This is a genomic window from Ruegeria sp. HKCCD6426 (genome assembly GCF_057221115.1).
The window spans coordinates 110776-167252 of sequence record NZ_JBWVBF010000007.1 but is presented as its reverse complement, the minus strand read 5'-3'; the positions used below and the strand labels follow the sequence as shown (position 1 = coordinate 167252).

Below are 56477 nucleotides of genomic sequence, written 5' to 3'. Positions count from 1 at the left end.
TCTCCAGCGCCTTGCGCGAGGCGTAGATCGGACCAACACCCATGATCGACGGGTCCAGACCTGCGGTTGCGTAAGACGCGATGCGCGCCAATGGCTCGATACCGCGCTTTTCAGCGTTCTCGGCCGACATCAGCAGGGTCGCGGCGGCGCCGTCGTTCAGACCGGATGCGTTGGCCGCGGTCACGGATCCATCCTTGGCGAAGGCAGGGCGCAGTTTTGCCATGGCTTCCATGGTCGCGCCGTGACGGATGTATTCGTCCTTATCCATCACGATGTCGCCCTTGCGGGTCTTGATGGTGAAGGGAACGATTTCGTCCGCAAACTTGCCGGCCTTTTGCGCAGCTTCAGCCTTGTTTTGCGAGGTAACGGCAAATTCGTCCTGCATGTCGCGGCTGATCTGCCACTTCTCGGCTACGTTTTCGGCAGTCTGGCCCATGTGGTAGCCGTTGAAAGCATCCCACAGACCGTCGCGGATCATCGTGTCGATGTATTTCATGTCGCCCATTTTGTGACCGGCGCGCAGAGCGGCGGCGTGGGGAGAAAGTGTCATGTTCTCCTGACCACCAGCGGCCACGATGTCGGCGTCACCCAGCTGGATATGCTGTGCACCCAACGCGACAGCACGCAAGCCCGAACCGCACACCTGGTTGATACCCCAGGCCGCGCTTTCCTGCGGCAGGCCCGCATTGATATGCGCCTGACGGGCAGGGTTCTGACCCTGAGCAGCGGTCAGGACCTGACCCAAAATGGTTTCGCTTACCTCGCCTTTGTCGATCCCGGCGCGTTCAACAACTGCTTCCAGGACGGCAGCGCCCAGATCATGTGCAGGGGTGTTCGCGAACGAACCGCTAAAGCTACCGACGCCCGTACGTGCGGCGGATGCGATTACTACGTTGGTCATAAAGTCAATCCTTTACCGTCAAGGTCATGAGGGAAATCCAATGGCGCAGACGGCCGAGAAATACTCGCCCCGTCCAGAAGCGCCTCGTGTTTCCCCCGCTCCAGCATGTACTGAATTACCTTAATGCTGCACATGCAGCAACGGACAGCTTGTCCCAGCACATAGACAGGCGAAGTCTTGCAACCTTTTATAGTCGTTAAGTGCCTGTTTTAGATAAGTTACCGGACTTCCATGGTGGCGTGACTGACGGGGCGCCAAATAGAAAACCCTGTAAGCAGTCGACACCATTGGCGACCAGAAAGTCGGCATCCAGTCGGGTTTCGACCGATTCGGCGGTTACAAGAATCTCAAATTCCCGCGCGACTGATATCAGTGCGCGGACCAGCGCCTGATTGTCGGGGTTGTCGCTGATGCCGCGAATGAACTGGCCGTCGATCTTGGCGGCATCAAACAGGAACTCTCGGAAATAGCGAAAGCTGAAATCGCTTGCCCCGAAATCATCCAGTGCGAAGGCAATGCCGCGCGCCTGTAACCGGTCCATGAAATCGATAACCAACTCAGGCACCAGCATGGCTGAACTCTCCGAGATTTCGAGGATCAGTCTTTCACCAAGCGTCGGATCTCTTTTCAGAAACCGTTCCAGCACACGAGACCAGCGGGAAAAACCGATGGAGCGTGCGGACATGTTGATCGATAGTCGAATGTCCGGGTTCCGGATCAGTGTCCGCAAACCCATTTCCAACGCGATGCAGTCCAGTTCCCGGCCAATCGGCGTGGTATCGACCTGCGGCATGAATTCTCGTGCGGGAATGACACGGCCGGTGTCGTCCAGAACCCGGATGAACCCCTCATAAAAAGCGACGTCGTGGGGGGGATGAACCTGCATGACCGGCTGAAATGCCAGCTTGCATTGCTTGTGCTTCACCGCCTCGGTCGCCATCTGGACAGTCGAGGCATCGCGCGCCGTTACCGCTGCATTCAATGGGCTGTCCGTGCCTTCGGGCAGGTCTGCCAATTTGTCTTTCCGCATAAGCGCACCGTTCCCCTGAGCGTTCTGGAAATAGATCCGGCGACGATTTCACGGGAAACAAGTGAATCTAGGGTTAAGGCGGCAGAAATATGGGTGTCAGGGTAGGTTGAAATTGTCCGACATCAGGTCAGCGGGCGGATTGCCAAACTCGGCCCAACGAAGAAACGGCGCCCAGCAGTGCTCCGAACAAACCAAGTGCCACCATCAAAAAACCAAAGCCCAAAATCGAGGGCGAGGCTTCGTTGAGCGCTGCCATCATGGCCAGAACAAGGCCCAAAAGCCCTGTGACGGTGGAAATCGTCATGAATCTTGTCATGTGACCCTCAGCAATCGGTTAACGAAACACTGTACCGATATGGAGCGTCGAGTTTTTAATTCAAGCTGATAGGCGACTTACCGCCCTTTGTCAGATCCTTTCTGCTCCCGCATTTTGCGGAATTTCATCGAATTGCTCGAATCCGGGCGTTCCGCGAACTTCGGGATGGCGCGCGAGGTGTTTGGCCTTGATCTGCTCTGAGTTGTCGCGGCTGCCGTCGTGGCTGTAGCCCGGTGGAGCAAAGCAATAGGCCAATCGCTGGCCCAGGGTCAGCCCCGGCTGTGTTGCGTCGCGCCAGATACCGACCCATTCATGGAATGCCACACGCAGCGGATTAAAAGTTCCGATATTGTGAACGAGCCCATAATCCACACGGTCATCTTCCTGCTCGGGGACGTAGGTCCCGAACATCTTGTCCCAAATAATGAATACGCCCGCGTAGTTGCAATCAAGGTAGCGCGCATTGCGACCGTGATGCACGCGATGATGGCTTGGCGTATTCATAATGGCTTCGAACCAGCGGGGCATCTTGCCGATGGCCTCGGTGTGAATCCAGAATTGGTAGATCAGGTTCAGGCCACCACAAAACAAGACCATAGCCGGGTGAAAGCCAAGCAGGATCAGCGGCGCGCGAACCACCATCATGAAGGTGAACGTATAGGTCCAGGTTTGCCGCAGCGCAGTGGTCAGGTTGTAATGCTGCGAGCTGTGGTGGTTCACATGGCTGGCCCAGACCCAGCGGACCTGGTGGCCCAGCCGGTGCACCCAGTAGTAACGTAAGTCATCCAGCACGAAACACAGGATGATGACCGGGATAGAAGTGCCCAGATTCAGTGGGGTGAGCTGCCAGAGCCACATGAAGAACGCCCAGGCGATGAATCCCAGCAAAAAGCCCGAGGCGATGTTACCGGCCCCCATGATCAGCGAAGTCACCGCATCGCGTGTTTCATAACGCCCGCCTCGACCTTTCACAGCGATCCACAGGAATTCCGCCAGAATGGCGGCAAGGAAGAACGGTACCGCCCACTGAACGGCGTCAGGGAATGTCACTTGGTCGGTCATGCGGGCTCCATTAGGTCGCGCCAATGGCTGCGTTCAAACTCGTCCAGTCGGACTAATGTCTTGGGCGCAGAGAACTCGTGAAACTGGATTTCAAAACCTTCAGGATGACTCAGCAGATCATAATCCAGCAGGTGCCGACCGACAGTATCTGCGCCAAAGGACCACAGAAGGCCGTTACCTGTTTGTGTGCGCACCAACGCCGTATGGCCATCATGGGCCACCGTAACGTCAATCACATCGTCATCGGGAAAATGTCGGATCCACTGGGCGCGAGCGATTTCCGGCGATAGCTCGAACTGTCGCGATTTGCCTGTCAGGTGCAACAGCAGCGTGATGCAGGCAATGCCGCCGACCACCAGCACCAATAAGATTTCGAGTGGCATTCCATCCTCCTTCGGACAAATTGCAAAGGAGATGAAAGCCTGTCAAAGGTGGCGTGGCGTCAGCTGTTTTCCATTCCTTCCAGAACTTCATGCTGCACGACTCGCTCGACAAATGGCACCAACCCGTCAGGACCAGACGAGCGATCCTTGAGATGGATGCATATATCTGGCCTGCGTGCAGCGATGATGCCCACCATTTCTCCGCGTATCTTGTCGTCCAGACCAGCGCCCATAATCGCACAAGCAATTTTAGGTTCAGCGTCCAGCTGCCGCCGGACTTCATCCTGATCATGTGCGCCGAGCCATTGGATTGGCAAATGATCCAACCGCCGCGCCACGTCGCCAATTACGCTCGGCAGCCGACCAATCAGCAAAACTACCGGTTTCATCGCTGTCTCCCTTCATTTCAGGCCGCAAACGAAAACCGGCCCATAAGGGCCGGTTTCAGTTTAGCACAAAATGGCGCGGACAGTGCGAGAGGCGTCAGCTATTCGCTTCAACCAAAGTGGAAATGATCGCCTTGGCACTGTCTGAATTCCATTCTGCATCGCCGATCAGGCGCGCGATTTCATTGCCATCCGGATCGATAATCACGGTGATGGGTAGCCCGATCACTCCCATTGCGCGCGCGACGGCCTGACTTGGGTCCTGATGGCGCGGCAGGTTGTCGATGCCGTTTTCTTCAAAGAACTTCTTGATTCCTGCGGGCGAGTTTCGTCCGGTGGCCAAGGTCAGAACCTCGAATTTGTCACCGCCAAACTCCTCCTGAAGCTCGGCGATCTGCGGCATTTCCTTGCGGCAGGGCGCGCACCAGGTGGCCCAGAAATTCAACAGCACATACTTGCCCTTGTAATCGGCCAGCGACCCGGTGCCGCCGTCGTCTTCAAGCTGAAACTCAACTACTTCAACGGGTTTTGGCTCTTTGTGCAAGATCAGCCGTTTCAGGCTGTCTTCGCGCAGTGGGCCAAGAGTCTCGGCATCCGTGGCCAAAGCCGCGTTTGCACCCAGCGCAAGGGCCATATAAAGGGGGATCAGACGAAATAGGCGCATATCAACTCCGGGTTTTCCAACATGACCGATCAATCCTCGAACCAGATGTGGGGCGGCCGCTTTGCCGCCGGTCCAGACGCGATCATGGAGGCGATCAATGCCTCGATCGGGTTCGATCAGCGGATGGCAGCCCAGGACATTGCAGGCTCGCGTGCCCATGCCGCCATGTTGGCCGCCACAGGCGTTATAACTGATAGTGATGCGCAGGCCATTCGGGAAGGGCTACTCACCGTATTGTCAGAAATCCAGAACGGTGAGTTTCAGTTCTCGACCGCGCTGGAAGACATTCACATGAATGTCGAAGCGCGCCTGAAAGAAGTGATCGGTGAGCCCGCAGGCCGTTTGCACACAGGGCGCAGCCGAAATGATCAGGTCGCGACCGATTTCAAACTCTGGGTCCGCGATCAGTTGGACGCGGCTGAATCCGGTCTGCTGGCCCTGATCCGCGCGCTTTTGGCGCAGGCTGAGGTTGGCGCAGATTGGGTTATGCCGGGCTTCACCCACCTGCAAACCGCGCAGCCGGTCACATGGGGCCACCACATGATGGCGTATGTCGAGATGTTTGGCCGCGACCTGAGCCGCGTTCGCGATGCGCGGGCGCGTATGAACGAATCGCCCTTGGGAGCTGCCGCACTGGCCGGGACGTCCTTCCCCATCGACCGGCACATGACGGCCGAGGCGCTGGGCTTTGACCGCCCTGCGGCCAACTCTCTGGATGCCGTCAGTGACCGCGATTTCGCGCTGGAATTTCTGTCGACCGCTTCGATCTGCGCAGTCCACCTGTCGCGCTTTGCCGAAGAATTGGTGATCTGGTCTTCGGCCCAGTTTCGCTTTGTTGCCCTGTCCGACCGGTTCTCGACCGGATCGTCGATCATGCCGCAGAAAAAGAACCCTGATGCGGCTGAACTGATCCGCGCCAAGATAGGGCGCATCTATGGCGCCAATACCGCTCTGATGATGGTGATGAAGGGTCTGCCGCTGGCCTATTCCAAGGATATGCAGGAAGACAAAGAACAGGTCTTCGACGCCGCCGACAACTGGATGCTGGCGTTGGCAGCGATGGAGGGCATGGTCAAGGATATGAGCGCTAACCGTGAAAGCCTCGCCGCCGCCGCCGGATCGGGATTCTCGACCGCCACCGATCTGGCCGATTGGCTGGTGCGCGTTCTGGGCCTGCCGTTCCGTGATGCCCATCACGTCACCGGGTCTCTGGTGGCTATGGCCGAGGGTAAGGGTTGCGATCTACCTGATCTGGCGTTGGAGGATATGCAGTCGGTCCACGCAGATATCACTGAAGACGTCTATTCTGTCCTTACCGTCGAAAATTCGGTAAACTCGCGCCAGTCCTATGGGGGCACGGCACCGGATCAGGTCCGCGCCCAGGTTGAGCGATGGAAGGCGACGACATGACAGCGCTTATCCGAGCGATCTTTTTCGTGTCTGCAAGCGTGGCGCTTGCCGGTTGCGGCGCTGACGGCGAACCGGTTCAGCCGACCTTTAACGCTGCAGTAGGCGTTGGCAGCAGCGGGTCGTATGTCGCGGGTGGGGTCGGTGTTAATCGTGGCCCCGTCGGCCTTTTTGTGGGGTTTTGACCGATACACAGTTGAACGCGCGCGTTCGACACCCCATTCTCAGTCCAAGTTCAGAGCATTCATAGAAAAGAACCACAAATGAGAATTTTCGGCCTGATTCTTTCGCTCGCCTTTCTGGCGGCTTGCGATACCTCGCAAAATCCGCGCCCGGAACCGGCGCCAGAGCCCAAAAGCTCGGGGATTTCTGTGTCCGGTTATGCGCGGGTGGGCGCGTCCACTACCTTTTGACGACTGTATTAAAGGGCGTGATGGGCGGAATCATTTGATCCATATGCCTCTTTTGGTCTAAGCGCGCAGTCATGGATCACTTTCTCTACCGCGACGGCGCGCTTTTCGCCGAGGATGTCCCGATCTCCGAAATCGCTGCTGCGGTCGGAACGCCGTTCTATGTCTATTCGACCGCCACTTTGCTGCGACATTTCAAGTTGTTCGATGACGCGCTGGACGGTACCGATCACCTCGTCTGTTACGCGATGAAAGCGGCCAGCAACCAGGCGATCCTGAAGACGCTGGCGCAGGCAGGCGCGGGGATGGATGTGGTCTCGGGCGGCGAATATCTGCGGGCTAAGGCCGCAGGCGTGCCGGGCGACAAGATCGTGTTCTCGGGTGTTGGCAAGACTGCTGATGAAATCCGCACCGTACTGACCGGCGGTATCCGTCAGTTCAACGTCGAATCCGAGCCCGAAATGGAGGTGATCAACGCCGTCGCCCAGGAATTGGGCGTGATCGCGCCGATCACCGTGCGGGTGAACCCGGACGTAGACGCCAAGACCCATGCCAAGATTGCGACCGGCAAGTCCGAAAACAAATTCGGCATTCCCATCGCCCGCGCATCCGAAGTGTATGCCCGTGCAGCCAGCCTGCCCGGCTTGGAGGTCATCGGGATCGACGTCCATATCGGCTCGCAATTGACCGATTTGGAGCCATTCGAGATGGCGTATACCAAGGTTGCCGAGCTGACCGAGTGCCTTCGCTCGGAAGGGCATAAAATCCGCCGTCTCGATCTGGGTGGTGGTCTGGGTATCCCCTATACGCGCTCGAATGATGCGCCGCCGCTGCCGGTGGAGTACGGCGCGCTGATAAAGAAAACGCTGGGTCATCTGGGCTGTGAAATCGAGATCGAGCCTGGCCGCCTGATCGCCGGAAACGCGGGGCTGATGGTCAGTAAGGTGATCTATGTTAAATCCGGTGAGGGCCGCGATTTCCTGATCCTTGACGGCGCCATGAACGACCTGATCCGTCCGGCGATGTATGAGGCGCATCACGATATTGTCGCGGTGCAGGAGCCCGCGCCGGGCTTCGAACAGCAGCCCTATGACATCGTGGGGCCCGTGTGCGAAACCGGTGATACGTTTGCCAAACAGCGGAATATGCCACCGTTGCAATCGGGTGACCTGATCGCTTTCCGCAGTGCCGGAGCCTATGGCGCTGTAATGGCCAGTGAATACAATACCCGTCCGCTGATCCCCGAAGTTCTGGTCAATGGGGATCAATTCGCAGTTATTCGTGAACGCCCGAGCTTTGACGAAATCATAAACCGCGATACCATACCCTCGTGGCTTTGACGCGATAACCGCGCGGGCCCGATGAGGAGGCCCGCGTTGCGAGACAATTCGAACCTGCCAATTCCAAGACTGTCTCTGTGGCTGACACATGCAGGGATGTTGGCCGAGCAGGTTTTGCGCGCCTTCTGGCCTCTGTTTTCGATCGCGATGGCAGTAATGGCCGCGCTGATGCTGGGACTTCAGGACATTGTCAGTGTCGAGACCGTCTGGATTGCTGGCGCACTGTCTTTGCTCGGGCTGCTTGCTGCCGCGATATTTGGTGCACGCCGGATGCACCTGCCGACACGGGCCGAGGCACTGGTGAGGCTGGATGAAACGCTGCCGGGCCGCCCTATTCAGGCGTTGATGGATGAACAGGCCATAGGCGCGATGGACGCTGATTCGGTTGCCCTGTGGCACGCCCACCAGGCACGCATGTCCCAAAAGGCGGCGCAGGCGGAGCCTGTCATACCTGATCTGAGACTGGCATCACGAGACCCGTATGCATTGCGCTATGCGGCTCTGTTGGCTTTGGTCGTGGCAACGCTGTTTGGATCGTTCTGGCGTATAGGTTCGGTCGCTGACATGGCCCCCGGAACCACAGTTGCCGGTCAAGGTCCGACTTGGGAAGGCTGGGTTGAACCGCCCCGCTACACAGGACTTCCGACGCTTTACTTGGCGGATCAAGACGGCTCGACGCTGACAGTTCCGCATGGAAGCCGGATCACGTTGCGGTTCTACGGTGAGGTCGGCGCCCACAGTCTGACCGAAACCACTTCGGCCATCGGTGCCGAGGCGGCAACCGATCCGGAACAGGATTTCGTCGCCAACCGCTCGGGCCAATTGACGATTGACGGGCCGACCGGGCGGGACTGGGCAGTTGCCATTGTCTCTGACACACCGCCCCGGATATCAACGGCTGGCGTAGCCGAGACCGAGGCGGGCGGTCAGATGAAGCTGCCCTTTTCGGCCAGTGACGATTACGGCGTTATGTCCGGTAGTGCACGAATTGAGCTTGATTTGGCCGCTGTTGATCGACGCTATGGATTATCGACCGAACCGGAGCCTCGGGAATCAATTGCTGTTGAGCTGCCAATGCCCATCACGGGCGAGCGCTCGGATTTCACCGAGGACCTGATCGAAGATTTCTCTCAGCACCCATGGGCGCACTTGCCGGTTAGAATCACGCTTATGGCGCAGGACGCGGCTGAACAGCAGTCGCAGTCGAAACCTTACACGACCGCTTTGCCAGCACGCCGGTTCTTTGATCCGCTGGCCGCGGCCATGATCGAACAACGACGTGACTTGTTGTGGTCGCGGGAAAACTCGCTGCGTGTGTCTCAGGTCTTGCGCGCTGTATCACACCTGCCCGAGGATTTGTTCCGGTCGGAAACAGCCTACCTGCGGTTGCGGGTCTTGTTGCGCAGGCTAGAGGCGTTTGATGAATATGGTCTGAAACCCGAGCAACAGGCAGAAATCGCCCAAGCTCTTTGGGATTTGGCTATCCTGATCGAAGAAGGGACTCTGGCCGATGCGCTGGAACGAATGCGCCGGGCGCAGGAACGCCTGACGGAGGCGATGAAGAACGGTGCAACCGACGAAGAGATCGCGGAGTTGATGCAGGAGTTGCGTGAAGCCACGCAAGACTACATGCGGCAGCTCCAGCGCCTTGCCCAGGAAAACGAGTCCGACGAACGCCAACAAGGTCAGAATGGTGAAACCTTGCAGATGACGCAGGATGACCTGCAACGCATGATGGATCGCATTCAGGAATTGATGGAACAGGGCCGCATGGCCGAGGCCCAGCAGGCGCTGGAGGAATTCCAGCAGATGATGGAAAACATGCGTGTCACACAAGGTCAGGGAGAGGGCGGACAGTCGGAAGGCCAGCAGGCTATGGAAGGATTGGCCGAAACCCTGCGGGAACAACAGGGCCTCAGCGATCAGGCTTTCCGTGATCTGCAGGAACAGTTCAATCCGGGCGCGCAAGCCGGTGAAAACCAGGGCAACGAAGGTCGCTCAGGTGGTCAGGGGCGCGGCCAAAGCCACGAAGGTCAGGGTGGCCAGGGTCAGGGCTCGGATCAGGCAGGCGAGGGTCAGCAAGGTCAGGGCTCTCTGGCCGACCGCCAGCAAGCGCTGCGCGAAGAATTGCAGCGTCAGCAACAGGGTTTGCCCGGTGGCGGCACCCCCGAGGGAGAAGCCGCACGCGAGGCGTTGGGCCGGGCCGGACGGGCTATGGATGAGGCCGAAGATGCCTTGCGGGGCGACGATCTGGCCGAGGCTATCGATCGTCAGTCAGAAGCTATGGAAGCACTGCGCGAAGGAATGCGGTCGCTGGGCGAGGCACTGGCGCAGAACCAGCAGAACCAGCCGGGGCAGGGCACTCAGGAAGGTGACATGCAAGCCCAAAACCGCGATCCGTTGGGGCGTACGCCCGGGGCGTCAGGGTCGATTTCGACCGATGACAACCTGTTGCAGGGCGAAGACGTTTATCGCCGAGCGCGAGAGCTGTTGGACGAAATCCGTCGCCGCACTGGTGACACGGACCGGCCTCAGATCGAGCTGGAATACCTCAAGCGGCTGCTTGAGCGGTTCTGAGAACTTTAGTTCTGAGACGTTCCGCCACTGGTTTGCGCCTCGAGCCAGAGACGCGCCTGATCAACCATAGAGACATAAGATTGCAGCATTGGATCAGCCTGCGGTACCGCCTCACTGATCTGATTTGCGTTGCCGTAGATCAATATCAGCACAACGCCGATGATCACGATCAGGGCAAAGCCGCGCAGAAAACCACCGGACTTGCGTGCTGCAGGGGGCGCTGTTTCAGAAGTCTTTGGGGCGTCATCGCTGCGCAGGCCGGAACTAATAGCCTCGACATCCGGAAGCGAGTCTTTTTGACCGGCATCCGTGGCTGTCTTGGTCGCAGCGGGTGGTGCGGGTTCAACCTTGGGTTCTGCGGGTGGATCGAGCGCCAGATCCGGTTGGCTTTCCAGGCTGACGCCTTCTTTGGCGCGCAGGTCGGCTTCGCGCGCGGCTTCTTCCTGGAGAATACTGGCTACAGCGGGGTCCACATTTCCCGGGCTTTCTGCTGGTTCGGATGCTTCTTCGGTTTTGGGTTTTTGCGGTGCAGTTGGGGTATCTTCCGCTGAGGCCGAGGCGTTGGACGAGTCGTCGACCGGCTTCTGCGGCACGTCAGGTTTTGGCTCAGCGGTTTCGCTAGCCTCAGGCTTGGATGCCTCGGTTTCTGCTTCCGGGTCCTTGGTCTGAAACCAGGTCTTTTCACAGTTTGAACACTGCACGTCACGCCCACCATCGGGGATCACGTCGTCCGGAACCTCATATTGGGCACTGCAATTCGGACATGTAAGTCGCATACTGCCTCCTGACCTGCCTGTCGGCCTGATACTAGTTTTTTCAGGAATTATATTCCGTTAAACCCTATCAGCAAAGCGTGTTTTCGGTTTCAGGTGGGTAAGTGTCACCAATTGGAACCGGTAGAGGCATTGAAACCACGGCCACACTGAGGCAAGACAAGCCTCAGAACAAAGGGGGCAGGTGTGATCGAGCTGGAAAATGTCAGCTACAGCTATGGCGGCGGAGAGCTGCTGAGCGATGTATCAGTGCGTCTGCAACCTGGATCGTTCCATTTTCTGACTGGTCCTTCCGGTGCCGGTAAGACCACGTTGCTCAAGCTGTGCTATGGCGCATTGCTGCCGACGTCAGGACGGCTGAGCGTGTTTGAGGAAGATATCGCGCGGCTCGACCGGGATCAGATGGCCTTGTTGCGCCGCCGGGTCGGCGTGGTGCATCAGGATTGCCGGTTTCTGGATCACATGACGCTTGCTGAAAACGTGTCACTGCCGTTGATGGTGTCTGGGCGCGCGATTGATGCCGAACAAAACAACCTGACCGAGCTTTTGAGCTGGGTCGGGCTGGGTTCACGGCTTGAGGCCAGCCCACCCGAGCTATCCGGCGGTGAACGCCAGCGCGCGGCACTTGCACGTGCACTTATTCTGTCGCCAGACGTGGTATTGGCGGATGAACCCACGGGCAACGTTGATTGGGAGATGTCTCAGCGTCTGCTGCATCTCTTGATTGAACTGAACCGAATGGGCAAAACGGTTCTGATTGCCACCCACGACCTGAGCCTGATCCGAGCCGCCAAAAGCCAGGTTCAGGCGCGCGTTCTGCGCATTTCGCAGCGCAGGTTGCAGCTTGCGGGGGCCGATTTATGAGCAAGGGCGACATCCGCAGTTTGCTGCGCCGCGACACCCGTGCAGACCGGGTCGTTCCGCCGACCGGTTTCACGGCCCATTTGACCCTGTTCGTGTCGGGCGCCATGGCATTTCTGGCCGTCTTTGCATTGGCGCTTTCACTGGCGTCCGGGCGATTGGCTGACCGCTGGGCTTCGGAACTGGCCGGGGCGGCGACCTTGCGGATCAACGCGCCGGCCGAGCAGCGAGCCGCCCAGACCCAGGCGGCTTTGGCCGTGTTGAGTCAAACGCCCGGTGTGGCATCGGCCCGCGCACTGACAGCTGAAGAGCAGGCGGCTTTGCTGGCCCCCTGGTTTGGCCCCGACCTGCCACTGGACACGCTCCCTGTTCCGCAACTGATCGAAATCGTCATCGGTGAACCTGGTTTGGATGCGACCGGATTGCGTTTGCGGCTGGGTGCCGAAGTTCCCGGCGCTGTATTGGACAATCATTCCAGATGGCGCGACCCATTGGTTGATGCTGCGACATCACTGCGGCGGTTGGGCTGGGTCTCAATCTTGTTGATTGGTGGCGCTACGGCCGCGATGATTACGCTTGCGGCCAATGCCTCTCTGGCGGCCAACGCACAGATCATCGAGGTATTGCGTCAGGTCGGTGCCCGGGATCGGTTTATTGCTGGGGCATTTGTCCGACGCTTTACCTTTCGGGCCTTTTTCGGTGCCGCCGTTGGGACGTTGCTGGGCATGTCGGGAGTGCTGCTGCTGCCTGAAGCTTCGGATGAAGGCGGCTTTCTGACCGGGCTTGGCTTTCAGGGCATTGGATGGTTGTTGCCGGTGTTGATCCCGCTATTGGGTGCGACTGTCGCGTTTCTGGCGACCTGGTCCGCTGCCCGTCGCAAATTGAAGGAGCTCTCGTGATGTCCATGGCCCTGCAATGGATACGATCCCTGATCTTCATGATCACGATCTATGCCTGGATGCTGATCCTTGGGCTGCTGTTTGCCCCTTACGCGTTGTTCTCCAAGCGTGGCGCTTTGCTGGCCTGCAAGACATATGCACGCACAACTCGGTGGTTGGCGCGCTGGATGGTATCCATCCGGACCGAAGTTCGTGGACCTGTCCCGACCGGCGAAGTTGTGATTGGGGCCAAACATCAGTCCTTTCTGGATATCATCATTATTTTTGACGCTATTCCCCACGGAAAGTTCATCATGAAACGAGAGCTTTTGTGGACCCCTGTAATCGGTATGTATGCGCGCAGGCTGGGCTGTATTCCCGTTGATCGCGGCAAGAAGGGCGTCGCCGTAGCCAAGATGGTCAAAGATGTTGCGCGCGAGTTTTCTGAACCCGGCCAGCTGGTGATCTATCCTCAGGGCACACGTGTCGCGCCGGGGATAACAAAACCCTACAAGGTCGGAACGGCGGTTTTGTACGAGGGTCTGGGCTTTCCATGTGTTCCTGCGGCGACAAATGCGGGTGTTTTCTGGCCGCGTTCGGGCATTTTGCGCAAGCCCGGCCTGGCAATCGTCGAGTTTCTGGCCCCAATTGAACCGGGCGTTGAGCGCAAGGATTTTCTGGGGCGTCTGGAAGAGGTCATCGAAGTGCGTTCAAACGATCTGATGCGGGAAGTGGGGTTTGATCCGGATGAAGTACATTGAAGACATCGCCGCGCTGGAGGTGCTCTATGGCACCCCCGGCGCTCCGGCAATGCGCAAGGTTGCGCGCCGACTGACACCGCTGTACCGCCAATGGATCATGGCATCGCGCCTGTGTGTCCTGAGTACCGTGGGCCCGGAAGGGGTCGACGGAAGCCCGCGCGGCGATGACGGTCCGGTTGTACTGGAACTTGATCCGGGAACCTTGGCCTTGCCGGATTGGCGGGGCAACAACCGGCTGGACAGTCTGCGCAACATCGTTCGGGATCCGCGCGTGTCATTGATGTTTCTGGTGCCGGGGTCCAACAACGTTGTGCGATTGAACGGAACCGCTCGATTGACTGCGGACGAGACATTCCGGGCGCAATTCGAAAAACAGGGCAAACGCCCGGCGACGGTAATCGTCATTCAGATTGGCGAAATCTACACCCAATGCGCCCGTGCGTTGATGCGAGCCGGCACGTGGACTGGTGGCGATGAATGTGCTGACCTGCCAAGTGTTGGGGAAATTCTGGCCGAAATGACACAAGGCAAGGAAGGCGGAGAACGCTACGACTTGGAATGGGGCGCGCGGGCGGCTGAAACCATGTGGTAAGAGGGTTCAGGCTCCGCCCGTAGTCTGGCTGAAAAAAAATACCGGAGGATACTTTGCACCCTCCGGCTTGGTTTTGCTTTGACTATGCGTGGATCGGGCCGTCACCACATGCCAGCGCCGCTTCGCGCACGGCCTCCGAATAAGTCGGGTGAGCATGACAGGTCAGTGCCAGATCCTCTGCCGACGCGCCAAATTCCATGGCAACACAGACTTCGTGGATCAGATCACCTGCCGCCGGGCCGATGATGTGTGCGCCTAAGATCCGGTCGGTTTCTTTGTCAGCCAATATCTTGACGAAACCATCGGCGGCAAAATTTGCCTTAGCGCGACCATTGCCCATGAACATGAACTTGCCGACCTTGTAGGCACGACCCTGTTCCTTGAGGGTCGTTTCGGTCTCACCCACATTGGCAACCTCGGGCCAGGTGTAGATCACGCCTGGAATGACGCCGTAGTTCACGTGCCCATGCTTGCCGGCAACCTGCTCGGCGGCAGCCATGCCTTCGTCCTCGGCCTTGTGCGCCAGCATCGGGCCTTCGGTGACGTCGCCGATGGCGTAGATGCCGGGCACGTTGGTTTGCCAGTCGGCGCCAACCTTGATTTGTCCGCGCGGGGTCATCTCGACGCCCAGAGCGTCCAATCCTAGCCCATCCGAGAACGGCTTACGGCCCGTGGCCACCAGAACAGTGTCCGCGTCGATCACATGTTCACTGTCGTCCTTGAGCAGCTTGTAGGTCACCTTGGCCTTGGTCTTGGTGGCATCGGTCTTTTGCACGGCCGCACCCATGACGAATTTCAGGCCCTGTTTCTTAAGGATACGCTGGAAAGTTTTCTGCACTTCGGGGTCCATGCCCGGTGTGATTTCCTTGAGGAATTCAATCACCGTCACCTCGGCCCCCAGGCGTTGATAGACCGAACCCAACTCAAGCCCGATTACGCCTGCACCAATCACAACCATCTTCTTCGGGACCTTGCCCAGCGACAGCGCGCCGGTCGAGGTCACGACAACCTTTTCGTCTACGGTGACCCCGGGCAGAGACGACGGCTCGGACCCGGATGCGATGATGATGTTCTTGGCCTCGTGCACCTCGTCGCCGACCTTGACCTGACCAGCGGTGGGGATTGACCCCCAGCCTTTCAGCCAGTCGATCTTGTTCTTTTTGAACAGAAACTCGATGCCCTTGGTGTTGCCGTCGATTACCTCATCCTTATAGGCCTGCATCTGCTTCCAATCGACCGAGGGGCTTTTGCCCTTCAGGCCCATCTTGGCAAAGTTATGCTCGGCCTCATGCAGCTGGTGACTGGCATGCAGCAGCGCTTTGGACGGGATACAGCCGACGTTCAGGCAGGTGCCGCCCAGCGTCTCGCGCCCTTCGACCACTGCGGTTTTCAGGCCCAGCTGGGCGCAGCGGATGGCGCAGACATAGCCGCCGGGGCCGGCGCCGATTACGATGACGTCATAGTTTGCCATTTTATTCTCCTAAATCGACCGGGTAGCCCGGCGCCTGCGTGATCCATCTTTCCTGGGTCACGACATATTTTTGCGTCAAACAGGATCCAGCAGCTTGATCGTGATATGAGCAATTCCGCCCCGTTCGTGGTGCATAGCCAGTTCCTCGGATCCAAAAAAAGCCCTTGCCTTGTCCAGGTTCGTCACTTCGAACATAGCGATTGCATGGTCGCTCTGATCCGGGTCGCGCCAGACGTGTAGGTCGCGGATACCCGCGGCCTTGCGCATCGGTTTGTCTTCGCGGAACACTTTCAGCCAGGCGTCGAAATCGGCCACATCGGCCTGCCAGAGTACATGTGTTGCCATGATTACAGATCCATCAGCAGGCGGCGCGGGTCTTCCAGCGCCTCTTTTACACGAACAAGGAAGGTCACGGCGCCTTTGCCGTCAACGATCCGGTGGTCATAGGACAGAGCCAGATACATCATCGGGCGGATCTTGATCTCACCATTGATGACCATCGGACGGTCCTGAATTTTGTGCATGCCCAGGATACCCGATTGCGGAGGGTTCAGGATCGGTGAGGACATCAGCGAACCGTAGACACCGCCGTTGGAGATGGTGAACGTGCCGCCCTGCATTTCAGCCATGCTCAGCTTGCCGTCGCGGGCGCGTTTGCCTTTTTCGGCGATGGCTTTCTCGATGGCTGCAAAAGACATGCTGTCGGCATCGCGGATGACCGGAACAACCAGACCCTGCGGCGTACCGGCAGCAACGCCCATGTGCACGAAGTTCTTGTAAACAATGTCGGTGCCGTCAATCTCGGCGTTAACCTCGGGGACTTCTTTCAGCGCATGGCAGCAGGCTTTGGTGAAGAAGGACATAAAGCCCAGACGCACACCGTGCTTCTTCTCGAACTGGTCCTTGTACTGATTGCGCAGGGCCATCACCTCGGTCATGTCCACCTCGTTATAGGTGGTCAGGATCGCGGCAGTGTTTTGTGCGTCCTTCAGGCGCTTGGCGATGGTCTGACGCAGGCGCGTCATGCGCACGCGTTCCTCGCGACCGGCATCTTCGGCCGCAACAGGTGCGCGTGGTGCCTGGGCAGCGGGGGCGGGCGCAGCCGCTGCAGGTGCTGGGGCCGCAGCCGTGGCAACAGCGCGGGCCACATCTTCCTTCATGATGCGACCATCGCGCCCGGTGCCGCTGACCTGATCCGCAGACAGACCAGCCTCGGCCATGGCTTTCTCAGCCGACGGGGCATTGGCGACATCCTTGCCGGCACCCGTGGCGACGGCAGGCGTCACCGCAGCGGCCGGTGCCGCCGGAGCCGGGCTTGCACCCGCTGCCGAACCCGAGATGACTGCCAGTTTCGCAGAAGCATCCACCGTTGCGCCTTCCGGCGCTGCGATTTCGGCCAGGACACCTGCGGCGGGTGAGGGGACTTCGACTGAGACCTTGTCTGTCTCCAGCTCACACAGCATCTCATCCTGCGCTACACTGTCACCAACCTGTTTGAACCAGGTTGAAACGGTGGCTTCGGTGACGGATTCACCTAAGGTCGGGACCATCACATCAACGCTTGCTGCGCCCGGATTGCCGGTATCTGTGCCCGCCGGCTCCGCCGCGGGGGCTGGTGCCGAAGCCGCGCCTTCACCGGCGGCAATTGTTGCCAGCAAGGCATCGACGCCGACGGTTACGCCTTCGGCAGCCACGATCTCACCCATCTTACCAGCAGCAGGCGAAGGGACTTCGACCGTGACCTTGTCTGTCTCCAGCTCACACAGCATTTCATCTACGGCCACAGCGTCGCCGGGTTTCTTGAACCATGTCGCAACCGTGGCTTCGGTCACCGACTCGCCAAGCGTGGGAACACGAACTTCAATCGTCATCGCTTACTTTCCTTCGATGCTCAGCGCTTCGTTAACCAGCGCTTCTTGTTGGGCTTTGTGTTGGCTGGCCAAACCCGTCGCGGGCGAGGCCGAAGTTGCGCGGCCGACATAGCGCGGCCGGGTGTGCTTGGCGCCGATACGGGTCAGAACCCATTCGATATTCGGCTCGATAAAGGTCCAGGCGCCTTGGTTCTTGGGTTCTTCCTGACACCAGATGATTTCAGCGCCTTTGAAGCGCTCAAGCTCATTGATGAGCGAGTGCGCAGGGAACGGGTAATACTGCTCGATCCGCATCAAGTAGACATCGTCAATGCCACGTGCGTCGCGCTCCTCCAGCAGATCGAAATAGACCTTGCCCGAGCACATAACGACCCGCTTGATCTTGTCATCCTTGACCAGCGTAGTGTCCGAATTCCCTTTCTGCGCGTCATCCCACAGGACCCGGTGAAAGCTGGAGCCGGTGGTGAAATCCTCAGTCGTGCTAACCGCCAGCTTGTGGCGTAGCAGGGATTTCGGTGTCACCAGGATCAGCGGTTTGCGGAAAGTGCGATGCAGCTGACGGCGCAAGATATGGAAGTAGTTCGCAGGCGTCGTGCAATTCGCCACGATCCAGTTGTCCTGACCGCACATTTGCAGAAAACGCTCCAAGCGCGCCGATGAGTGTTCAGGCCCCTGGCCCTCGAACCCGTGCGGCAACAAGCAAACCAGACCGGACATGCGCAGCCATTTGCTTTCGCCAGAACTGATGAACTGATCGAACATGATCTGCGCCCCGTTGGCAAAGTCGCCAAACTGCGCCTCCCAAAGGGTCAGTGCATTGGGTTCAGCCAGCGAAAAGCCGTACTCAAATCCCAGCACCGCATATTCGCTGAGCATTGAGTCGATCACCTCGTAATGCGACTGGCCCTTGCGAATATTGTTCAGGGGATAGAACCGTTCTTCGGTTTCCTGATGGATGAACCCGGAATGGCGTTGACTGAACGTGCCGCGTGTTGCGTCCTGACCGGACAGTCGCACCGGATAGCCTTCGGTCAGAAGCGAGCCAAACGCGAGGGCTTCGCCCGTTGCCCAGTCGAACCCTTTGCCGCTGTCGAACATCTGCTTCTTGTGGTCCAGAAGACGGGCTACCGTTTTGTGAACTGCTATGTCCTGCGGCGCGTGGGTCAGTGCGTTCCCGATCTCTACCATCGTTTCGGGCGAGATTGCGGTATCTCCGCGTACGTATTCTTCTTTGTTCTTGTCCAGGTGAGACCACCGCCCATCCAGCCAATCAGCCTTGTTGGGCTTGTAGTCCTTTCCGGCATCAAACTCATCGTTCAGATGCGCTTGGAACGCGGCCTTCATATCCTCGATCTCACCCTCAGGGATCAGCCCGTCCTTGACCAGTCGCTCGGTATACAGGCTCAGCGTGGTCTTATGCGTCTTGATCTTCTTATACATGATCGGGTTGGTGAACATGGGCTCATCGCCCTCGTTATGCCCGAACCTGCGATAGCAGAAGATGTCGATGACCACGTCCTTGTGGAACTTCTGCCGGAACTCGGTCGCCACCTTGGCCGCATGAACCACCGCCTCGGGGTCGTCGCCGTTGACGTGGAAAATCGGCGCCTCGACCATCAGGGCGATGTCCGTGGGGTAGGGCGACGAGCGGCTGAAGTGCGGCGCGGTGGTAAACCCAATCTGGTTGTTCACGACGATATGCATTGTGCCGCCGGTCTTGTGGCCCTTCAGGCCCGATAGACCGAACCCTTCGGCGACAACGCCTTGGCCGGCAAAGGCCGCATCCCCGTGCAGCAGAATGCCCATCACCTTGGTGCGGTCCACGTCGTTCAGCTGATCCTGCTTGGCGCGCACTTTGCCGAGGACGACCGGGTTCACCGCCTCAAGGTGGGACGGGTTTGCGGTCAGGGACAGGTGCACGCTGTTGCCGTCGAATTCACGGTCACTGGATGCGCCCAGGTGATACTTCACATCGCCCGAGCCATCCACATCTTCCGGCTTGAAGCTGCCGCCCTGGAATTCATTGAATATGGCGCGGTAGGGTTTGGCCATCACGTTGGCCAGAATATTCAGACGACCCCGGTGCGGCATGCCGATGACGATGTCGCTGACACCCAATGCACCACCGCGCTTGATGATCTGCTCCATCGCCGGGATCAGGCTTTCGCCGCCGTCCAGACCGAAGCGTTTGGTGCCCATGTATTTCACATGCAGGAACTTCTCGAAGCCTTCGGCCTCGACCATCTTGTTCAGAATGGCCTTACGCCCCTCGCGGGTGAACGAGATTTCCTTGCCATACCCTTCGATCCGCTCCTTCAGCCACGCGGCCTGTTCCGGGTCGGAGATATGCATGTATTGCAGCGCGAAGGTGCCGCAATAGGTCCGCTTCACAATCTCGACGATCTGCCGCATCGAGGCCATTTGAAGCCCCAGCACGTTGTCGATAAAGATCGGGCGATCCATGTCGGCATCAGTGAACCCGTAGGTTTTGGGGTCCAGTTCCGGGTGCGTGCTGGCCGCGCGCATGCCCAGCGGGTCCAGGTCGGCAGCCAGATGCCCCCGGATACGGTAAGCCCGGATCAGCATCAGTGCCCGAAGGCTGTCCAGCACGGCGCGTTTGATCTGATCATCGCTGACCTCGACACCTTTGGCCTCGGCCTTGTCCTTGATCTTTTTACCTGCGGCCTTAGCGTCGATCTCAGCCCATTCGCCCGTCAAGGCGCCCGTTAGGTCATCCGCCGGCATCGGAGGCCAGTCGGTACGGGCCCAGGATGGTCCTTCGGCCTCTTTCTGAACATCCGGCGTGGCGTCGCCCATCGCCTTGAAGAATTCGGCCCAGGCGGCATCCACAGCGCCCGGGTTCTTTGTGTACTGAGCATAGAGCTGCTCCAGATATTCGGCATTATGCCCCTGCATGAAGCTAGAGGCATGAAAGGCAGTGTTGGGTGAATGTTCGGTCATGGGGCTACCTCATGTGGGTTGGGACCGTATTGATTGGTGCCTGGCTGGCTGGGGCGGGTCAGCCACCACAAAACCAGGAGGGGTGACACTGCCAGAACCAGCAATGTCGGAATGACGATAAGCAAGGTGGCACGGGTGAACAGGATATCCAACGTGCCGCCGTGGAACTGGCTGGCGATGCCGATGCCAAAGATCAGAACCGCCAGGGCACCAACCATCAGCAGGATCGGCAGCAAGGCAAAAATCCCGTTGCGCCCGGTATCATGCATCCGGCGGAAGGCCACGGCCAGATGCGGGACGAAGACGATCAACCCCACGATGCTCTGCACAGGGCGCGAGGACGTGGCGGTGACGGATTTCACCTCATCGGTTTTGGCTACCGAGACCTGTGTGAAGAACTGCCAGTCGATGATCCCGGCGATTACGTTCCAGATTACGATGAACAGGAAGAAGAACCAGTACTCGGGCCGCGAGGCACGACCTGAGAAGGTGAAAAACTTGGAGAAACAGGTGCGGACTGCGTCGGAGAAGGTCATCAGAAGCCGCCACTCAAATTCTTGTTAGTTGGAGTTCTCACTTGATTAATCCCCACGACGCTCAACTGAATTGCCTGAGATGGATGTGCAGCACAACCGGGAGCACCCCAACTTCCGGAAACTTCTCGTTTCGAAATGCGGATAGGCGAGTAAACGTGCTTCCTACATGCTCATAGAATTTAATCCTATGTTCATAACTTTCTCTTCCGCCTCCCGCCGAGATTTCTTTACCAGAATAGCTAATAGCGCTAGGAACCCGGTCATGATCCGGGCCGAGATAGTACCAACAATCTTGCTTTTTATCGTTGTTTTGGGTGGTAGGCGGTGACGTTTCATAGGCATTGAAGAACTGCCAGACGGCTTCAGACATGTGTCTAGGAAACGCAGCGACTATATTTACCTCACTATCGAAACCCGGCTTGGCCGTTGCCATAATGATAGGTTCTGGCGTCTTGCGATCTGAGATTAAACTCGTTCCTTTTTCGTCATTGGCCTTCCATACGACACTGACCAAAGGGGTATGGGGGCTAGTGGACCTCCACGGCTCTCCAGCGAACCGCTCAATAGAGTGATTGGATTGTCTCCGAGAGGTTCGCGACAAATAGAACGCGTCTTCCGCCGTCGCCAGTTGGAGCCTGCTCAAGTAAGCCATGGTTCCTGTATGATCGTTTATGGACGCACTTCTAAGCCCATCCCGCTTTGCAAACGCAGGCAACGACTTCACGGCAATTCGGCTGAGGTGTTTTGTTTGGTCAAGCTCGATATTCGATATCAACGATAGGTAGGTGGAAAGGTTTGGCCACTTGTAGAACAACTGCGTTCTTCTAATTTCCTCGGTCGCATCAGACAACCGGCGACGCCCAAATGCTCTTTCAAGCATTTGGGCTCTGTCGCGGCGGTTACCTTTCCGTAGGAGCATTACCCGATCGCTTCCAGCACAGCCTCACCCAGCTGCGCCGGGCTTTCGGCCACGACGATACCGGCCGAGCGCATGGCTTCGATCTTGTCTTCGGCACCGCCTTTGCCACCGGCGACAATCGCGCCCGCGTGGCCCATGCGGCGGCCCGGAGGGGCCGTGCGGCCTGCAATGAAACCGGCGGTCGGCTTTTTGCGGCCCTTCTTGGCCTCATCCGCCAGGAACTGAGCGGCTTCTTCCTCGGCCGAGCCACCGATCTCACCGATCATGATGATCGACTCGGTTTCGTCATCGGCCAGGAACCATTCCAGCACGTCGATATGCTCGGTGCCTTTGATCGGGTCACCGCCGATGCCCACGCAGGTGGACTGGCCCAGACCGACATCGGTAGTCTGTTTGACGGCCTCATAGGTCAGGGTGCCCGAGCGCGACACAACGCCGACCGAACCGCGCTTGTGGATGTGGCCGGGCATGATGCCGATCTTGCAGGCGTCCGGAGTAATCACACCGGGGCAGTTCGGGCCGATCAGGCGCGAGCTTGAGCCTTCCAGAGCGCGCTTGACCTTCATCATGTCCAGAACCGGGATGCCTTCGGTGATGCAGACGATCACTTCCATCTCGGCATCGATCGCTTCGAGGATCGAGTCAGCCGCAAAGGGCGGTGGAACATAGATCACCGAGGCGTTGGCTTCGGTCACGGCTTTGGCTTCGTGGACCGAGTTAAACACGGGCAGGTCAAGATGGGTCATCCCGCCTTTGCCGGGGGTCACGCCACCGACCATCTTGGTGCCGTATGCGATGGCCTGCTCGGAATGGAAAGTGCCCTGCGAGCCGGTAAAGCCCTGACAGATAACCTTGGTATTTTCGTCAATGAGGACTGCCATTTTGTCCCTTTCTCTAGGCGGTATTGGATTGATTGGGTTCAGTCGCCGGCAGAACCTGCGGCGCATAGGTAATTTTCTCGAGCGTAGCACGACCCAGTGCCAGATTGGCGATTGTACTCAGGCCGCTGCTGACTTCCGCGATGCCCCGGCGAATTTTCTGCCGGACCAGGGGCCAGCCCGTCGGACGGCGGCGCGGTGCGCCCATACGCAACTCACCGGGGGCGTCGTTGCCTTGTTCGACCATGGCGGGGATCACCTGATAGATGTTGACCTGCCGCGCCGCGCGTGAGGCCGACGGGTTGAACAGCAAGCCGTCCAACGTGATGTCATAGGGTTTTTGTGCCAGAAAGTGTTCAGCCGCATTACGAGTCAGCGCGTAGGCTGCACCGCCGGGGTGGCGTGAGCGCATCAGGCGCAGCTCTCGCCCCAGATGGGACAACCGCTTGCGCCCGAGTGCCACGTACAGCTTGCTGCTGCGCCAGCGTTCGAACCGCACGATGTCAGCGTCCGCGGGCCACCAGGACGGGTCGTTCAGCCATTCGGTGAGCTCGGAAGACAGGTATACATCGTCCTCAAGGATCAGCGCCTGTTCTGCACCCGAGGCGATCAAAGCCTCCCACGCTTTGGCATGGCTGAGCGTGCAGGCCATATCCTTGGTGTGGAAGTAACCCCACGGCCCTTCATCCCGGCAGTCACGCAGGAAATCCTCACGCGTGGCGGCATCGCAGTCAACGGCGTTGACGCGGGTTGCCGACAGGCCTGCCTTATGCAGCTCCTGCTCCATCAAACGCGCCCGCCCGGTGGCGCGTTCGAGACCTATGAGGAAGATGGGGATGGTCATGGGTTACGTTATTTCTCAGTCCCGTTTTAAGACAGATTAAACAGTCCACACCGAATGCGATCCACCCTGCGAGCCGGTAAAACCCTGACAGATCACTTTGGTGTTTTCGTCGATGAGGACTGCCATTTTAGGAGTCTCCTTAGAAAATTGTCGTTTCACTAGCTATATGGCGGGCTCATGCATTAGGTTAGGCTGGTTAATTTTGCGCAGAGATTGTCCAGGTATTTTCTCCATCATCGCAGGAAACCGGGCGACCAATGGCGAGTGATTGTTCTCGCATTGCATCCGCATCGGGGCCTGCGGGACAGTCAATCAGGATCGGCGTGCGCGAAACCGGGTTTTGTGGGACACCACCTTGGTTCAAAGCTGCTTCCTCGGCGCAACTTGCCAATGCTGCAAAAACCAGAACCAAGACAGATCTCATCATCAACCCTTAACCGCCTTCACGATCTTCTCGGCTCCGTCTTTCAGGTTATCCGCTGCGATCACGTCCAGGCCCGAGGTGTTGATGATCTCTTTGCCTTTCTCAACGTTCGTGCCTTCCAGACGCACGACCAGCGGAACCTTCAGACCGACCTCTTTCACCGCGGCGACAACACCCTCGGCGATGACGTCACAGCGCATGATGCCGCCGAAGATGTTGACCAGAATGCCTTTGACCTGCGGGTCCGAGGTGATGATCTTGAACGCCTCAGTCACTTTCTCTTTGGTCGCACCGCCGCCCACGTCGAGGAAGTTGGCAGGCTCGGCACCGTAGAGCTTGATGATGTCCATCGTCGCCATCGCCAGACCGGCACCGTTCACCATACAGCCGATCTCACCATCCAGCGCGATGTAGTTCAGGTCGTATTTGGAGGCTTCCAGTTCCTTGGGGTCTTCCTCGGTCGTGTCGCGCAGTTCGGCGATGTCGGGGTGGCGGTAGACCGCGTTGCCATCAAAGCCGACCTTGGCGTCCAGCACCTTGAGGTCGCCGCTATCGGATACGATCAGCGGGTTGATTTCCAGCATCTCCATATCCTTCTCGACGAAGGCGGCGTACAGCTGGCTCATCAGTTTGACGCACTGCTTGACCTGCGCGCCTTCCAGACCCAGCGAAAACGCGATGCGGCGTCCGTGGTAGGGTTGGTAGCCTGTGGCAGGATCGACCGAGAAGGACAGGATCTTTTCGGGCGTTGCGGCCGCAACTTCTTCGATGTCCATGCCGCCTTCTGTCGAGCAGACGAACGAGATGCGGCTGGTCTGGCGATCCACCAGCAGCGCCAGGTACAGTTCGCGTTCGATGCCGGATCCGGCTTCGATGTAGATGCGGTTGACTTGCTTGCCTGCCGGACCGGTTTGGTGCGTGACCAGCGTGCGGCCCAGCATCTTCTTGGCTTCTTCGGCGGCTTCCTCAACCGACTTGGTCAGACGAACACCGCCCTTTTCACCGGCATCTGCCTCTTTGAACGAGCCTTTGCCGCGCCCACCCGCATGAATCTGCGCCTTTACGACCCAAAGGGGGCCATCCAGCTCACCGGCTGCGGTTTTGGCTTCCTCGGCGCGCAGAACCGCGCGACCGTCGGAAACCGGAGCGCCATAGCTGCGAAGAAGGGCTTTGGCCTGATATTCGTGAATGTTCATCGAAATTGTCCCGTCTGACTACGATTTAACCGTTATAGGCGTGTCTAAGGGGCAAGTTTAAAGGGTTTTTTTGCGGGAAAGCAGTTTTTCACGAAGATTTATATATTTTGTGATCACAGTATTTTGGGGTGTGATCACAAACTGAAAATCTCTGCGGCGATTGATTCGATGTATCCCCGATGATCTCATAAAACATATTCACAAAGGGTGTTTGTGGCGTTTGCGCCAACATGTGTGAACAACGTAAGGGTCGTGATTGTGATCCGGCAAAAGAAAACCGGCCCGCAAGCGAGCCGGTTTGATCTTTTGAAAATGGATGCCTCAGGCCAGCGAGCTGTCGATGCCTTTGCACGCCTCAATCAGGCCCTTTACGGCATTGACTGAATTGTCGAAACCTGCCTGCTCTTCTTCGTTGAGCTTGATGTTGACAACGCGTTCGATGCCGCCGGCACCGATCACGGTGGGCACACCGACATACATGCCTTCGACACCCAATTCGCCATTACAGTAAGCGGCACAGGGCAGAACGCGCTTCTGGTCTTTCAGATAGGCTTCGGCCATTTCGATCGCCGAGGTAGCAGGCGCATAGAAGGCAGACCCTGTCTTCAGGAGGCCAACAATCTCGGCACCGCCGTCACGGGTACGCTGGACGATGGCGTCGAGTTTTTCTTGCGTGGTCCACCCCATTTCAACCAAATCCGGCAGCGGGATGCCTGCGACGGTCGAGTACCGTACCGACGGCACCATGGTGTCGCCGTGACCACCCAGAACGAATGCGGTGACGTCGCGCATGGAGACGTTGAACTCTTCTGACAGGAAATGTGCGAAACGCCCCGAATCCAGAACGCCTGCCATCCCACAGACCTTGTTGTGCGGCAGGCCCGAGAATTCGCGCAGGGCCCAGACCATCGCATCCAGCGGGTTTGTGATGCAGATGACAAATGCATCGGGGGCGTTGGCGGCAATGCCCTCGCCGACCGACTTCATGACCTTCAGGTTGATACCCAGCAGATCGTCGCGGCTCATGCCCGGTTTGCGCGGCACACCGGCGGTCACGATGCAGACGTCTGCACCTGCGATGTCTGCGTAAGACTGGGTGCCTTTCAGGTTTGCGTCGAAGCCTTCGGACGGACCGGACTCGGCGATATCAAGCGCCTTGCCTTCCGGAGTGCCTTCGGCGATGTCGAACAGCACGACGTCACCAAGTTCTTTCATTGCTGCGAGGTGGGCGAGCGTGCCGCCGATCTGACCTGCGCCGATCAGCGCGATCTTGGGTCTGGCCATTTGGATTTTCTCCGGTCGGTTTTGAAATCGCGATTTTGCTAGTCTCTAAAACGACATTGCGCAAGTGTTCTGCGGCGCGGCATGCGACCGCATACCGTTTGCGCATCACCCGCTGATTGCGCTAAAGGGCCTTCATAGCAAGCTGTTCCGGGGCAACCGCATGTTCGAATTGAACCTGATGTTTTTTGTTGTGGCGATCCCGGCGGTGATCTTTGCAGGTATCTCGAAGGGCGGCTTCGGGTCAGGAGTGGCCTTTGCGTCTTCATCGATTCTGGCGCTTATATTGGAGCCGGGGCAGGCTTTGGCGCTCATGCTGCCAATCCTGATGGTCATCGATGTTGCGACGCTACGCCCATATTGGAGGCGCTGGAATTGGCCGGATTCACGCCTGTTGATGCTAGGTTCGGTTCCGGGTGTGGCGCTGGGCGCGTTGCTGTTTCGCGGCACCAACGATGACCTGCTTCGCTTGTTGATCGGAGCGATCTCCGTCGGATTTGTGGCCTGGCATATCTCGCAGAACCGTGGCTGGGTGCGTGGGTTTGCTAATCGCCTGCCGCCATCTGCCGGATTGTTTGCCGGTCTTGTTGCAGGGTTCACCAGCTTTGTCAGCCATGCCGGCGGGCCGCCGGCAGCGGTTTATCTTTTGTCGCAACGCCTGTCGAAAACCGAATTTCAGGCCAGCACAGTTCTGGTGTTCTGGGTCATCAACGCCGCGAAATTTGTACCTTATGCCTATTTGGGCATGTTCACATGGCACACGGCCTGGGTCGATCTTTTGCTGGCGCCTTTTGCTGTGCTTGGCGCGTGGCTGGGCGTTCGGGCGCATTGGATGATGTCCGAACGCCTGTTCTTTGGCATCGCTTATGTTCTGCTGACCATTACCGGCAGTAAGCTGATCTGGGATGCACTGGCTTGACCCTCAGGCATTAGGTGGCAGTGCCTCAGCCAGCGTCTCAAACGATTGTCCCGAGGTTACAAGGCAAGTCAGCCCATCTGGCAGGGTTATCGTAATAGTCCAACTGCCTGTACTGGCCGAGGCGAACACTTCCATCACAGCACCCTGACGGGCTATCCCGATACCCCGGCGTGTTTCACCATACGTCTCCGCCAGTTGCTGAATCACGTCCGCGCGTGGCGCACATTGGCGGGTCTGGGCGTGCAGTTGTTGTGTTGCCAATACCACGATGCCCAATCCCATGGTCATCTTGATCAAAGTCGCATTCATGTCGGTCCCCTTTTCACCTGCATCCTTCAGCGTGACGGGACAGTGGAGAAATCCGGTTAAGGCAACGCACGTTGCGTCGATTGGAGGGAATGCTGCATTGCGGCAAATTTTCACTTGAACTTTCCGGCAAAAAATGCCCCATTTCGCGCAACTTTATTTCAAAGGGAAAAGTCAATGGATCCCCGACAGCGCCCCTATCGCTCGGTTCTTTATATTCCCGGCTCGAAAGAGCGGGCTTTGGACAAGGCGCGTACACTGCCAGTGGATGCGATAATCTTCGATCTGGAAGATGCGGTTGCCGCCGATGAAAAGGACAACGCCCGTGAAACGCTCAAGGAAGCGTTGGCCGTCGGAGGCTTTGGCGAGCGGGTCAAGATCGTTCGAATCAACGGGCTGGATACGGAATGGGGACGGGCGGATGCCGAAGCCGTGCGTGAGATGGCCGCTGATGTGGTCCTGCTGCCCAAGGTGAACTCGGCCGCTGACGTAGATGCGCTGGCCGCGATCACCGGGGACATTCCAATTTGGGCCATGATGGAAACCCCGCGCGGAATGCTGAACGCAGCCGAAATCGCAGCGCACCCGCTAATGGCGGGCTTTGTGATGGGCACCAACGATTTGGCCAAAGAGTTGCAAACCCGGTTCCGCCCTGACCGCTTGCCGCTGATGACCTCGCTGGGCCTGTGCCTGCTGGCCGCAAAGGCCGAGGGCCTTATTATCGTTGATGGCGTCTACAACGCCTTTAAGGATGGAGAAGGTCTGGCCGCTGAATGCGCGCAGGGGCGTGACATGGGCTTTGACGGCAAGACCCTGATCCATCCGGCTCAGGTGGACATCACCAATGCGGCTTACGCCCCGTCAGAAGTGGAAATCGATCTGGCCCGCCGCCAGATCGCCGCTTTTGAGGAAGTAAAGGCACAAGGGCAGGGCGTCGCTGTCGTCGATGGCAAGATCGTTGAAAACCTGCACGTTGTAACTGCCCGTGAAACTCTGGCAAAAGCAGAGGCAATATTAGCTTTGCAAGCGGGGTAAGCCAGCAATGGGCTTTGTTCTTCTGATTCTTGGTGTGCTGCTATGGTGGGCTGCACATCTGTTCAAACGTGTCATGCCCGAACGGCGTGCGGCGATGGGCAATGGTGGCAAAGGTGCGGTTGCGCTGGCGTTGGTTGCGGCAATCCTGCTTATGATATTCGGGTATCGCATGACCGATACCGTTTTTGTCTGGGCTCCTCCGTCCTTCATGGTTCACATCAACAACCTGCTGGTGCTGATCGCGATTTACATGATGAGCCCGGCCGGGACCAAAGGGCGCCTGCTGAACAAAGTGCGTCATCCGATGCTGGGCGGTTTCAAGCTGTGGGCCTTTGCACATTTGTTGGTCAACGGCGATTTGGCTTCGATCATCCTGTTTGGTGGCCTGTTGGCCTGGGCCGTAGTCGAAGTTATTGTCATCAACCGGTCCGAACCTGGCTGGACTCCGGGTGAGCCTGGTACCTATGGCAAGGATGCGATGTTCTTTGTCGCCTCGATCGTGCTGCTGGGGATCATCGGCTATATCCACGGGCTGGTCGGCCCGTCACCTTTCCCTTCGTAAGGAACTGACTCATGGCAAAACTCTATCGCCTGCTGACCGAGGAAGACACTTCGGCCTTCTGTCACAAGGTATCCGACGCATTGGCAAAAGGGTGGTTGTTGCACGGCTCCCCCTCTTACGCATTTGATCCAGCCAGCAATGTGATGCGTTGTGCGCAGGCAGTGACCAAGGATGTCGAAGCCGACTATTCCCCCGAAATGAAACTGGGACAGCAGTAATGGCAAAAACCAATCCGGGCCGCTTTTTCGAAGATTATTCTGTCGGGCAAGTTCTGCAGCATGCAGTACCCCGCACTGTCACAACGGGTGAACGCGCGTTGTATCACGCGCTCTACCCGGCGCGACATGCACTTTATTCTTCAGATGAGTTCGCCCGGGACTGCGGTCTGCCGCAAAGCCCAATTGATGATCTGGCGGCTTTCCACGTGGTCTTTGGAAAGACCGTGCCGGACATTTCGCTGAATGCTGTCGCCAATTTGGGCTATGCAGAGGGCCGCTGGCTGAAAGCAGTCTATCCCGGCGACACGCTACGGTCGGAATCCGAAGTAATCGGGCTAAAGCAGAACTCGAATGGCAAAACGGGTGTCGTTTGGGTTCGCACCCGTGGATTGAACCAGCGCGACGAAGTGGTGATTGAATATGTGCGATGGGTCATGGTGCGTAAATCGAACCCAGATGCCCCGGCCCAGCAAACCGTCGTGCCCGAGCTGAAGAAAGCGCTGAGTGCGCAGGATCTGGTGGTCCCGCAGGGGCTCGATTTTGCGAATTATGACTTTGCACAAGCAGGCGAGACGCATCGTTGGGGCGACTACGAAATTGGTGAAACGATCGACCATGTTGACGGTGTCACAATAGAGGAGGCCGAGCACATGCTGGCCACCCGGCTGTGGCAGAACACCGCCAAAGTGCATTTCGACCTGACTTTCCGGCCCGAAGGTCGTCTGATTTACGGGGGGCACGTAATCTCCATGGCGCGAACGTTGTCCTTCAACGGGTTGGCGAATGCGCAGATGATTGTTGGCCTGAACGGGGGCGCGCACGCCAATCCCTGTTTCGCCGGCGACACGATCAAGGTCTGGTCTGAAGTTCTGGATAAGGCGGAAACAGGTGTTTCGGGGGTCGGAGCCCTCCGCCTGAGAATGGTTGCGACAAAGAACGGTGATCCGTTTACGTTGCGCAATGAAGACGGGAAATATCTTCCCGGAGTACTGTTGGATTTGGATTATTGGGCTTTAATGCCCGTCTGACCCAGTTAGCTGCCGACCAGAGTTTACATTCATTTGAATGCAGTTTGCGGCAATCGTGTTAGGCTGCGGGCATGAAAATGCTTCGCTGTTTCATGACATGCTTGTGTCTGGCGCCCCCCGCTGCGGCCTGTGATCTTGCATTGGCTTTGGCTGTCGATGTGTCCGGCTCGGTGGATTCAACGGAATTCCGAATTCAGATGGACGGTCTGGCCGCTGGATTGCGTGATCCGGTCGTATCCGAAGCACTCGTCCGGGGGCAGGCAAACCTGATGCTGGTGCAATGGACCGGCAGCTCACGTCAACGCGTGACGATCCCCTGGACCCGAATAAACAGCTTCGATGTGCTGGACCGGTTTGCCGATCAGGTCTCTGCCGATCCGCGTGTCTGGCGCAACTTCTCCACAGCTATCGGCGAGGCGTTAGAGACGACAGTCAACAGTTTCGATGCAGTGTCCAGGTGCAAACGGCATCTTATCGACCTGTCGGGGGACGGAATTTCGAACGAAGGGGTCGAGCCATCCGAGTTGCACGGCCTGTTGCGTGATCGCGGCGTTACCGTGAATGCCATTGCCATCGAAGAGAGCGAACCAGACCTGACTGCATATTTTTTCGAGAACGTGATCGTCGGCGAAGGTGCCTTTGTTGTCTCGGCCGCCGGCTTTTCCGATTACCCGGAAAGAATTCGAAAAAAGCTTTTGCGAGAAGTGACACAGCAAACTGCCAACCTGGAATGACCCGTTTGCAGATTCGTGATCACAATGCTTTGGCATTGAAAACGCTAACATAGGAGGGGTTGAATGGATTTTGTGATCACGACATTATTTTGTGTGATCACAATATTGCATTATCCGCCGATTTGCGCCGAATTTAATGATTTTTGCACCTGCAGCACGTGACAGAGTCGCAAAAAGCGGTAAAACGTTCGGTAGCCAACCGAAAAGGAGCCGCCATGGCCGATGTAAATCGGGGCAACCGCCCGCTTTCTCCGCATCTGTCGATCTATCGTCCTCAGCTGACGTCGGTCACATCCATTCTGACGCGGATCACTGGAAACGCCATGATAGTGACGGCGTTGCTGATCGTCTGGTGGTTTTTGGCCGCCGCGACGTCGCCCGAGGCGTTCGCGCGAGCCAACTGGTGGCTAACCTCGGTTCTGGGCGATCTGGTGATGGCGCTGTCGCTGTGGGGTCTTTGGTACCACACATTGGCGGGTGTACGACATCTGATCTGGGACAATGCCGCCGGATTGGACCTCCCCACAGCCTACAAACTGGGTTGGGCCGTCGTGATCGGTTCGGTGGTCCTGACTCTGATTACTCTGTTGATCGTCGGATAAAAGGAAGCCTGACATGCGTTATCTGACCGACCGCAAACGCGCGATTGGCCTTGGTTCAGCCAAGTCCGGCACCGCCCATTTCTGGAGCATGAAAGTCAGCTCGGTTGCGCTGCTGATCCTCGTTCCATTGTTCATCTTCACTTTCGGTCCGGTTCTGGGCCAACCCTATGATGTCGTGTTGGACTACTACTCACGCCCGTTCCCTGCCATCGTCGCGGCGCTGACGTTGATCGTTGGCTTCAAACACTTTGCCAATGGCGCACAGGTGATGCTGGAAGACTATGTCCACGGCACAATGGAAAAGGTGCTGATCATCCTGACCACCTGTTTGTCTTACGGCGCTGCTGCTGCTGGCGTCTTCGCCATTGCGCGCATTGCCCTTTAATCCCCGGAGCTGAAAGAAATGGCTGCATACGAATACGAAACGCATGAATATGACGTGGTCGTTGTCGGCGCCGGTGGGGCCGGCTTGCGGGCGACGCTGGGTATGGCTGAACAGGGTCTGCGCACGGCTTGTGTAACCAAAGTGTTCCCGACCCGCTCTCATACAGTGGCGGCGCAAGGCGGCATCGCTGCTTCGCTGTCAAATATGGGTCCTGACCACTGGCAATGGCACATGTACGACACTGTCAAAGGGTCTGACTGGCTGGGTGACACCGACGCGATGGAATACCTGGCGCGTGAAGCTCCCAAGGCGGTCTATGAATTAGAACATTACGGCGTGCCCTTTAGCCGGACAGAGGAAGGCAAGATTTACCAACGCCCCTTTGGCGGCCACACCACCGAGTTTGGCGAAGGCCCCGCAGTGCAGCGGACTTGTGCAGCAGCGGACCGGACCGGTCACGCGATCTTGCATACGCTTTATGGCCAATCGCTGAAGAACAACGCCGAGTTCTATATCGAGTATTTCGCTATCGACCTGATCATGTCCGACGACGGGCAGTGTCAGGGCGTTGTCTGCTGGAAACTGGACGACGGTACTATGCATGTCTTCAACGCCAAAATGGTGGTGTTGGCGACAGGCGGTTATGGCCGCGCCTATTTCAGTGCAACTTCGGCCCATACCTGTACCGGTGACGGTGGCGGCATGGTGGCCCGCGCGGGTCTGGCGCTGCAGGACATGGAGTTCGTTCAATTCCACCCGACCGGCATCTATGGTTCGGGCTGCCTGATCACCGAAGGCGCCCGCGGCGAGGGTGGTTACCTGACCAACGCAGAAGGCGAGCGTTTCATGGAGCGCTATGCTCCGCAGTACAAAGACCTTGCGCCACGCGACTATGTTTCACGCTCAATGACGATGGAAATTCGCGAGGGTCGCGGTCATGGTGATGAAGGTGATCATATTCACCTGAACCTGAGCCACTTGCCTGCGGAAGCCTTGGCAGAGCGTTTGCCCGGGATTTCGGAATCGGCTCGGGTCTTTGCCGGTGTTGACGTGACCAAGGAACCAATCCCGGTTCTGCCGACGGTGCATTACAACATGGGTGGCATTCCAACGAACTACTGGGGTGAGGTTCTGAACCCGACCGCAGACAACCCGACGGGTGTTGTTCCTGGGCTGATGGCTGTTGGTGAGGCTGGATGTGCTTCGGTCCACGGCGCGAATCGTCTGGGCTCGAATTCGCTGATTGACCTCGTGGTCTTTGGCCGCGCTGCGGCGATCCGGGCCGGCAAGGTTGTGGATGCCGACGCGCCGAACCCGGTTCTGAACCAGGCTTCGGTCGACAAGGCTTTTGACCGTTTCGATGCTGTGCGCAATGCCAGCGGATCCATCCCGACCGCCGACCTGCGGCTAGAAATGCAGAAAACAATGCAATCTGATGCGGCCGTATTCCGCACCGCTAAAACCATGGCTGAAGGCGTCGAAAAAATGACCGCGATTGCGGCCAAGATGGACGATCTGAAAGTCACAGATCGCTCGCTGGTCTGGAACAGCGACCTGATGGAAACGCTGGAACTGACAAACCTGATGCCGAGTGCTCTGGCCACAATCGTCGGCGCCGAAGCGCGTAAGGAATCCCGTGGCGCCCATGCGCATGAAGATTTTGCCGAGCGTGACGATGAGAACTGGCGTGTTCACACCGTGTCTCGTGTCGAGGGCAATACGGTGGAACTCAGCTATCGTCCGGTTGTCGTCGATCCGCTTACAACCGAGGATGAAGGCGGCATCAGCCTGAAAAGGATCGCGCCGAAGGCGCGGACATTCTGATCGATTGGGCATGCAGCGATGAAACCGTCCTCTGAGGCTCGATTGGCGCGTTTTTCGGGTAAGGTCTTTGGTATAGGCCTGCCTAAAACCGCCACGACCTCGCTGGAGGAAGCATTTGAGTACTTTGGGTACACCAAGCTTGGCTTTTCGAGGCCCGGGCTGGCAGCCTTTCTTCAAAACGGTTTCTGTGATCGTTTGCGCGGCATTGTTGAAAAGAACGAAGCTTTTGCCGATTGGCCTTGGTGCCTGTGTTACAAGGACTTGTTTCGGGAATATGGGTCGAACGCTAAGTTCATTCTAACGCGTAGAAGGAACCCTGAAACCTGGTTGAAGTCGGTTTTGGCCTCTTCACTCCAAGCCAATATGGCGAGTGTCCGTCGGCAGGTTTACGGTTTTGAAATGCCGCATGGGCACGAGACCTTTTTGTTGGCCCATTATGATCGACACATCCACCGGGTGCGCAACTTCTTTGAGGAACGAGGAGCAGCCGATCAGCTGCTGGAAATCGACGTTGGAGAAGAAGGCAGTTGGAACGCGCTGTGTGATTTTCTCGGGGTCAAGCCTGATTCCAGAGGGTTTGCCCGAAAAAACGCCACGCAGGAAAGAGAGTTCAAGCACCGAACGCTGTATGCAAACCTAGAAGCTCTGAACAATGCCCAGATTGGTCTGGATCGGTCGATGATGACATTCCCCGAAGCCAGCCAAGCAATCGCCGTTCCAGAATGGCGTGACCCTCGCACGTTCCATAGTCTAAAAGAATACGCTCACACGGGGCTGAACTTATGTGACCTTCAGCACGCTCGGAGTAAGCAGCTAAAGTCAAGAATATCTGGATCAAAGAAGAAGATTGCGAACGCATTGTCGTTTGGGACCGGCTCAGTAGCAGTCTCAAAGGAGAAAAAAAACCAGATTCGAGGACGCGCCGCTGACCTTGTGTCGAAGCACATAAAGCGGTGTTTATCCGAAATTGAAGATAAAAAACTGTTTGGTCTTTCCGCACTTTCCGAGCTACCCGGGAAAACGGGTTATCAGGAGCTTGGCGGCGATGTCGCAGGGGTGTTAACGCAGGCCGTCACAAAATACGTAGAGAATAAGGGGGTTCTCCCTAACCTCCTGCTCCCGCAAACATTTAGTGAGTTTAATATTCTTGCGAAAGTGTTCTCCCGGTTTCCGCAGGGTCGCCTGGAAGACAAGATCGAGGCTGTTGGATTGGTGCCGCAAACCGTTAGGCATCTATTGGAAGATCACCACCGACCATTTATTGCCGATACGCCGGAAGTTCCGGACAACAAGCTGGTGCCACCGGGGGCGTATCTGTGGAAGGCGAATTTTGGATATGCGCTTTATGACATGATTGAGTTTCCGGTCAGTTCCGAAAAACTCGCCGATATGAAGGCGCAGGCGGAGGTTTGGTTCGGGTCGCCCAGCAACGTTGCAACAGGCCAATGGTGGACGGGCCATGTAAAGCGCAGAGTTTATTTAGAATCTCGATTGGGTGAACCCGGAGAGGATCCGAAAGACTGGAAGTTCTTCGTTTTTGGTGGGCGTGTTGGGCTGCTTCAGGTTGACTTCGGACGCCACAGTGACCACCACCAATCGGCCTACGACCGGGATTTCAACCGACTGGACGTGGATATCTTTGCCAGGCGCGGAGATGACGTTGAAAAACCCGAGAGGTATGAAGACATGGTTTCGGTCGCCGAAGCAATTGGCGCGGCCTTCGATTTCATGCGTGTCGATTTGTACTACGAAGATGGAAAGATCTATCTTGGAGAGCTTTCTCCTGTTCCCAATGCGGGATTCAAACCTTTCCGATCACAAACACTGGATTTCAATCTGGGATCCATGTGGCCGAAGGACAGTGTGCTGCGGCAGGATCTGGATTGGTACTACTATAATTGCAACACTGGTTCGCAACATGGATTGCCGGGCTGAAGGCGACCGACTGTGAAAGGCAACGCTAATGGTTCAACTAACTCTTCCAAAGAACTCTCGCATCACAACAGGCAAAACCTGGCCCAAGCCCGAAGGCGCGACCAATGTGCGAAAGTTCCAGATTTACCGCTGGAATCCCGATGACGGGCAGAACCCGCGCGTCGATACCTATTTCGTCGACATGGACACCTGCGGCCCGATGGTTCTGGATGCGCTGATCAAGATCAAGAACGAGATTGATCCGACCCTGACCTTCCGCCGCTCATGCCGCGAAGGTATCTGCGGATCCTGCGCGATGAATATCGACGGGATCAATACGCTGGCCTGTATCTACGGGATGGATGAGATCAAGGGTGACGTGAAAATCTATCCGTTGCCGCATATGCCGGTGGTCAAGGACCTGATCCCGGATTTGACGCATTTCTATGCTCAGCACGCCAGCATCATGCCGTGGCTGGAAACCAAGACGAACCGTCCCGCAAAAGAATGGAAGCAATCCATCGAAGACCGTAAAAAACTGGACGGTCTTTATGAATGCGTGATGTGCGCCAGCTGTTCCACGTCCTGCCCCAGTTACTGGTGGAACGGTGACCGGTATCTTGGCCCGGCGGCTTTGTTGCATGCTTACCGCTGGATCATCGACAGCCGCGACGAAGCAACTGGTGAACGTCTGGACGATCTGGAAGACCCTTTCAAACTGTATCGCTGCCATACAATTATGAACTGTGCCAAGACCTGCCCAAAGGGCCTGAACCCAGCCAAGGCGATTGCCGAAATCAAAAAGATGATGGTCGAGCGGGCAGTATAGCGGCCCGTTGGAAATCAGGCGCTTGCCGGTCTGCGGCAAGCGCAACCCCAGTCTGCAAAATTGTGCGGTGCGCAGACCGTGTAGCAGGCCTATGATCCGGATTGGGGAGGAGTGATTGGACCTGGATAGGATCACTCCGATGGACACGAAAAACACAAAAAAACAGGCGGATGAGGCACTTGAACTGCTCGAGCAGGCTTGGGCGTATTACACGCCGGAATCTCTGCCAAAGGAAAACTCGCACGAGCCGGAATTGTTCGAATACGCCAACGCAGCTTGAGAGCTGTTTTTGCATATCTGCCACGGATCACACAGCCACAGCACTTGAAAAACCCGTGTGAATCGGCAAAGCAGAGGGATGCCCGTCCTTCTGCTTTTACTTGCTGCCGGAGTGTTCGCCTATTTCGTCTGGCGTTCTCGGACGTCTTCGTTGTCACGTGAGTGCCGGTGGAGACAGCACAAGGCCCAAGGAGTTTGGCAGTGCAGCTTTTGTGGTGCGGTCTCGCCTTCCGATGCGCAGCCCACGCAATGTCTTAAAGGCCAGTCTTAACGGTTGCGCATGACGGGGTTTCCCGCGACTTCAATCTGCGTCACTTTGCGGGTTATGTCAGAATCCGAGATTAATACCCGCCCGCCTTTGGACGCAGAAGCCCGTCGCGCCGTGGCACCCGTCATCTGTTACCCAAATGATGAATTGCCCAAGCCGGATCTGACCTGGATGCGCGCCATTCGAAACAGTGCGACGAAAACGGATGAAGTTTTGATCCCACCACGCAAGGCTCGCTGCTTCGAGGTACCTGCAGGACATTTTTTTCGGATTACGTCGGTAGAAGGTCCGCAGGTCGGAGATTTGAACCTGTGGAACCTGAATGATCTGTCCGAGCGGTTTTACTCTGGCAAGACACGCGCCTTGCACGGCACTCACCTGACGACGGGCGAGCGGATGTGGTCCAGTTTCCCGTCATTGCGCCCGATGGCCACAATCATTGCAGATACGTTGGGCTGGTACGGTATCGACGAATTCGGTGGCTCGGTTCACGATGTGATTGGCACGCGATGTGATCCTTACACGGGAAATCTGTTGTCCGGGTCCCATTATCACCATTGCTGTCATTCCAACCTGACACGTGCTTTGGCTGATCATCAGAGTGTTCCGTTGTCCGAGGCTGAGCTTGCGGTACATGACGTATTGAACGTGTTCATGTGTACAGGGTTCACGCGAGAGACCGGGCAGTACTTCATGAAGGCGTCACCCGTTCGACCTGGAGACTATCTGGAATTCTTTGCTGAGATTGATCTGCTCGGAAACCTCAGCGCCTGTCCGGGCGGCGATTGCTCGTCTGAACACTCCTCGGATACGGCGGCATGCCATCCGCTGTTGGTCGAGGTTTTTTCCCCCGCGAAGGGCGCGTTGGACGGATGGCAAAGCCCGGCTCGAAACGGATATGACGGCTCTCATGGGCGATGAGCTGTATCTGATCTGCAAGCGCGGAGACCCGGGCTTGCAGACATGTCCTCAGTTGGTTGGAAACGCGGCCTGAAGTGCAATTTCTACCATATCGCCAAAGCTGCTCTCGCGATCTGACGAGGGCAGGGTCTCTCCGGTCAGCAGATGGTCGGAAACCGTCAACACAGCCAAAGCCCGGCATTTGTGACGCGCGGCCAGAATATAAAGCTCTGCCGCTTCCATCTCGACGCCCAGGATGCCATGGCGCACCATTTGTTCGTTCAGGTCAGGGCGTTCGTCGTAGAACACGTCCGAAGAGTAAATGCCGCCGACATGGGTCGGGGTGCCTTTGGCCGCCGCTGCCCGAGCTGCCGCCTGAAGCAAATCCCAATCGGCACAAGGGGCAAAGTTGAGCTCTTTCATGATGCCACGTGATGGCGTGCTGAGCGTGCTTGACGTCATGGCCAGAATGACATCGCGTACAGCGATGCTATCTTGCATCCCGCCACACGACCCGATGCGGATCAGAGTTTTGGCGCCGTAATCCCGGATCAGTTCATTTACATAAATCGAAAGAGAGGGCATGCCCATGCCGCTACCCTGAATAGTGACCGGATTCCCATTCCAGGTGCCGGTGAAACCCAGCATGCCGCGAACATTATTTATCTGTTTTACGTCGCTCAGAAATGTTTCCGCGGCCCATTTCGCGCGATAGGGATCGCCGGGCAATAGAACGGTTTCTGCTATTTCGCCTTTTTCGGCGCCAATGTGAATTGTCATTTTGATACAGTACCCTTGATCTAAATTTCCAAATCGGAAATATCGGCACCGGCTTTCAAAGCATCGTGAATCCATTGCGGTTTGCGACCACGCCCCGACCACGTCTGGTCTGGGTCCGCGGGATTGCGATACTTCGGCTTGGCTTTGGTCACCTTGGCAGAGCGTTGCGTGCCAGAAGACAGTTCGGACAAGGAAAAGCCAAACTCTGCCGCCGCAGCTTCCGCGGCCTTCAACGCTTCCTGGCGTTCTCGGGTTTCAGCATTTTTCAGGGCTTTTTCGATTTGGCCGCGCAATTCCAGTAATTCTTTGCGAGACATTTTTTCAAGATTGATCCCCATCATTATTCTCCGTGCGTTTCAGTTTGTTCGATAAGTAACGCGCACCGTAATTCTATTTGCGGACATTATCTATCCCCAATTAACCGCAAACAGTTTGAGAAAATGGCAGTGAATTAAGTTTCTATTCCGCTGCCAGGTTTTGTGGATCTGCCAATGACACAATATCACCCATAATTGCGTTCAGCTCAAAATTCTTGGGAGTATACACTTTGGCAACGCCCATTTGTTTCAGCCTTTCCGCGTCGTCGTCCGGAATGATGCCGCCGACAACTACCGGAATATTAGCAAGACCGGCTTCGGCCAATCGGGTAATCACGTCCTGAACCAGAGGCAGGTGGCTGCCGGACAGGATCGACAGACCGATGACATGGACGTCCTCTTGGGCAGCGGCGGCCACGATTTCTTCGGGGGTCAGGCGAATACCCTCATAGGTGATGTCCATGCCGCAATCGCGGGCACGAAAGGCGATTTGTTCTGCCCCGTTTGAGTGCCCGTCGAGACCAGGTTTGCCAACCAGGAACTTCAAGCGACGTCCGAGGCTGTCGCTGACCGCGTCAACGGCCGAACGCAGGTCGTCCAACCCTTCGGTTTTGTTGGAAACCGACCCCGAAACACCTGTTGGACCACGGTAAGTTCCATAGGCCTTGCGCATTTCTTCCGCCCATTCGCCGGTTGTGACACCAGCTTTGGCTGCGGCAATTGACGGCTCCATCACATTGCTGCCGGTCCGTGCCGCCTCGCGCAGCGCTGCCAAGGCACCGGCGACCGCAGTCTCGTCTCGTTCCGCGCGCCAGGCGTTCAGCCGTGTGATCTGTTCCTGCTCGACCGCAGGATCGACAACCATGATTCCGCCGTCTTCGGTCTGCAGAGGTGAGGGTTCGCCCTCGATCCATTTGTTGACGCCGACAACAACGGTTTCGTTCCGCTCGATCCGGTTCAGACGATCCGCATTCGAGTCAACCAGGCGCGATTTCATATACTCAATCGAAGCAACGGCACCGCCCATGGAATCGAGGTTGGCTAGTTCGGCACGCGCACCGTTTTTGAGTTCTTCGACTTTGGCGTCAACGACAGGATTGCCGTCGAACAAATCGCCGTATTCCAACAGATCGGTTTCGTAAGCCAGGATCTGTTGCATCCGCATCGACCATTGCTGATCCCAAGGGCGCGGTAAACCCAACGCCTCGTTCCATGCCGGTAACTGAACGGCACGTGCCCGTGCCTTTTTGGACAAGGTCACTGCCAGCATTTCGATCAGGATGCGATATACGTTGTTTTCAGGCTGCTGTTCGGTGAGGCCCAGAGAATTTACCTGCACCCCGTAGCGGAATCGGCGGTACTTAGGGTCTACCACTTCATAACGTTGTTGTAGAATTTCGTCCCAAAGATCGACAAAGGCCCTCATTTTGCACATTTCGGTAACAAACCGAATGCCCGCATTCACGAAAAACGAGATGCGGCCACAGAGCGCCGGGAAATCTTCGGCCGGAACGCGCGGGCGCAGCTCATCCAGAACGGCGATGGCCGTGGCCAAAGCATAAGCCAGTTCCTGCTCTGGCGTCGCGCCAGCTTCTTGCAGATGGTAGGAACACACGTTCATCGGGTTCCATTTTGGCACGTTGGTATAGCAATACTCGGCCACGTCGGCGATCATCTTCAGCGATGGTTTCGGTGGGCAAACATATGTGCCCCGGCTCAGGTATTCCTTGATCAGATCGTTCTGGACCGTGCCCTGAAGTTTCGAGACATCTGCACCCTGTTCCTCGGTTACGGCGATATATAGTGCAAGCAACCAAGGGGCCGTCGCATTGATCGTCATCGACGTATTCATTTGCTCCAGAGGAATCTGATCGAACAGAATCCGCATATCGCCAAGATGGCAGATCGGAACGCCGACCTTGCCAACCTCGCCCCGCGCCAAGGTGTGGTCGCTATCATATCCTGTCTGCGTGGGCAGATCGAAGGCCACCGACAACCCCGTCTGCCCTTTGGTCAGATTGCTGCGATACAGTGCGTTTGACGCCTGTGCGGTTGAGTGACCGGCGTAAGTCCGGATGAGCCAGGGGCGATCTTTCTGCGACTGCGTCATGGTGCGGGGCCTCGTGATCCAAGGAGTAACAAAATTTCACACAAGGCCTCTAAAGCGCAATTTTATGGACATGTCAATTCGCTGCATCGCGGCATCTTTGTGTTACTACAGATTGTGAGTGGAGGCGTTTGATGTCACTGTGCACCCATGACGCAGACCGTGGAACTTCCGCTTTGGTTATTTGTGCTGATCGTGGTCTTTGCCACGGTCACCTTTGCTTCGCATTTTTTGTTCCCGTCCGTGCGCTGGTTTTTTCGCAGACGCCTGGAGCGCGCGGTTGCGCGGCTCAACCAGCGACTGCAACGCCCGATTCAACCGTTCAAATTGGCTGAACGCCACGACATGATCCAAAGGCTGAGCTATGACCCACAGGTCAGCAAGGCCGCGCAGCAATATGCGCAAGAAAATGGCGTGCCCGAGGCCGTGGCTTCGGAAATGGCGCGCCGGTACGCGCGCGAAATTGTGCCTTCGTTCTCGGCGACGGTTTATTTCAGCGTTGCCATACGTCTGACCCGTTTGCTGAGCAACACGTTCTACAACGTCCGACTCAGCTATGAGGATGAAGAAGCCATAAACACGATCGATCCGGAAGCGACCGTGGTTTTTGTCATGAACCACCGCAGCAATATGGACTACGTACTGGTCACCTATCTGGCGGCGCGCCAGTCGGCGCTGTCCTATGCTGTCGGGGAATGGGCAAGGGTATGGCCACTCAGCCGTCTGATTAGGGCAATGGGAGCTTATTTTATCCGACGTAAATCGGGCAGTGATTTGTATCGGCAGGTACTGGCCAGTTACGTGCGCCACGCGACCGAGGCCGGTGTAACGCAGGCAATGTTCCCTGAAGGCGGGCTAAGCCTGACCGGGCGGTTGGGCCGACCGAAGCTGGGATTGCTGAAGTACATTACTGACGGGGCAGACCCTACGGGGCGAGACGTTGTCTTTGTGCCGGTCGCTCTGAACTACGACCGGGTGTTGGAAGATACGATCCTGACGGCCGCGGCTCTTGGAACCGACCGACGGTTCAGAGCGCGGATTGGCGTGATCACCCGGTGGACGCTAAAACAAATCTGGCGACGTCTGATCGGGCGATACAAACGGTTCGGTTTGGCATCCGTCCGCTATGCAACGCCGATTTCTCTGCAAGAATTCCGAAAGGAACACGAACGCGATCTGACCACCGATCTGGCACGTGAATTGATGCGTCGTATCGCAGGTGCGATCCCATTCGTTCCTCTGCCTGCAGTGTGTCGGTTGGTGCAGGAAAACGGTGAGGTCCCTGAAGGCCAACTTGTTGATCGGTTATCTTCCCTGATGGGCAGCGAATTGACGAGCGGTGATAAGCAAACTGTTCAGGATGCTGTCGATCAGCTGGTAGACCGGCGAATTTTGTTGCGTGAAAACGGCATCTTGCGGCCATCAGGGCAGCGCTCGGACCTGTTGGCTTACTATGCTGCGTCCTCCGCCCCAGGAGAACAACCACCTGATGCCGCAGGAGCGAAAGAAATTTCTGCATCTGCTGGGTCATAAAATTTCAAAAACTACATCGAAAACAGTTGCAATATTTCTCAGTGATTAATATTTCATGCTGAGAAGGCCGCGATTCTGCGTCGCGGCAAGAACTGTCACAAAAGGGAGGCCAGCATGGCTTTGGACATCGACAGCGGCATCGCGTCGTACGAGGCGCCGGAAAAAGACCTCTATGAGATGGGTGAAATCCCTCCGATGGGATACGTGCCCAAACAGATGTATGCGTGGGCTATCCGCAAGGAACGCCACGGCGAGCCCAACACAGCCATGCAGCTTGAAGTCGTCGATGTACCCAAGCTGGACAGCCATGAGGTGCTGGTCCTCGTGATGGCGGCTGGCGTGAACTACAACGGCGTTTGGGCGTCGTTGGGTAAGCCGATCAGCCCGTTTGATGGCCACGGTCAACCTTTCCATATCGCCGGCTCGGATGCCTCGGGCATCGTATGGGCCGTCGGTGACAAGGTTAAGCGTTGGAAAGTCGGTGACGAGGTTGTGATCCACTGCAACCAGGACGACGGCGATGACGAAGAATGCAACGGCGGCGATCCGATGTATTCACCCAGCCAGCGTATCTGGGGGTACGAAACACCCGACGGATCGTTCGCGCAGTTCACCAATGTTCAGGCCCAGCAGCTGATGCCGCGACCCAAGCACCTGACCTGGGAAGAAAGCGCCTGCTACACGCTTACGCTGGCCACAGCCTACAGAATGCTGTTTGGGCATGAGCCGCATGATCTGAAACCGGGTCAGAATGTTCTGGTCTGGGGCGCGTCCGGTGGTCTGGGTTCCTACGCGATCCAGTTGATCAACACAGCGGGGGCAAACGCAATCGGCGTGATCTCGGACGAAAGCAAGCGTGATTTTGTTATGAGTTTGGGTGCCAAAGGCGTTTTGAACCGTAAGGATTTCAATTGCTGGGGCCAGCTGCCGACGGTCAACACGCCCGAATATGCTGAGTGGTTCAAAGAGGCCCGCAAGTTCGGTAAGGCCATCTGGGATATCACCGGTAAGGGCGTCAATGTCGACTTGGTCTTTGAACATCCAGGTGAGAGCACATTCCCCGTGTCGACCTTTGTGGTCAAAAAAGGCGGCATGGTCGTAATCTGTGCAGGCACCACCGGCTACAACTTGACCTTTGATGTGCGCTACATGTGGATGCACCAGAAGCGCTTGCAGGGTTCGCATTTTGCCCACCTGAAACAGGCGGCCGCCGCGAACAAGCTGATGGTGGAACGGCGTCTTGACCCGTGCATGTCCGAAGTCTTCACCTGGAACGACCTGCCTGAGGCGCACATGAAAATGTTGCGGAACGAACATAAGCCCGGGAACATGTCGGTGCTGGTTCAGGCCCCGCAAACTGGAATGCGAACGCTGGAAGAGGTTCTTGCTGCTCGCGGTTGATTACTGAAGTTTAAAACGAAACACCCGCACTACGCTCAGCCGTTGTGCGGGTGTTTTCCGTTGTTAGGCTACTCTTTGTCTTTACAAAGACTTAATTACCGCAACCCCGCTATTTCTGGGGAGTAGAAAGCAGTGAATATGCCAAAATAATCCATACATGTTATGGTTGTGTTAACCCTTCGTTAACTATTTCGGGGACACCCTGATGGCGCAAAATGAGTGGATACTGGACGTGTTGTCGGACCTCAACGCCTTTGCGGTGGCGAACGGGTTAACTGCGCTCGCTGAACAGCTTGATGACACCAGGCTGATCGCCGCGGCCGAAATTGCGTCCATTCAAGATGAGGCACGGGCGCCCGCGAATGGTAACAAAGTTCGATTTGAGCCAAATTCCGGGGGATTTGGAAAACACCAGCACGCTTGAAGAGCTGACGGGTATTGCGGTTCGCTTGCGGGACAGCCTGAAGCTGGATCATATCATCTACCATTGGGTTGACGGGGCGGGGGACCAATACGGGTTTACGACCTATCCGGACGCCTGGGCCGATCGCTATCAGGACAGAAACTACCACCGGATTGACCCTGTTATTCTGGGGTGCTTCCAGCGGTTCCATCCGGTCGACTGGAAGCAGTTGGATTGGTCTGGCAAAGCGGCCCGCGCCTTTTTACAGGACGCGCGGGATCACGGTGTCGGAAATCAGGGGTATTCGATCCCGCTGCGCGGGCCTAGCGGCCAGTTCGCTTTGTTTACCGTGAATCACTCGTGTGATGACGAAGGCTGGCAGGCATTCGTCGGAACTTACGCCCACGATCTGATCCTGATTGCACATTTCTTCAACCGAAAGGCGCTGGAATTCGCCAAAGACCGGCAACCTGAAAGCCGACGTGGGCTTTCCCCCCGAGAGATTGATGCAATGACATTACTGGCGCTCGGTTATAGCCGCGCCCAAGTTGCCCATTCTTTGTCCATCTCCGAGCACACTTTGCGTGCTTATATTGAAAGTGCCCGCTCGAAACTGGGCGCGCAGAACACAACACATGCCATCGCGACGGCGCTCAGCCGTGGGTTAATAGTCGTTTAAGCAGCGCACGTTGCTCTCATTTTAAATTAACCATGCCTTCGTACCCCCTTTGTTCCAGCTATTGGACGACAAGGGGATCAAGTCATGTTGCGGTACGTTTATGCCGATGAATTACACAAGTTTCCGGATCTGGCCGAAGGAATGTTTCACGATCGTGCCGACCAGTTCAAAACGCGCCTGGGATGGGACGTTCAGGTCGACAAAAACGGATATGAGCGCGATCAATACGATGATCTGAACCCGCTATACGTCATTTGGGAGGAGGCTGATGGCAGCCATGGCGGGTCAATGCGGATCTTGCCGACAACTGGCCCAATCATGACAAATGACGTCTTCGGACATCTGACTGGGGGCAAACCGATTCGGAGCCCCCTGATCTGGGAGGTGACTCGTTTCTGCCTGTCACGCACCGCAAGTCCGCATACCGCCGGCGCCATCATGCTCAGCGGGGGGGAAGTGATGGAGGGGTTCGGCCTGACTCATATCGCGGGTGTATTCGATGCACGGATGATCCGAATATATCGGATGATCGGGTCGTCGCCGATTGTTCTGGGATCTCAGGGCAAAGGGCGCGATCAGATTTCAGTGGGACTGTGGCCGTATTCAGCCGAGGATTGTTACCGCGTTGCTGAACGCGCGGGCGTCTCGCGTGAGCTGTCGCGACTGTGGTTCCGAACCGCGTTTGGAAACGTTGCACAGCACCGATTTGCTTTGTCCGCCTAAGGACATGGAAAAACGGATTCCACATCTGGCCGAGGATGGCGCGGCCCTGTAGGGTCGCGCCATGTCCTTGCCCCTCGTGACCTTTTCCGAAGACCAGGCCGCTGCGTTTGACAGTATCTCAGCGATGCTCAAAACCGCGGGTGTTGACCTGGATGACGACGCTCTGCTGAAGCTGCCCGGCGCCGGAAAATCGGGAGTTATGGCAGTAATTGGTAAGGCTGGATCAGGTAAAACCCTGTTGCTGGCAGAACTATACAAGGCACTAGCTGAAACTGGCGTTCAGATTGTCTCGGGCGATTTCGAAAGCCGCAAGAACCGCGATAAACGCAGCCTCGCCATTCTAGCGCCGACCAACAAGGCCGCAAGTGTTTTGCGTCTGCGCGGCGTTCCGGCAACGACTATTCACCGGATCCTCTACACACCGGTCTACGATCCGGAATACGAACGCATCGCTGAGTGGCTGGCAGGCAATGACGAACGGCCTGAGATCGATGGTTTGACGGACGAAGCTCTAGACCGCGCTGCTGCGTTCTATGCCAACAACAAATCTATCCCTGGCGCATTGGCGGCGGCGGGTTTGCGTGGTTCGGATTTCATCACTGGTTGGAAGCGCCGGGATGAGCCTTTGGACATCGGGTTCATTGATGAAGCCTCGATGCTGGATGACCGGCAGTTCGAAGACCTTCAAGAAATATTTCCGACTCTGATTCTGTTTGGTGATCCGGCGCAGTTGGCACCGGTCAACCAATCTGGTTCGATGGTTTTCGAAAGCCTGCCAGAGCCACGAAAGCTGACTCTGCACCGTGTACACCGGCAGACTGCCGATAACCCGATCCTCGACCTTGCTCATGCTCTGTCCGATCCGACCATGGGTTTCGAGGATTTCGAACGCCTTATCGAAGAGACCGCCCGCAAGGATGATCGCGTGGTTTGGGGACAGCGGGTCGAGGTCGATCTGATGGCCCGCAGCCCAGTTCTCGTCTGGCGCAACGCCACTCGCATCCGGCTGATTCAGGCCTTTCGCAATGTTCATGGTGCCCCGGACACCGAATTGCTGGAGGGCGAGCCGCTGATCTGTGATGGCATCGAATTGCCGCTGAAGCACCGTAAGAAACGTTTGGATCTTGAAGCCAGAGGACTGATCAAAGGGGCACAGGTCATCTATTTGGGGCCGGGACGGAAGCCGGGCTTTTCACGGCTGCATGTCATGGGGGCCGAGGACCCGCAGGTCAGTGCGGCATCGATCGTGCAGATTGAAAAGCCAGATGAAGAAGAACCGTTTATCCCCTTTGCCGCGCGCATGGGTGCGACTTTCCTGCATGGGGCTGCTGTCACGATCCACAAGGCGCAGGGTTCACAGTGGGATACGGTTCAGGTGTTTGCGCCAGACATCTATGCGGCAGCGCGCATGGGCCGGACCGAGGCCGGACAACCGTTGTGGAAACGTTTAGCTTATGTAGCAATCACACGTGCGCAGCAAAGGCTGATCTGGGTTGTTCGCAATCGCTTGTCCAAACCAACATATCCGCTGCGAGTGGATGACTTGCGGTCGATTCCGGCGGCGTCGCTGACCTTGGAGGCGGAAGAGATATGAAAACCATCATCGTCACGGGTGCAAGTTCCGGCATAGGCCGCGCCACGGCTGAACTGTTTCTGGCAGAGGGCTGGACCGTTGGGCTGTTGGCGCGCAGCGCCGTAACGCTAAATGCGATGGCGGAAAGCCATGATAATGCGATCCCGTTGATTGCGGATGTAACCGATCCCGATGCGGTGGAAACGGCCTTTGCGACTTTTACGGATCGTGCAGGGCGGCTGGATGTATTGTTCAACAACGCGGGAGTTTTTGCGCCCGGCGGAACGATTGACGAAATTGCACTGGAGGATTGGTCGCAATCCGTCAACGTGAACCTGAACGGCATGTTTTTTTGCGCTCGCTCGGCCTTTGCCTCGATGCGGCGGCAGTCGCCTCAGGGTGGTCGTATCATCAACAACGGGTCCATTTCAGCGCACGTGCCACGGCCTAACTCGGTGCATTACACGACAACGAAACATGCCATCACCGGGTTAACCCGCAGCCTGTCTCTGGATGGGCGCGCTTTCGGGATTGCCTGTGGTCAAATTGACATCGGCAATGCCAGAACACCGATAGTGCAAGACCTGGTCGACACCGCCATCGCTGAGGGGCGTACGCCTGATCCGACTATGGACGTCGCGAATGCAGCGGCGTCAGTGTTGCACATGGCCTGTCTGCCGCCCGAGGCAAACGTGCAATTTATGACCGTGATGGCAACGACGATGCCCTATATTGGTCGCGGTTAGCGGTCAGCTTTCCCGCAACAGACGGAAAGCTGTCGAAGCACCCCAGCCAGCGGCAATGGCTATAGCCAGCGACATGAGCCCGTACCAAATGGGCTGTTCGCGGGACAGGTTGTAAAGGAACCGTTCCAGCCCAACCTTGCGTACATCAATGACAGTCTCAAGCTGTGAAACAATTTCCCCATCACGCGTCAAAAATATACGTGCCAGGTAATCACCTTCAGTCAGATCTGCGGGCATTTCTATGGAAGTTCGAAACAGGGTTTGCTCGTCTACGGCCACGGTGTTTTCCCGGACCGAGTAAAGGTGCTCTGCCTTGCGGATACGAATGACCGCGTCGGCAAAGTCCTGCGCGCCTCGAATATGCATAGCGGCCCCGACCGAGCGGATGGCGCGCTCGATCGAAATACGATAGCGCAGATCTTCTGTGTCTGTCAGGATGTCATCAAACGGAGCACTGGTCGCGACCGCATAGAAGCTGGGCGCGGAATCAACTAGAACACTGTCTGTATTCACCCAAATCCCGAATTTTCTTTCCTTGCGCCGGACCGTCACCGGTTCGGAAGGGCCGACAACCGAAACGATCACCTCCAGCGGGGGTCCTTCAGGAATAGGCGCCTCGCGCTTGACCGCCCCGAAAATGAGGATTTCCGAACCGTCGAAATTGGCCGTGATTGACACGCGATCCTGGCTGAGGCCCAGAACCACCTGTTCCTCTGCGGCTAGTGCGGGCAGGCAGAGCAAACACAGTGCGGCAATCATTCGGATCATGATCAATGCCCCCCTGTGTCGCCCAGCGAAAACAGCTCGGCCGGTTGCAGCAGCAGATCAAGTCCCAGTTTCCCGCAGACTACCAAAACCAGCGCGGCAAGCAGAACACGAAGCTGTTCGGCAGGCATCCGGGCCCCGATGACCGTACCGATCTGGGCACCGACAACGCCGCCGACCAAAAGCAGAACGGCCAGAACCACATCGACGGTATAGTTTGTTGTGGCATGCAACATGGTGGTGAAGGCAGTGACGAAGATAATCTGAAACAACGACGTGCCGACAACCACCTTGGTCGGCATGCCTAGCAGGTAGATCATGGCGGGCACCATGATGAAACCTCCGCCGACACCCATGATGGCTGACAACACGCCGACAAACAGACCCACGGCGATTGGCGGGATTACCGAAATATACAGGCCCGAAGTTCGAAACCGCATTTTGAACGGCATCGCATGAATCCAACCACGTTGCCGTCTTTTGGGTGCCGTTGTGCCAGCCTTACGTGATTTGCGCAGTGCATTGACGCTTTCGATAAACATCAGACCGCCGATGACACCAAGGAATACGACGTAGCAAAGCTTGACCAGCAGATCGACCTGACCCAGGCTTTTGAGGTAGTTGAATACAACCACACCCAGTGCGGCCCCGGCCAAGCCTCCGACCAATAAAACCGAGCCCATTTTTAGATCAACGGTTTTTCGTCGAAAATGCGCCAGAACGCCTGAAAACGAAGAGGCGACAATCTGGTTTGCCTCGGTTGCCACAGCGACTGCAGGCGGAATGCCTATAAAGAACAACAGGGGCGTCATCAGGAACCCGCCCCCGACGCCGAACATGCCGGAAAGGATTCCGACCATACCGCCCAGCCCAAACAGCAAAAAGGCGTTCACTGAGACTTCGGCGATGGGTAGGTAAATCTGCATGGCTACTTCTAAACGGTCCCGGCTGCGCCGTGCAACGCGACAAAGCCTCTGGTGACATTAATCTCAAGTGGCGGAACGCAGAGCGCGGACCGAAAAGAGCACATCCCTAACGCCGTCCGAGCACAGGGGATTTCCATGTTGAACAAGGTGAAGCGGGATGCATCCATACCCCCTTAGAGCGGTTGCGGCATGCAAAATCAACTCTGCATGCCGCTTTGCAGCAATCAGGACTGAACATGTGTCCTGAACTGGACCTATCAGCGTTCTTTCACATAGGGTTCGCCGCCCGCGCGCGGCGGAACGGCTTTGCCAACAAACCCGGCCAAAATCACTACCGTCAGAATATAGGGTAGGGCATCCATCACCTGCACTGGAATGACCACGCCACCCAGATCAATGTTCTGGAACCGAAGGGCAATCGCCTGCAGTAATCCGAACAGCAAGCAGGCCCCCATTGCGTGCCAGGGCCGCCACTTTGCAAAGATCAACGCGGCCAGCGCGATGAACCCTCGCCCGGCGGTCATGTCCTTGACGAAACCGGCCTGCAACGCCGTGGCCAGATAAGCCCCTGCTATGCCGCACAAAATACCGCAGATCGCAACGGCGGCATAACGCAGGCCGACAACCGAAACACCTGCGGTATCCACAGCTGCTGGGTTTTCGCCCACCGCGCGCAGACGCAGGCCGAACCGGGTGCGGAACAGAATCCACCAGGTTGCCGGAACCATCAGGAACGCGATGTAGACAAGGATCGAATGCCCTGACAGCAGCTCGGAATAGATGGGTCCGAATATCGGAACGCCACTGAGCGACTCGGCAAAAGGAAAGTTGATTGGCTCAAACCGTCCGCCGCCGAAAAGGGACGGTGTGCGCCCGCCTTGGCTGAACCAGCTCTGGGCCACAAGAACCGTCATACCGGCAGCTAGAAAGTTGATGGCAACACCCGAGATCAACTGATTGCCCCGGAACGTGATCGAAGCCATCCCATGCAGGCCTGATAACACCAGCGAAGATGCAATACCTGCCAAAAGCCCCAGCCAGACCGAACCTGTCACAGCTGCGACAGCAGCAGAGAAGAAGGCGGCCATCAACATCTTGCCTTCAAGCCCGATGTCGAAGATCCCGGCGCGTTCGGAATAAAGCCCTGCCAGACACGCCAACAGCAAAGGCGTGGCCAGACGAACGGTTGAATCGAGGACCTGGATCAGTGTCAGAAAGAATTCCATCAGGCCGACCCTTTCCGCAATGCCATGAACAGCTTCTCAAGCGGCATACGCACCATGTTGTCCAGTGCTCCGGTGAACAGAATCACAAGCGCCTGAATGACCACGATCAGTTCGCGCGGGATTGAGGTCCAAAGCGCCAGTTCGGCACCGCCTTGATAGAGGAACCCGAACAGGATTGCCGCCAGGAAAACACCAAATGGATGGGACCGTCCCATCAGCGCTACTGCGATGCCGATAAAGCCCGCGCCTTCGGTCGAATTCAGAACCAGTCGTTCTGCCTCGCCCATGACGTTGTTTGTCGCCATCAGGCCCGCCAGGGCGCCCGAGATCAGCATGGCGACGATGGTGATGCGCACGGGGGAGATTCCGGCATAGACAGCACCGGTTTCTGAGTGGCCGTAAGCACGAATCTCATATCCCAGCCGCGTGCGCCAGATCAGCGCCCAGACGACAAAACAGGCCAGTATTGCCACGAAGAACGAGACGTTGGCAGGTGCGCCGCGGAAAACAACATTTTCAGCCGTCGAGAACATCGATTGGAAGGTTGGCAGATGCACTGCTTCGGGGAAGCGTGCAGTTGCCGGGTCCATCGAACCCTGCGGGCGCATCACGTTCACCAGCATGTAGTTCAGGAAAGCGGCTGCAATGAAGTTGAACATGATCGTGGTGATCACGATGTGGCTGCCGCGTTTCGCCTGCAGATAGGCCGGGATGGCGGCCCAGGCGGCCCCAAACAACATGGACCCCGCACAGGCGGCGAGCAAAGCTACGCTCCAGTGTGGCCAGGGAATATAGAGGCAGACCATGGCGACACCAAGACCGCCCAACATCGCCTGACCTTCACCACCGATGTTGAACAGGCGCGCATGGAACGCCACGGCCACGGCAAGGCCGGTGAACATGAAGTTCGTGGCGTAGTAAAGCGTATAACCCCAGCCATATGTTGACCCCAGCGCGCCGGTGACCATCAGGTTCACTGCCTCGACAGGGTTTTCACCGATGGCGAGGATGACCAGCGCTGACAGTATTGCGGCCAATATCAAGCTGATGACAGGGATCAGCACCACATCGGCCCATTTGGGCATCTTTTCCATGTTACGCGGCCTCCCCCGCAACACCGGCCATCAGAAGGCCAAGTTCTTTTTCATCTGTTTCGTGGGGCAGGCGCTCGCCCATAATATGTCCGTCAAACATCACGGCGATCCGGTCGGAAAGCGAGAAGATTTCTTCGAGCTCAACTGAGACCAGCAGGATCGCTTTACCCTTATCGCGCAGTGCGACGATCTGTTTGTGAATGAACTCGATCGCGCCGATATCCACGCCTCGGGTCGGCTGACCAACTAGCAACAAGTCGGGGTTGCGTTCTATCTCACGTGCAACAACGATTTTCTGCTGATTGCCGCCCGAAAAGTTCTTGGCAGACAGCCATCCATCGGGTGGGCGCACGTCGAATTTCTCGATCTTGCGTTCGGTGTCGGCGCGTAGGGCAGCGTTGTCCATGAAAATACCGCGATTGTAAGCCGGATCACGGTGATAGCCGAAAGCCACATTTTCCCAAGCGTGGAAATCCATGATCAGCCCTTCGCGCTGACGGTCTTCTGGAACGTGCGCAATATGTTGCGCGCGCCGCGCTTGACCGTCTGATCCGGCACCGCTTAGTGCCAGAGGCGCACCGTTCAGTTTGATCGAACCTATCCCGGGGCGCATCCCGCCCAGGACCTCGAGCAACTCCGACTGTCCGTTGCCGGCGACACCGGCGATACCGACGATCTCGCCCGCGCGGACGGCCAAGTCGATGCCCTTGACGCGCTCGACACCCGCTTCGTCGATGACACGCAGATTTTCAATTTCGAGTATCGGTTTTCCGGGTTGCGCCGGAACTTTGTCCACCTGCAACAGAACCTTGCGGCCAACCATCAGTTCGGCCAGTTCCTGCGGATTGGTTTCCGCGGTTTTGACGGTTGCCGTCATCTGGCCACGACGCATCACGGAGACGGTATCGGTGGCCTCCATGATCTCGCGCAGCTTGTGGGTTATCAGGATGATGGTTTTCCCCTCTGCCCGCAAACGGTCGAGGATACGGAAAAGCTGATCCGCCTCGGCTGGGGTCAGAACGCCCGTTGGTTCGTCCAGAATCAGAATCTCGGCCCGACGATAAAGCGCTTTAAGGATCTCTACACGCTGCTGGGCCCCAACGCCGATTTCATCGATGCGCTTGTCCGGGTCGACGAACAGCTCGTATTCTTCCTCAAGCTCTTTCAGCTCTTTGCGCGCCTTAGTCAACGACGGGGCAAGCAGTCCGCCGTCTTCGGCGCCCAGAATGATGTTTTCAAGTACGGTGAAATTTTCGACCAGCTTGAAATGCTGGAAAACCATCCCGATACCGGCTGCAATCGCGGCCTGGCTGTCGGGGATGTCGGTCTTTTGACCGTTGATCCAGATCTCACCTTTGTCTGCTTTGTAGAAACCGTAGAGAATGCTCATCAGCGTGGACTTGCCCGCGCCGTTCTCACCGATGATCCCGTGGATCGTGCCGGGGGCGACGCTGATGGAAATGTCCTTGTTGGCCTGAACCGGCCCAAAGGCTTTGGATATCCCTTTGAGCTCAATGGCGGGGACGGTCATGTCTTGTCCTCAATTGCCGAAGGGGTTGCACGATTGCCAAACGGCAAAGCGGCAGAGTGGAAGCGGGACGGGGGGGTCCCCGTCCCACGCGATATCAGAACTGCAGCGCCGGGCAGCTGTCGTTCTCGTAGTAGCTTACAACCGCGACGTTGCCGTCGATGATGTCCTGACGTGCCTTGTCGACAGCGGCTTGCATGTCTTCTGACACCAGTGCCGCGTTGTTGTCGTCCATTGCTACGCCAACACCCTCTTCAGCCAGGCCCATAGTGAAGACTCCGGTTTCGACACCTTCACCCGCACTCATTGCGTCATAAACAGCAACGTCTACGCGTTTCAGCATCGAAGTAAGGACTTTGCCCGGATGCAGGTGGTTCTGGTTGCTGTCAACGCCGATCGATAGGATACCTTCGTCGGCCGCGGTCTGAAGAACACCAACGCCTGTACCGCCAGCAGCAGCATAGATCACGTCAGCGCCCTGGCTGATCTGAGCTTTGGTCAGTTCCGAACCCTTCACCGGGTCGTTCCAGGCCGCCGGAGTGGTGCCGGTCATATTGGCAACAACATTGACGTCAGGGTTTACAGCCTTGGCGCCCTGGGCATATCCGCAGCCAAAGTGACGGATCAGTGGGATGTCCATGCCACCGATGAAACCCACGGTGCCTGACTGCGACGCCATCGCGGCCATCATGCCAACCAGATAAGAGCCTTCGTGCTCGGCAAAGCTGACCTGACGAATGTTCGGGTTCTCCAGCCAGTTCACATCAACCGCGACGAACTTGGTGTCAGGGTAATCCCCTGCAACGGCAGACAGCGGGTCGGCCATGGCAAAGCCCATGGTTATGATCGGGTTCGCGCCCGCCTCGGCAAAGCGACGCAGGGCCTGTTCACGCTGCGCTTCGGACTGAAGCTCGATTTCGCGATAGCTACCACCGGTTTCTTCGGCCCAGCGCGAGGCGCCGTTGTGCGCGGCTTCGTTGAACGACTTGTCGAACTTGCCGCCCAGATCAAAGATCAGAGCCGGTTCGGCCATGGCAGCGCCTGCAGTCAGCGCAACTGCAGCTGCGGCACCCATCAAGGATTTCATCAGGGTCATTTCTTACTCCCGTTGTTATCGTTGGTCCGAGGCCAAGATAGCCTCGATTACCCACTCAGAGCGAGCATAACTGTTGTGATGGCGGGAATTAAGGCCGTTTGCAACAGGTTGGGTCAACAGAAATTTGACCAAACGGTTCAAAAAACTTTACTTAGGGCCGATCCAGGGCATATTCCATTAGGACAGCGTCCACTTTTGGGCCGTTTTCACGTAGGTAATATTCCTTCCGCGACCCGCACGGGACATAGCCACAGGCCTTATACAAAGCGATTGCCGGGTGATTATCCGCAGCGACGTCTAAAAAACCGCGGGTCGCACCCAATTTCTGCGCGACAAGGTGCCACTCTGCCATGCATTGCCGGGCCAAACCCCGTCGCTGATGGGCGGGGTGGGTCGCAATGGTAAGCAATTCGGCCTCATCCACGACAACTTTGAACAGGGCAAAACACCGTGGGCTGCCAACAGCTTGTACAAATGGGTTGGCCAGCAGATCAGCAAACTCTTCAGCCGCCCAGGGGCGCGAATTTAGAAACGCCGCTGCATGAGTTGCTGCCATGTCGTGCGGTGTCATTCGTCCAACATCACTGGCGGTAAATCCTTAGACGGCGCAGCATCCGCCGGTCGGACATAGAGCGGTGCAGGAGGTTCAGTCACGGTCGTTGCCCTGCGCGCAGCAATCGCAGCAATCGCGCGCACTTGGGCCGCGGGATCGTCGCAGAAAAAAAGGGGATAAGGCAATTCAAGTTGCTCAAGCGCGATCAGTTTAGGCTCTTCATTGGGCAATCGGATGTAAGCCTGTTCGCGAGGTGCACTTATCGCAGGGATTTGACCGTCTGGCGAAAATTCCGCCAATGCATCAAATCCATCAATTCCGATGGCCGGAACCTCTAGGCCGAGAGCAAGGCCCCGCGCGGCGGCGACCGAAATGCGTATGCCTGTGAAATTGCCGGGGCCGGTGCCAACGCCAATGGCGTCGAGATCCTGCCAACTGCACCCAGCATCGCTCAGAACTTCTTCAAGCAGCGGCATCAGGCGTTCAGCCTGCCCGCGTGTCA

At 57.1% G+C, this 56477-nt stretch carries 58 protein-coding genes (2 of these 58 only partly in view); 27 read left to right on the top strand and 31 right to left on the bottom strand.

Features of this window, described 5'->3' with window-relative positions; translation table 11 throughout:
* The 7 genes from AC2TDA_RS18870 to AC2TDA_RS18840 all read right to left on the bottom strand — a co-directional run.
* Positions 1–901 carry the 5' portion of an acetyl-CoA C-acetyltransferase gene (locus AC2TDA_RS18870; protein WP_480880286.1) on the bottom strand. Its footprint begins 275 nt before the window's first position, so the window shows 901 of its 1176 coding nt (coding positions 1–901); it begins with the start codon at positions 899–901; its stop codon lies beyond the left edge, outside the window.
* A 196-nt stretch (positions 902–1097) separates the two neighbouring features.
* A complete protein-coding gene (locus AC2TDA_RS18865; RefSeq protein ID WP_480880284.1) occupies positions 1098–1931 on the bottom strand; it encodes an EAL domain-containing protein in 834 nt (277 codons plus the stop codon).
* Between the two features lie 127 nt (positions 1932–2058).
* On the bottom strand, positions 2059–2247 hold the full coding sequence (locus tag AC2TDA_RS18860) for a hypothetical protein (protein ID WP_480880282.1): 189 nt from the start codon (positions 2245–2247) through the stop codon (positions 2059–2061).
* Between the two features lie 90 nt (positions 2248–2337).
* Positions 2338–3309: a sterol desaturase family protein gene (locus tag AC2TDA_RS18855; protein ID WP_480880281.1), complete on the bottom strand. Its 972-nt coding sequence runs from the start codon at positions 3307–3309 to the stop codon at positions 2338–2340.
* A complete protein-coding gene (locus AC2TDA_RS18850) occupies positions 3306–3692 on the bottom strand; it encodes a hypothetical protein (RefSeq protein WP_480880279.1) in 387 nt (128 codons plus the stop codon). The genes AC2TDA_RS18855 and AC2TDA_RS18850 overlap by 4 nt, the downstream gene beginning before the upstream one ends.
* A 59-nt stretch (positions 3693–3751) precedes the next feature.
* A complete protein-coding gene (locus AC2TDA_RS18845) occupies positions 3752–4081 on the bottom strand; it encodes a hypothetical protein (RefSeq protein WP_480880277.1) in 330 nt (109 codons plus the stop codon).
* A 94-nt stretch (positions 4082–4175) separates the two neighbouring features.
* Positions 4176–4742 carry a TlpA disulfide reductase family protein gene (locus AC2TDA_RS18840; RefSeq protein WP_480880274.1) on the bottom strand — a complete coding sequence of 189 codons (567 nt, stop codon included), beginning with the start codon at positions 4740–4742 and terminating at the stop codon, positions 4176–4178.
* A gap of 21 nt (positions 4743–4763) precedes the next feature.
* Here AC2TDA_RS18840 and argH point away from each other — a divergent pair, with 21 nt between their 5' ends.
* From argH to AC2TDA_RS18820, 4 genes are all read left to right on the top strand, one after another.
* Positions 4764–6152 (top strand): argininosuccinate lyase, encoded by a 1389-nt coding sequence (gene argH / locus AC2TDA_RS18835; RefSeq protein WP_480880272.1) that lies wholly within the window; start codon positions 4764–4766, stop codon positions 6150–6152.
* Positions 6149–6334, top strand: a complete 186-nt coding sequence (locus AC2TDA_RS18830) for an argininosuccinate lyase (protein WP_480880270.1) — start codon at positions 6149–6151, stop codon at positions 6332–6334. Before argH ends, AC2TDA_RS18830 begins: the two co-directional genes overlap by 4 nt.
* A gap of 299 nt (positions 6335–6633) precedes the next feature.
* Positions 6634–7899 carry a diaminopimelate decarboxylase gene (lysA, locus tag AC2TDA_RS18825; protein WP_480880269.1) on the top strand — a complete coding sequence of 422 codons (1266 nt, stop codon included), beginning with the start codon at positions 6634–6636 and terminating at the stop codon, positions 7897–7899.
* A 21-nt stretch (positions 7900–7920) separates the two neighbouring features.
* Positions 7921–10476 carry a TIGR02302 family protein gene (locus AC2TDA_RS18820; RefSeq protein ID WP_480880267.1) on the top strand — a complete coding sequence of 852 codons (2556 nt, stop codon included), beginning with the start codon at positions 7921–7923 and terminating at the stop codon, positions 10474–10476.
* A 5-nt stretch (positions 10477–10481) separates the two neighbouring features.
* On the opposite strand, the gene AC2TDA_RS18815 is transcribed toward AC2TDA_RS18820, so the two are convergent.
* Positions 10482–11252, bottom strand: coding sequence for a zinc-ribbon domain-containing protein (locus tag AC2TDA_RS18815; protein WP_480880265.1), 771 nt, complete (start codon positions 11250–11252; stop codon positions 10482–10484).
* Between the two features lie 183 nt (positions 11253–11435).
* Between AC2TDA_RS18815 and AC2TDA_RS18810 the strand changes: the two genes are divergently transcribed.
* Genes AC2TDA_RS18810 through AC2TDA_RS18795 form a run of 4 tightly spaced genes read left to right on the top strand, consistent with a single transcriptional unit; the run spans position 11436 to position 14341 of the window.
* A complete protein-coding gene (locus tag AC2TDA_RS18810; RefSeq protein WP_480880264.1) occupies positions 11436–12113 on the top strand; it encodes a cell division ATP-binding protein FtsE in 678 nt (225 codons plus the stop codon).
* Positions 12110–13009 (top strand): cell division protein FtsX, encoded by a 900-nt coding sequence (locus AC2TDA_RS18805; RefSeq protein ID WP_480880263.1) that lies wholly within the window; start codon positions 12110–12112, stop codon positions 13007–13009. Before AC2TDA_RS18810 ends, AC2TDA_RS18805 begins: the two co-directional genes overlap by 4 nt.
* Complete coding sequence (locus AC2TDA_RS18800; protein WP_480848851.1) at positions 13009–13749, top strand: lysophospholipid acyltransferase family protein; 741 nt, start codon at positions 13009–13011, stop codon at positions 13747–13749. Before AC2TDA_RS18805 ends, AC2TDA_RS18800 begins: the two co-directional genes overlap by 1 nt.
* A complete protein-coding gene (locus AC2TDA_RS18795) occupies positions 13736–14341 on the top strand; it encodes a pyridoxamine 5'-phosphate oxidase family protein (protein ID WP_480880261.1) in 606 nt (201 codons plus the stop codon). Before AC2TDA_RS18800 ends, AC2TDA_RS18795 begins: the two co-directional genes overlap by 14 nt.
* Positions 14342–14423: 82 nt before the next feature.
* Here the strand turns inward: AC2TDA_RS18795 and lpdA are convergent, their stop codons facing one another.
* From lpdA to mdh, 11 genes are all read right to left on the bottom strand, one after another.
* Complete coding sequence (gene lpdA / locus AC2TDA_RS18790; protein WP_480880259.1) at positions 14424–15812, bottom strand: dihydrolipoyl dehydrogenase; 1389 nt, start codon at positions 15810–15812, stop codon at positions 14424–14426.
* A 75-nt stretch (positions 15813–15887) separates the two neighbouring features.
* The gene (locus tag AC2TDA_RS18785) at positions 15888–16157 is read right to left on the bottom strand and encodes a hypothetical protein (protein WP_480848856.1); all 270 of its coding nucleotides are present in this window, start codon (positions 16155–16157) and stop codon (positions 15888–15890) included.
* Between the two features lie 2 nt (positions 16158–16159).
* Positions 16160–17683 carry a 2-oxoglutarate dehydrogenase complex dihydrolipoyllysine-residue succinyltransferase gene (gene odhB, locus AC2TDA_RS18780; RefSeq protein ID WP_480848857.1) on the bottom strand — a complete coding sequence of 508 codons (1524 nt, stop codon included), beginning with the start codon at positions 17681–17683 and terminating at the stop codon, positions 16160–16162.
* 3 nt (positions 17684–17686) lie between these two features.
* The gene (locus tag AC2TDA_RS18775; protein WP_480880256.1) at positions 17687–20644 is read right to left on the bottom strand and encodes a 2-oxoglutarate dehydrogenase E1 component; all 2958 of its coding nucleotides are present in this window, start codon (positions 20642–20644) and stop codon (positions 17687–17689) included.
* Positions 20641–21180 carry a DUF805 domain-containing protein gene (locus tag AC2TDA_RS18770; protein ID WP_480848860.1) on the bottom strand — a complete coding sequence of 180 codons (540 nt, stop codon included), beginning with the start codon at positions 21178–21180 and terminating at the stop codon, positions 20641–20643. Before AC2TDA_RS18770 ends, AC2TDA_RS18775 begins: the two co-directional genes overlap by 4 nt.
* Positions 21181–21241: 61 nt before the next feature.
* Positions 21242–22060, bottom strand: coding sequence for a hypothetical protein (locus AC2TDA_RS18765; protein WP_480880254.1), 819 nt, complete (start codon positions 22058–22060; stop codon positions 21242–21244).
* 38 nt (positions 22061–22098) lie between these two features.
* Positions 22099–22980: a succinate--CoA ligase subunit alpha gene (gene sucD, locus AC2TDA_RS18760; protein WP_170361385.1), complete on the bottom strand. Its 882-nt coding sequence runs from the start codon at positions 22978–22980 to the stop codon at positions 22099–22101.
* A gap of 13 nt (positions 22981–22993) precedes the next feature.
* Complete coding sequence (locus tag AC2TDA_RS18755) at positions 22994–23821, bottom strand: glycosyltransferase family 25 protein (protein WP_480880252.1); 828 nt, start codon at positions 23819–23821, stop codon at positions 22994–22996.
* A 196-nt stretch (positions 23822–24017) separates the two neighbouring features.
* Complete coding sequence (locus AC2TDA_RS18750; protein WP_480880251.1) at positions 24018–24248, bottom strand: hypothetical protein; 231 nt, start codon at positions 24246–24248, stop codon at positions 24018–24020.
* The gene (gene sucC, locus AC2TDA_RS18745; protein ID WP_480848867.1) at positions 24248–25441 is read right to left on the bottom strand and encodes an ADP-forming succinate--CoA ligase subunit beta; all 1194 of its coding nucleotides are present in this window, start codon (positions 25439–25441) and stop codon (positions 24248–24250) included. The genes AC2TDA_RS18750 and sucC overlap by 1 nt, the downstream gene beginning before the upstream one ends.
* Positions 25442–25762: 321 nt before the next feature.
* On the bottom strand, positions 25763–26725 hold the full coding sequence (gene mdh, locus AC2TDA_RS18740; RefSeq protein ID WP_480880250.1) for a malate dehydrogenase: 963 nt from the start codon (positions 26723–26725) through the stop codon (positions 25763–25765).
* Between the two features lie 160 nt (positions 26726–26885).
* Here mdh and AC2TDA_RS18735 point away from each other — a divergent pair, with 160 nt between their 5' ends.
* On the top strand, positions 26886–27641 hold the full coding sequence (locus AC2TDA_RS18735) for a sulfite exporter TauE/SafE family protein (protein ID WP_480880248.1): 756 nt from the start codon (positions 26886–26888) through the stop codon (positions 27639–27641).
* A gap of 3 nt (positions 27642–27644) precedes the next feature.
* Here the strand turns inward: AC2TDA_RS18735 and AC2TDA_RS18730 are convergent, their stop codons facing one another.
* Entirely contained in the window at positions 27645–27950 is a 306-nt protein-coding gene (locus AC2TDA_RS18730) for a hypothetical protein (protein ID WP_480848872.1), read from the bottom strand.
* Between the two features lie 174 nt (positions 27951–28124).
* Between AC2TDA_RS18730 and AC2TDA_RS18725 the strand changes: the two genes are divergently transcribed.
* The 12 genes from AC2TDA_RS18725 to AC2TDA_RS18670 all read left to right on the top strand — a co-directional run bounded on the left by AC2TDA_RS18725 (position 28125) and on the right by AC2TDA_RS18670 (position 38546).
* The gene (locus AC2TDA_RS18725; protein WP_480880247.1) at positions 28125–28982 is read left to right on the top strand and encodes an HpcH/HpaI aldolase/citrate lyase family protein; all 858 of its coding nucleotides are present in this window, start codon (positions 28125–28127) and stop codon (positions 28980–28982) included.
* Positions 28983–28989: 7 nt separating this feature from the next.
* Complete coding sequence (locus AC2TDA_RS18720; protein ID WP_480848876.1) at positions 28990–29544, top strand: NnrU family protein; 555 nt, start codon at positions 28990–28992, stop codon at positions 29542–29544.
* Between the two features lie 11 nt (positions 29545–29555).
* The gene (locus AC2TDA_RS18715; protein WP_480880245.1) at positions 29556–29762 is read left to right on the top strand and encodes a DUF1737 domain-containing protein; all 207 of its coding nucleotides are present in this window, start codon (positions 29556–29558) and stop codon (positions 29760–29762) included.
* Positions 29762–30790, top strand: coding sequence for a MaoC family dehydratase (locus tag AC2TDA_RS18710; protein ID WP_480880243.1), 1029 nt, complete (start codon positions 29762–29764; stop codon positions 30788–30790). Before AC2TDA_RS18715 ends, AC2TDA_RS18710 begins: the two co-directional genes overlap by 1 nt.
* A gap of 71 nt (positions 30791–30861) precedes the next feature.
* A complete protein-coding gene (locus AC2TDA_RS18705; RefSeq protein ID WP_480848880.1) occupies positions 30862–31524 on the top strand; it encodes a DUF1194 domain-containing protein in 663 nt (220 codons plus the stop codon).
* A 215-nt stretch (positions 31525–31739) separates the two neighbouring features.
* Positions 31740–32126: a succinate dehydrogenase, cytochrome b556 subunit gene (sdhC, locus tag AC2TDA_RS18700; protein WP_480848882.1), complete on the top strand. Its 387-nt coding sequence runs from the start codon at positions 31740–31742 to the stop codon at positions 32124–32126.
* A 13-nt stretch (positions 32127–32139) separates the two neighbouring features.
* The gene (sdhD, locus tag AC2TDA_RS18695) at positions 32140–32511 is read left to right on the top strand and encodes a succinate dehydrogenase, hydrophobic membrane anchor protein (protein ID WP_480848884.1); all 372 of its coding nucleotides are present in this window, start codon (positions 32140–32142) and stop codon (positions 32509–32511) included.
* Between the two features lie 18 nt (positions 32512–32529).
* Entirely contained in the window at positions 32530–34335 is a 1806-nt protein-coding gene (gene sdhA, locus AC2TDA_RS18690) for a succinate dehydrogenase flavoprotein subunit (RefSeq protein ID WP_480848886.1), read from the top strand.
* Positions 34336–34377: 42 nt separating this feature from the next.
* Positions 34378–36270: a sulfotransferase gene (locus AC2TDA_RS18685; protein WP_480880242.1), complete on the top strand. Its 1893-nt coding sequence runs from the start codon at positions 34378–34380 to the stop codon at positions 36268–36270.
* 28 nt (positions 36271–36298) lie between these two features.
* Positions 36299–37078: a succinate dehydrogenase iron-sulfur subunit gene (locus AC2TDA_RS18680; protein ID WP_170657542.1), complete on the top strand. Its 780-nt coding sequence runs from the start codon at positions 36299–36301 to the stop codon at positions 37076–37078.
* Between the two features lie 139 nt (positions 37079–37217).
* Entirely contained in the window at positions 37218–37358 is a 141-nt protein-coding gene (locus tag AC2TDA_RS18675; RefSeq protein ID WP_480848889.1) for a hypothetical protein, read from the top strand.
* Between the two features lie 324 nt (positions 37359–37682).
* Positions 37683–38546 (top strand): urea carboxylase-associated family protein, encoded by an 864-nt coding sequence (locus AC2TDA_RS18670; RefSeq protein WP_480880358.1) that lies wholly within the window; start codon positions 37683–37685, stop codon positions 38544–38546.
* Between the two features lie 48 nt (positions 38547–38594).
* Here the strand turns inward: AC2TDA_RS18670 and deoD are convergent, their stop codons facing one another.
* The 3 genes from deoD to AC2TDA_RS18655 all read right to left on the bottom strand — a co-directional run bounded on the left by deoD (position 38595) and on the right by AC2TDA_RS18655 (position 41732).
* Positions 38595–39305 (bottom strand): purine-nucleoside phosphorylase, encoded by a 711-nt coding sequence (gene deoD, locus AC2TDA_RS18665; protein ID WP_480880241.1) that lies wholly within the window; start codon positions 39303–39305, stop codon positions 38595–38597.
* Positions 39306–39325: 20 nt separating this feature from the next.
* Positions 39326–39643: an H-NS histone family protein gene (locus tag AC2TDA_RS18660; RefSeq protein ID WP_480880240.1), complete on the bottom strand. Its 318-nt coding sequence runs from the start codon at positions 39641–39643 to the stop codon at positions 39326–39328.
* A 121-nt stretch (positions 39644–39764) separates the two neighbouring features.
* Positions 39765–41732 (bottom strand): protein meaA, encoded by a 1968-nt coding sequence (locus tag AC2TDA_RS18655; protein WP_480880238.1) that lies wholly within the window; start codon positions 41730–41732, stop codon positions 39765–39767.
* Between the two features lie 147 nt (positions 41733–41879).
* On the opposite strand from AC2TDA_RS18655, the gene AC2TDA_RS18650 reads away from it, so the two are divergent.
* From AC2TDA_RS18650 to AC2TDA_RS18625, 6 genes are all read left to right on the top strand, one after another.
* Complete coding sequence (locus tag AC2TDA_RS18650) at positions 41880–43262, top strand: 1-acyl-sn-glycerol-3-phosphate acyltransferase (RefSeq protein WP_480848899.1); 1383 nt, start codon at positions 41880–41882, stop codon at positions 43260–43262.
* Positions 43263–43376: 114 nt separating this feature from the next.
* Complete coding sequence (ccrA, locus tag AC2TDA_RS18645) at positions 43377–44663, top strand: crotonyl-CoA carboxylase/reductase (protein ID WP_480848901.1); 1287 nt, start codon at positions 43377–43379, stop codon at positions 44661–44663.
* 362 nt (positions 44664–45025) lie between these two features.
* Positions 45026–45745 carry a helix-turn-helix transcriptional regulator gene (locus tag AC2TDA_RS18640; RefSeq protein ID WP_480880237.1) on the top strand — a complete coding sequence of 240 codons (720 nt, stop codon included), beginning with the start codon at positions 45026–45028 and terminating at the stop codon, positions 45743–45745.
* Between the two features lie 84 nt (positions 45746–45829).
* Positions 45830–46468 (top strand): acyl-homoserine-lactone synthase, encoded by a 639-nt coding sequence (locus AC2TDA_RS18635; RefSeq protein ID WP_480880236.1) that lies wholly within the window; start codon positions 45830–45832, stop codon positions 46466–46468.
* A gap of 61 nt (positions 46469–46529) precedes the next feature.
* The gene (locus tag AC2TDA_RS18630; protein WP_480880234.1) at positions 46530–48062 is read left to right on the top strand and encodes an ATP-dependent DNA helicase; all 1533 of its coding nucleotides are present in this window, start codon (positions 46530–46532) and stop codon (positions 48060–48062) included.
* On the top strand, positions 48059–48787 hold the full coding sequence (locus tag AC2TDA_RS18625; protein WP_480880233.1) for an SDR family oxidoreductase: 729 nt from the start codon (positions 48059–48061) through the stop codon (positions 48785–48787). Before AC2TDA_RS18630 ends, AC2TDA_RS18625 begins: the two co-directional genes overlap by 4 nt.
* Positions 48788–48790: 3 nt before the next feature.
* Here AC2TDA_RS18625 and AC2TDA_RS18620 read toward each other — a convergent pair whose 3' ends face one another.
* The 8 genes from AC2TDA_RS18620 to tsaB form a co-directional block, all read right to left on the bottom strand.
* Positions 48791–49555 carry a TIGR02186 family protein gene (locus tag AC2TDA_RS18620; protein ID WP_480848911.1) on the bottom strand — a complete coding sequence of 255 codons (765 nt, stop codon included), beginning with the start codon at positions 49553–49555 and terminating at the stop codon, positions 48791–48793.
* A 2-nt stretch (positions 49556–49557) separates the two neighbouring features.
* Positions 49558–50478: a sulfite exporter TauE/SafE family protein gene (locus AC2TDA_RS18615; RefSeq protein WP_480848912.1), complete on the bottom strand. Its 921-nt coding sequence runs from the start codon at positions 50476–50478 to the stop codon at positions 49558–49560.
* 257 nt (positions 50479–50735) lie between these two features.
* The gene (locus AC2TDA_RS18610) at positions 50736–51704 is read right to left on the bottom strand and encodes an ABC transporter permease (protein ID WP_480848914.1); all 969 of its coding nucleotides are present in this window, start codon (positions 51702–51704) and stop codon (positions 50736–50738) included.
* Positions 51704–52798 carry an ABC transporter permease gene (locus AC2TDA_RS18605; RefSeq protein ID WP_480880232.1) on the bottom strand — a complete coding sequence of 365 codons (1095 nt, stop codon included), beginning with the start codon at positions 52796–52798 and terminating at the stop codon, positions 51704–51706. Before AC2TDA_RS18605 ends, AC2TDA_RS18610 begins: the two co-directional genes overlap by 1 nt.
* A 1-nt stretch (position 52799) precedes the next feature.
* Positions 52800–54329, bottom strand: coding sequence for an ABC transporter ATP-binding protein (locus AC2TDA_RS18600; protein ID WP_480880231.1), 1530 nt, complete (start codon positions 54327–54329; stop codon positions 52800–52802).
* Positions 54330–54423: 94 nt separating this feature from the next.
* Positions 54424–55422, bottom strand: a complete 999-nt coding sequence (locus AC2TDA_RS18595; RefSeq protein ID WP_480848920.1) for a BMP family lipoprotein — start codon at positions 55420–55422, stop codon at positions 54424–54426.
* Positions 55423–55573: 151 nt separating this feature from the next.
* On the bottom strand, positions 55574–55993 hold the full coding sequence (locus AC2TDA_RS18590) for a GNAT family N-acetyltransferase (RefSeq protein ID WP_480880230.1): 420 nt from the start codon (positions 55991–55993) through the stop codon (positions 55574–55576).
* A protein-coding gene (gene tsaB, locus AC2TDA_RS18585) for a tRNA (adenosine(37)-N6)-threonylcarbamoyltransferase complex dimerization subunit type 1 TsaB (RefSeq protein ID WP_480880229.1) crosses the window boundary here: on the bottom strand, positions 55990–56477 show its 3' portion. 103 nt of this gene lie beyond the right edge of the window; only the last 488 of its 591 coding nucleotides appear in the window; the start codon falls outside the window, past its right edge — the gene reads right to left on this strand; it ends in the stop codon at positions 55990–55992. The genes AC2TDA_RS18590 and tsaB overlap by 4 nt, the downstream gene beginning before the upstream one ends.

Bases quoted from the DNA above. Each gene is read 5' to 3' on its own strand.
- AC2TDA_RS18600 (WP_480880231.1), bottom strand. From the start codon at position 54,329: ATGACCGTCCCCGCCATTGAGCTCAAAGGGATATCCAAAGCCTTTGGG.
- AC2TDA_RS18595 (WP_480848920.1), bottom strand. From the start codon at position 55,422: ATGACCCTGATGAAATCCTTGATGGGTGCCGCAGCTGCAGTTGCGCTG.
- AC2TDA_RS18785 (WP_480848856.1), bottom strand. From the start codon at position 16,157: ATGGCAACACATGTACTCTGGCAGGCCGATGTGGCCGATTTCGACGCC.
- AC2TDA_RS18750 (WP_480880251.1), bottom strand. From the start codon at position 24,248: ATGATGAGATCTGTCTTGGTTCTGGTTTTTGCAGCATTGGCAAGTTGC.
- AC2TDA_RS18820 (WP_480880267.1), top strand. From the start codon at position 7,921: ATGAGGAGGCCCGCGTTGCGAGACAATTCGAACCTGCCAATTCCAAGA.
- sdhD (WP_480848884.1), top strand. From the start codon at position 32,140: ATGCGTTATCTGACCGACCGCAAACGCGCGATTGGCCTTGGTTCAGCC.
- argH (WP_480880272.1), top strand. From the start codon at position 4,764: ATGACCGATCAATCCTCGAACCAGATGTGGGGCGGCCGCTTTGCCGCC.
- AC2TDA_RS18605 (WP_480880232.1), bottom strand. From the start codon at position 52,798: ATGGAAAAGATGCCCAAATGGGCCGATGTGGTGCTGATCCCTGTCATC.
- sdhA (WP_480848886.1), top strand. From the start codon at position 32,530: ATGGCTGCATACGAATACGAAACGCATGAATATGACGTGGTCGTTGTC.
- AC2TDA_RS18805 (WP_480880263.1), top strand. From the start codon at position 12,110: ATGAGCAAGGGCGACATCCGCAGTTTGCTGCGCCGCGACACCCGTGCA.
- sdhC (WP_480848882.1), top strand. From the start codon at position 31,740: ATGGCCGATGTAAATCGGGGCAACCGCCCGCTTTCTCCGCATCTGTCG.
- AC2TDA_RS18765 (WP_480880254.1), bottom strand. From the start codon at position 22,060: ATGCTTGAAAGAGCATTTGGGCGTCGCCGGTTGTCTGATGCGACCGAG.
- AC2TDA_RS18830 (WP_480880270.1), top strand. From the start codon at position 6,149: ATGACAGCGCTTATCCGAGCGATCTTTTTCGTGTCTGCAAGCGTGGCG.
- mdh (WP_480880250.1), bottom strand. From the start codon at position 26,725: ATGGCCAGACCCAAGATCGCGCTGATCGGCGCAGGTCAGATCGGCGGC.
- AC2TDA_RS18710 (WP_480880243.1), top strand. From the start codon at position 29,762: ATGGCAAAAACCAATCCGGGCCGCTTTTTCGAAGATTATTCTGTCGGG.
- AC2TDA_RS18640 (WP_480880237.1), top strand. From the start codon at position 45,026: ATGGTAACAAAGTTCGATTTGAGCCAAATTCCGGGGGATTTGGAAAAC.
- AC2TDA_RS18860 (WP_480880282.1), bottom strand. From the start codon at position 2,247: ATGACAAGATTCATGACGATTTCCACCGTCACAGGGCTTTTGGGCCTT.
- odhB (WP_480848857.1), bottom strand. From the start codon at position 17,683: ATGACGATTGAAGTTCGTGTTCCCACGCTTGGCGAGTCGGTGACCGAA.
- AC2TDA_RS18615 (WP_480848912.1), bottom strand. From the start codon at position 50,478: ATGCAGATTTACCTACCCATCGCCGAAGTCTCAGTGAACGCCTTTTTG.
- AC2TDA_RS18840 (WP_480880274.1), bottom strand. From the start codon at position 4,742: ATGCGCCTATTTCGTCTGATCCCCCTTTATATGGCCCTTGCGCTGGGT.
- AC2TDA_RS18675 (WP_480848889.1), top strand. From the start codon at position 37,218: ATGGACACGAAAAACACAAAAAAACAGGCGGATGAGGCACTTGAACTG.
- AC2TDA_RS18620 (WP_480848911.1), bottom strand. From the start codon at position 49,555: ATGATCCGAATGATTGCCGCACTGTGTTTGCTCTGCCTGCCCGCACTA.
- sucC (WP_480848867.1), bottom strand. From the start codon at position 25,441: ATGAACATTCACGAATATCAGGCCAAAGCCCTTCTTCGCAGCTATGGC.
- AC2TDA_RS18725 (WP_480880247.1), top strand. From the start codon at position 28,125: ATGGATCCCCGACAGCGCCCCTATCGCTCGGTTCTTTATATTCCCGGC.
- AC2TDA_RS18650 (WP_480848899.1), top strand. From the start codon at position 41,880: ATGACGCAGACCGTGGAACTTCCGCTTTGGTTATTTGTGCTGATCGTG.
- AC2TDA_RS18625 (WP_480880233.1), top strand. From the start codon at position 48,059: ATGAAAACCATCATCGTCACGGGTGCAAGTTCCGGCATAGGCCGCGCC.
- AC2TDA_RS18755 (WP_480880252.1), bottom strand. From the start codon at position 23,821: ATGACCATCCCCATCTTCCTCATAGGTCTCGAACGCGCCACCGGGCGG.
- AC2TDA_RS18795 (WP_480880261.1), top strand. From the start codon at position 13,736: ATGAAGTACATTGAAGACATCGCCGCGCTGGAGGTGCTCTATGGCACC.
- AC2TDA_RS18610 (WP_480848914.1), bottom strand. From the start codon at position 51,704: ATGGAATTCTTTCTGACACTGATCCAGGTCCTCGATTCAACCGTTCGT.
- AC2TDA_RS18815 (WP_480880265.1), bottom strand. From the start codon at position 11,252: ATGCGACTTACATGTCCGAATTGCAGTGCCCAATATGAGGTTCCGGAC.
- AC2TDA_RS18800 (WP_480848851.1), top strand. From the start codon at position 13,009: ATGTCCATGGCCCTGCAATGGATACGATCCCTGATCTTCATGATCACG.
- ccrA (WP_480848901.1), top strand. From the start codon at position 43,377: ATGGCTTTGGACATCGACAGCGGCATCGCGTCGTACGAGGCGCCGGAA.
- AC2TDA_RS18730 (WP_480848872.1), bottom strand. From the start codon at position 27,950: ATGAATGCGACTTTGATCAAGATGACCATGGGATTGGGCATCGTGGTA.
- AC2TDA_RS18590 (WP_480880230.1), bottom strand. From the start codon at position 55,993: ATGACACCGCACGACATGGCAGCAACTCATGCAGCGGCGTTTCTAAAT.
- AC2TDA_RS18660 (WP_480880240.1), bottom strand. From the start codon at position 39,643: ATGGGGATCAATCTTGAAAAAATGTCTCGCAAAGAATTACTGGAATTG.
- AC2TDA_RS18705 (WP_480848880.1), top strand. From the start codon at position 30,862: ATGAAAATGCTTCGCTGTTTCATGACATGCTTGTGTCTGGCGCCCCCC.
- AC2TDA_RS18680 (WP_170657542.1), top strand. From the start codon at position 36,299: ATGGTTCAACTAACTCTTCCAAAGAACTCTCGCATCACAACAGGCAAA.
- AC2TDA_RS18655 (WP_480880238.1), bottom strand. From the start codon at position 41,732: ATGACGCAGTCGCAGAAAGATCGCCCCTGGCTCATCCGGACTTACGCC.
- lysA (WP_480880269.1), top strand. From the start codon at position 6,634: ATGGATCACTTTCTCTACCGCGACGGCGCGCTTTTCGCCGAGGATGTC.
- AC2TDA_RS18635 (WP_480880236.1), top strand. From the start codon at position 45,830: ATGTTGCGGTACGTTTATGCCGATGAATTACACAAGTTTCCGGATCTG.
- AC2TDA_RS18850 (WP_480880279.1), bottom strand. From the start codon at position 3,692: ATGCCACTCGAAATCTTATTGGTGCTGGTGGTCGGCGGCATTGCCTGC.
- lpdA (WP_480880259.1), bottom strand. From the start codon at position 15,812: ATGGCAAACTATGACGTCATCGTAATCGGCGCCGGCCCCGGCGGCTAT.
- AC2TDA_RS18845 (WP_480880277.1), bottom strand. From the start codon at position 4,081: ATGAAACCGGTAGTTTTGCTGATTGGTCGGCTGCCGAGCGTAATTGGC.
- deoD (WP_480880241.1), bottom strand. From the start codon at position 39,305: ATGACAATTCACATTGGCGCCGAAAAAGGCGAAATAGCAGAAACCGTT.
- AC2TDA_RS18855 (WP_480880281.1), bottom strand. From the start codon at position 3,309: ATGACCGACCAAGTGACATTCCCTGACGCCGTTCAGTGGGCGGTACCG.
- AC2TDA_RS18770 (WP_480848860.1), bottom strand. From the start codon at position 21,180: ATGACCTTCTCCGACGCAGTCCGCACCTGTTTCTCCAAGTTTTTCACC.
- AC2TDA_RS18715 (WP_480880245.1), top strand. From the start codon at position 29,556: ATGGCAAAACTCTATCGCCTGCTGACCGAGGAAGACACTTCGGCCTTC.
- AC2TDA_RS18775 (WP_480880256.1), bottom strand. From the start codon at position 20,644: ATGACCGAACATTCACCCAACACTGCCTTTCATGCCTCTAGCTTCATG.
- AC2TDA_RS18670 (WP_480880358.1), top strand. From the start codon at position 37,683: ATGTCAGAATCCGAGATTAATACCCGCCCGCCTTTGGACGCAGAAGCC.
- AC2TDA_RS18630 (WP_480880234.1), top strand. From the start codon at position 46,530: ATGTCCTTGCCCCTCGTGACCTTTTCCGAAGACCAGGCCGCTGCGTTT.
- AC2TDA_RS18735 (WP_480880248.1), top strand. From the start codon at position 26,886: ATGTTCGAATTGAACCTGATGTTTTTTGTTGTGGCGATCCCGGCGGTG.
- AC2TDA_RS18720 (WP_480848876.1), top strand. From the start codon at position 28,990: ATGGGCTTTGTTCTTCTGATTCTTGGTGTGCTGCTATGGTGGGCTGCA.
- AC2TDA_RS18865 (WP_480880284.1), bottom strand. From the start codon at position 1,931: ATGCGGAAAGACAAATTGGCAGACCTGCCCGAAGGCACGGACAGCCCA.
- sucD (WP_170361385.1), bottom strand. From the start codon at position 22,980: ATGGCAGTCCTCATTGACGAAAATACCAAGGTTATCTGTCAGGGCTTT.